Below are 54977 nucleotides of genomic sequence, written 5' to 3' on the forward strand. Positions count from 1 at the left end.
CCACATTTGTTGATCTCGGGTTGCGGTCCAGATTTTGGGAGTGTCGATGCCTTTTGCTTCGTCGTATGCGCGGGCGACGTTGAAGGGGAGGCAGTGTTCGTAGATGGCGTAGTTTGCGAATTTGGGGTCGCAGGCGGCGCGGACGGCGTCCCATGCTTCTTTGAGGGAGCCGCCGCGGGCGACGACGCGTTCGACGGGTTTGTAGGTGGAGCGGATGAAGTCTGCGGTATTGGCGATGGCTTTGGCGACCATCTCCTCGCCCACCAGCGCGTCGCCGCGGCCGGGCGCGATGGCGCGGGGCTCAAAGGCCGCGATATTGGCGAGCGTTTCGGGCCAGTCCGTGAAGTGGCCGTCGCCGCAATAGCAGGCGGAATGGTATTCGACGATATCGCCGGTGAACATCACCTCCTGATCGGGCACCCAGATCACCGCGTCACCGGCGGTATGGGCGCGGCCGAGCTTCATGATGTCCACCCGGCGGCGGCCGAGCCAGACCGTCATGCTGTCGGAGAAGGTGGTGGTCGGGCGGGTCAGGCCGGGGATTTCCTCGTGCCCCTGGAACAGACGCGGGAAGCGGCCGAACTCGCTGTCCCAGTCCTCCTGCCCGCGCTCCTCGACCATGGCGGCGGCCACGTCGGACATGATGATTTCCCGCGCGCCATAGGCGCTGGCGCCCAGCACCCGCACCGCGTGGTAATGCGTCAGCACGACATGGCTGATCGGCTTGTCGGTGACCGAGCGCACGCAGTCGATGACCTTGCGCGCCAGACGCGGCGTCGCCTGCGCCTCGACGATCATCACGGACTCATCGCCGATGATCACGCCGGTATTGGGGTCACCCTCGGCGGTGAAGGCGTAAAGCCCCTCGCCGATTTCGGTGAAGCTGATCTTCTTTTCAGACAGGTCGCCCTGCGAGGCAAAGGCCTTGGCCATGGTTCACTCCTTCGCCCAGCCGGGCAGTTCGATGGCGGGCAGCACCTGCCCCGCGCAATCGCCAAATCCGATGCGGTAGCCCGCGCCCTGCGCCGCGCCGCGCAAGACCAGCGTATCGCCGTCCTGAAGGAAGCTGCGCGTTTCGCCGGTCTCCAGCGTCAGCGGTTCCTTCCCGCCCCAGCTCAGCTCCAGCAGCGAGCCGCGCGCGTCCTTCGCGGTGCCCGAGATGGTGCCCGACCCCAGCAGATCGCCCACCCGCATCGCACAGCCCGAGGTCGTGTGATGCGCCAGCTGCTGCGCCGCCGAATAATACATCTCGCGGTAATTGGTGCGCGCGATCACGGTCTCGGCCTTGCCCCCGGGGGCGAGGCTGACCGTCAGTCCGATGTCGTAAAGCATCGGCCCCGGCTCGCGCAGATAGGGCAGCAGCGGGCGTTCGCGCGCGGGCGTCGCCACGCGGAACGGCTCCAGCGCCGCTTTCATCACGATCCAGGGGCTGATCGTCGTCGCCGTCGCCTTGGCCTGGAACGGCCCGAGCGGCTGGTATTCCCAGGCCTGGATATCACGCGCCGACCAGTCGTTCAGCAGCACATAGCCGAAGATCATCTCGTCGGCCTCGGCCACCGAGACCATGCCCTGCGACGGCTGGCCGACGATGGCGCCCATCTCCAGTTCCAGATCGAACCGCGCCGAGGGCGCAAGGCGCGGCAGCGCCTCGTCCGGCCCCTTCACCTGCCCCCAGGGCCGGGTGACCGGCGTGCCCGAGACCACCACCGACGAGGCCCGGCCGTTATAGCCGATCGGGATCGACAGCCAGTTCGGCGGCAGCGCATTCTCGGCGCCGCGGAACATGGTGCCCACATTCACCGCATGGTTCTTGCCGGCGTAGAAATCGGTATATTCCGCCACCGCGAAGGGCATCAGCAGCCGCGCGCCCGCCTGCGGCACCAGATGCGGCGCCACCATGGCACGATGCGCCGGGTCCGACAAAAGGTCGGTCAGCCGTGCCCGCAGCGCCGCCCAGACCGCAGGCCCCGCCGCCATCACCGCATTCCAGGCGGGGGCCGCGAACAGCGCCGGGTCCAGCCCGTGATCCACCGCGCCCACATCGAGGATCATATCCCCGATGGCCACCCCCATCCGCGCGCCCCGGCCATCGTCGAAGACGCCACAGGGCAGGTTCTGGATCGGGAAGTCGGTGTCGCCCTGCGCCGAGGCCAGCCAGCTTTGCTGCGTCATGCCTTGATCCCCGGCGTGCCGTCGAATTTCTTTTCAAGGCTGTCCCAGCAATCGACGTAATCGTCCTGCAGCGGCGCCTCTTTCGCGGCAAATTCCGTCAGATGCTGCGGGAAGCGGGTCTCGAACATGAACTGCATGGTCTCGGCCTGGTAATGCGGCACCATCGGCTCGTTCGACCCATGTTCGAAGGCGTTGCGATCCGGCCCGTGCGGCAGCATCATGTTGTGCAGCGAGATGCCCCCCGGCACAAAACCCTGCGGTTTCGCATCATAGATGCCATAGATGTTGCCCATCAGCTCGGACATGATGTTCTTGTGATACCATGGCGGGCGGAAGCTGTGCTCGGCCACCATCCAGCGGTCGCGGAACAGCACGAAGTCGATGTTCGCCGTCCCCTCCTGCCCCGAGGGCGCGGTCAGAACCGTGAAGATCGACGGATCGGGATGGTCGAACAGGATGGCGCCCACCGGGCTGTAGGTGCGCAGGTCGTATTTGTAGGCGCAGTAATTGCCGTGCCAGGCCACCACATCCAGCGGGCTGTGGTCGATGAAGGTCTCGTGGAACTGGCCGCACCATTTGATCACCACGCGGCTGCGGGCCGCGCGGTCCTCGAAGGCCGCCACCGGGCATTTGAAGTCGCGCGGATTGGCAAGGCAGTTCGCCCCGATCGGGCCGCGGCCCGGCAGGTCGAACTTCTGGCCGTAATTCTCGCACACGAAGCCCCGCGCCGGGCCGTCCGGCAGTTCCACCCGGTAGACCAGACCGCGCGGGATGATGGCAATCTCCTTCGGCTCCAGGTCAATGATGCCCAGTTCCGTGCAGAAGCGCAGCCTGCCCTCCTGCGGCACCACCAGCAATTCGCTGTCGGCCGAGAAGAAATACTCGTCCTCCATCGACTGCGTCACCAGATAGACATGGCTCGCCATGCCCACCTGCGTGTTCACATCCCCCGCCGTCGTCATCGTACGCATCCCCGTGATCCAGGTCAGCGCCCCGTCCCCCACCGGCACAGGGTCCCAGCGGTACTGCCCCAGCGAGATCACATCCGGGTCGATATGCGGCGCCGATTTCCAGTAAGGCACCGCGATCTTCGTGAACCGGCCCACATGTTTCACCGAAGGCCGGATCCGGTAGCACCAGGTCCGTTCGTTCTGCCCCCGCGGCGCCGTGAAGGCCGTGCCCGAAAGCTGCTCGGCATAAAGACCGTATTCACACTTCTGCGGGCTGTTCTGCCCCTGCGGCAGCGCCCCCGGCAGCGCCTCGGTCTCGAAGTCATTGCCAAAGCCCGGCATGTAACCCGCATGCGGGCCGGTCACGGCAGTCGAGCGGATCATCCCGCCCGGCAGGGTCTGGTTCGTCATGGCGCGGCCTCCGTTCATGCTGCCCTCCGGCAGGATGTGCGGATAATTAGTTGCATATGCAACAAAGTCAAGCTATTTATTGCAAATGCAACGAACAGACCCGACCCCCCGGACCCTGACCCGCAGCCCGCAGGACAGAACACCGCCAGGAGCGCCGCCCATGATCCGCCTCTTCGACTACTGGCGCTCCTCCGCCAGCTACCGCCTGCGCATCGCCCTCGGCCTCGCCGGCCTCTCCTGGCACAGCCTCCCCGTCGACCTGACCACAGGCCAGCAGTGCGACCCGGAGCACCTGGCCCGAAACCCGCAGGGCCTCGTCCCCGTCCTCGAAATCGACGACCTCACCCTCACCCAATCCCTCGCCATCATCGAATATCTCGACGAGACCCGCGGCCTCGGCCTCCTCCCGGGACCCGCCGCCAACCGCGCCCGCATCCGCGCCGTCGCACATGCCATCGCCATGGATATCCACCCCGTCTGCAACCTCCGCGTCGCCCGCTACGCAGTCGCGCAGTCAAACGGCGGCATCACTATGGAAACCTGGATGCGTGACATGATCACTCCGGGCCTCATCGCCCTCGAAAACATGGTCGACACCGGAAACCACTGCATCGGACAAACCCTCACGCTCGCCGACATCTGCCTCGTCCCACAAATCTACAACGCACGCAGATGGAACATCGATCTCAAAAATCTCCCAAACCTCAACCGCATCACAACATTTCTCGAAAACCTCAAACCATTCGCTAACGCTCATCCAAACCTCGCGAAACTCTGACCAGAGAGAGGGAGCGTGTCAGAATTGACCCATGGTCCGCCTCCCTCCCCGCCGCACTGGACAAGGCCCTGCCCATCCCGTTTCTCATGAAACCGGGAGGAGATCACTTATGGGCAGACTTGTCCGCCAACCGGCGCGGCATCTTGCGGCCGCGCTGACAGCCTGTGTCTGGGCGCTGATCGTGGCGGCGGCCCCGGCGCGGGCCGAGGTGCTGCGAATCCTGACCTCGATGCCCCCGGCAATGACCGACCCCTACGTCGCCCGGATGAAGGCCAGGGCACCGGGACTGGATGTTCTGGTACTGAACAAGAACACCGTTTCGGCGGTCGAGGAACTGCTGCGCGGCAATGATCGGGCCTTTGACGTGTTCTGGGCTTCCGCCCCCGAGGCGTTTGAACTGCTGGCAAGGCAGGGGCGGTTTGCCGCAGACAGCGGCTGCACCGGCATCCCGACAGAGGGATACGGCCCTTTCGCCCTGTCCTCCATCGGCTGGACCCTGCGCCGCGATGGCCCGAACCCGCCGCAGGACTGGGATGACCTGCTGAACCCGGTCTGGCGCGGCCAGATTGGCATGGCGCCGCCCTCACGCTCCGGTACGGCTCATATGACGGTGGAGCGGTTCTTGCAGGTGCGGGGCTGGAATGATGGCTGGGGCTTCTTTCTGGCCCTGACCGAAAACCTTGCCACCGTCACCTCGCGCAGCTTCGGCGTGACCGATGGCATCCGCAGCGGGCGCTTCGGCATCGGGTTGACCATCGACTTTCTGGCAGGCACCGCCGAGCCGGAACTACAGTTTCACTACGGCACGCCCGCCATCCTGTTTCCGGCACAGATCGGCCTTCTGGCCAGGGCCGGAAACCCCGGCGCCGGTTGTGCCTTTATCGCCAGCGTCACCGATGACGATGGCCAGCGCCTGCTGCTGGAGCCCGGGATTGGCCGCATCCCGATCTCGCCCCGTGTACGCGAGGCGGCGGGCGATCTGATCCCGTCGGAAATCCGCGCCGCCGTCAGATCACAGTGGCTGCGCTACAATGCCGGGCTGGCGTCGGAACGCTACTGGGCGGTGAATGTGATCTTTGATCTGGCAATCACCGAACGGCTGGACCGGCGCCGAAGCTTGTGGTCAAGGCTGCATGCGCTGGAGGCGCGCGGACCCAGGGCCGAAACCGCCGCGATCCGTCGGATGATGCAGTCAATCCCGATTTCGGAACATGAGGTTCGCATGGCCGAAGGCACCAGCTTTGCCAACCGGGTGATGGAACTGACCGACCTGCCGACACCGCAACGCACCCTGCTGCGCGACTGGGAAAACCGGATCGAACGCCAGCTCGCGACAATCGACATCGCCCTGTCCGGGCTGGAAAAGCGGGTCAGGCCATGATCCGGCATCTGGGCATATGGCAGCGGCTTTTGCTGATGGTCGGGCTGATCGTGCTGCTGCTTTGGGCCAATCTGGCGCTGGCGATCTATTTTCTGTGGCAGGCGCAGGGACAATACCGCGCGCTGGCCGATACCGAGGTGCCGCGCCTGGTGCTGACGGGCGAACTGGCCCGGCATTCTGCCGATCTGGCCGGGCTTGCGACCTCGGTTCTGGGGGGACAGGCCGACGAGGCGGCGCTTCTGGCGGAAACCCGGCGGATCGACGAGGCCATGGCGCAGGCGCTGGCTGCGCAACGCCTGGGGGCCGCGCCCATCACGGGCGACCCGCTGCGCGCCAACATGCAGCGTGTCATCGAGGGCACACAGACCCAGCTTGCCCTGTCGCGCGACATGGCAGCGGCGCTGGACAGCCTGCGCTGGCTCAACATCGACATCCAGGACGAGATCGAGCCGATCCTGCGCGATTTCGACTACAATATCGAAACCCGTATGCTGGAATTGCGGCGGGCGGACAACCCACGCAACCGCGATGCCCTTGCCGCCGCCATCACGCGGGAGCGGCGCGAGCGTGATGTCTTTGCCGAGATCGGTGCCGATGCGGCAACGTCGATGACCTTGCTGGTTCAGGGTGCGGTGGCGGATGATGCTGAGCGGATCGGGCAACTGGCGACGCTCTTGCAGGATTTCGCGGCACGGATGGCCGAACGACTGTCCCTTGTGCCCGAGGCACCCGAATATCTGACGCTGCGCCAGTCGTTGCAGCGGCTTTTCGCCCTGGTCGAAGGCGACAGATCAATCCTGACCCGGCGGCTTGACTGGCTGGAGGCGCGGACGCGATCCTATGCCGCAATCGAAACCACCCTTCAGGGGATCAAGGCACTTCAGAGCCGGCTGGAGCAGCTTTCTGCGCATGAAAAAGCCGATGTGCTGACGCGGATCGAAGCTTCGGCCAACCGGGTTCGCCGCACCGCGCTCTGGTTGATCGGGGGCACCTTTCTGGTGGTACTGGTGGGTGCGATGGCGCTGGACCGGCTGATCCGCACCCGGATCGTGGTGCCGCTGCGCAGCCTGACCGACGATCTTCTGGCGACGGCGGAAGGGCAGGCCCCGCCCCCGCCTGCAAGCGATGACATGGCCCGCCTGACCTTCGCGGTAGGCGAATTTCGCCGCGCCATCACCACCCGCGACCGCGCCATCGAAGACCTGCGCAAGACCCAGGACGAGTTGGTGCAGGCGGGCAAGATGGCGGCGCTTGGCACCCTTGCCGCCGGGATCAGTCACGAGCTGAACCAGCCGCTTGGCGCCATGACCTACCGCATGGCGCTGCTGAAATCGGCGATGGAAACGGGGGACATGGCGGCGGTGGAGCGTCAGGCGCAGCTTGTCAGCGCCCTGGCCGAACGGATGCAGGGTATCATCCAGCACCTGCGCCGCTTTGCCCGCCGTGGCCGGTTCGAAAGCCAGACGCTGAACCTTGGCAGCATGGTCGACAACGCGGCGGCCCTGCTGGAAACCCGGCTTGCCGAAACCGGGGTGAGGCTGGACATCGCCGCCGATACGCGCAGAGCCAGCGTGACCGGCGACCCGATCCTGACAGAGCAGGTCATCCTGAATCTGCTGACGAATGCAGTGGATGCCATCGAGGATCTGGGGCCTGATGCCCCGCCCGACCGGCGGCGGATCGAGGTTACGGCGGCCCGCCAGGCGCAGGACTGGCTGTTGCATGTCGCCGATACCGGCGTGGGTCTGGGCGATCTGGACCCCGACAGCGCCATGATGCCCTTCGTTTCCACCAAAGAGGCCGGACGCGGACTGGGGCTTGGCCTGTCGATTTCCTACAACATCATGCGCGACATGCAGGGGGATCTGCGGATCTCGTCGCGCGCCGACGGGCATGGGGCGGTGGCAAGCCTGCGCCTGCCGGGAACAGCGGAGGACCGCAGCAATGAGCCATGAAATCTATGTCGTCGACGATGATCCCGATTTCCGCGACGCCACGCTGGAACTGTTGCAGGGCGCGGGCTTTTCCACGCGCGGCTTCGCGGCGGGCCCCGAGCTTCTGGCCGTGCTGGAACCCGAGTTCGAAGGAATCGTGCTGTCCGACCTGCGCATGGCGGGCATGTCGGGGATGGATCTGCTGACCGCCGTCCGCAAGGCCGCGCCTTCGGTGCCTTTCGTGCTCATCACCGCGCATGGGGACATCAAGGCCGCCGTCGGTGCCATCCGCAGCGGCGCCTTCGACTTTTTGGAAAAGCCCGCCCCGCCCGAACTGCTGATCGCCACAGTGCGCCGGGCGCTGAACGCCCGCAAGCTGGTGCTGGAAAACCAGCGCCTGAAAGCCCGGATCGCGCGCGGCACCGATATCCGCGCCCGCATCCTTGGCAAATCCGAGCCGGTCAAAACCCTGCGCCGCGAGGTGGAGGCGGTGACCGGGCATCGCGTCGATGTGCTGCTTCTGGGCGAGACCGGCACAGAAAAGGGCCAGATCGCCCGCGTGATCCACGACTTTTCCGGGTCCGAGGGCGAATTTGTCATGCTGGACGGCGGCGGGCTGACCGAGGCGAATTTCGACGAGACGTTCCTTGGCAATGGCGCAGGCCGCCCCGGCGTGCTGGAGCTTGCGGCGAAAGGCACGCTGTTCATCGACCGTATCTCCACCATGGGCAAGGCGCTGCAATTGCGCCTCGTCTCGCTTCTGACCGGGCCGGAAACAGCGGGTCGCTGCCGGGTGGTGGCCTCGATGCCGCCCGAGGATGTCACCGACCTGCCGACGGACCTGATCTTCCGGCTGAACCTTGCCGAAATCGAAGTTCCGCCGTTGCGGGATCGCGGCGACGATTTCTTCCTGCTGTTCGAACATTTCCTGCGCGAAGCCGTGGCGCGGCACAAACGCCCCTTCCCCGAAATCTCGGCCCCCGAGATCCGGCGCCTGCGCAACCATGCCTGGCCTGGCAACCTGCGCGAACTGCGCGGTGTGGCGGAACGGCTGGTGATCGGCTTGCGCGTCTCGCTGCGCGACGACAATGCACAGGCCGCAGGACCGCAGGGCTATGATGCCGCAATGCAGGAATTCGAAACCGCGCTGCTCATCTCGGCCCTGCGGCGCAGCGGAGGCCGCAAGGCCGAGGCGGCCGATTCGCTGGGCATCCCCCGCAAGCGGTTGTATCTGCGCCTGAAAGCCTGCGGGTTGTGACGACGGGTCATTCGTGACCCGTTCTGCGTGTCAAGATTGACCCGCAAGCAAAAACAAAATCAATAAAAATCAATAATTTGTGCAAATTCCGCGCAACCCATACTCCTCAGCGGCGCGAAATGAAACGCTCAAGGGAGGAGAACCATGGGCAAAGCACTCCGCGGGTCCGTCGCTGTCGCGGCGCTGACCTGTCTTGCCAGCACGGCCTATGCGGCCGACAAGGTTGTGATCGTCACCTCGTTCCCCGAGGACATGACCTCGGTGATCGAAAAGGCCTTCGAGGCCGCACACCCGGAATATGATCTGGAGGTGCTGAACAAAAGCACCTCATCCGGCGTGAAATACATCAAGGAAATCGCCTCGAACAACACCGCCGACATGTTCTGGGCCTCAGCACCGGATGCGTTCGAGGTGCTGAAGAAAGAGGGCCTGCTGCTGAAGGCCGGTCTTTCGACCGAAGGCATCCCCGACCAGATCGGCAGCTATCCGATCAACGACCCCGACGGGTTCTATTACGGCTTTGCCGCCTCGGGTTACGGCATCATGTGGAACACCCGCTACATGGAGGCAAACGGGCTGGAGCCTGCACGCGAATGGGCGGACCTAGAGAAGCCCGAGTATTTCGGTCATGTCGGCATGTCCTCGCCCTCGCGGTCGGGCACCACGCATCTGACGGTGGAAACCGTGCTTCAGGGCGAAGGCTGGGATCAGGGCTGGGCCGACTGGAAATGGATGGCGGGCAACTTCGCCAGCGTGACCGAACGGTCCTTCGGCGTGCCGGACGGGGTGAACACCGGCAATTTCGGCATGGGCATCGTGATCGACTTCTTCGCCTTCTCGTCACGCGCCTCGGGCTTCCCGGTCGATTTCGCCTATCCGACGGTCACCGCGCTGGTGCCAGCCAATATCGGCATTGTCGCCAATCCGGCGAACGAGGCGGGGGCGAAGGCTTTCGTATCCTTCCTGCTGTCGGAACCGGGGCAGGAAACGCTGTTCGATCCGGCAATCATGCGCCTGCCGGTGAACCCCGCCACCTATGCCAAGGCACCCGAGGGGTTGCCGAATCCGTTCACCGACAATTCCATCGGTGCGGCGGTGAAGTTTGATGTCGATAAATCGGGCGCGCGTTACTACGTTGTCAGCTCGCTTTTCGACGTGATGGTCACCTACCGGCTGGACGATCTGCGCGCCGCCGTGCGCGCCGTGCAACTGGCAGAAGAAAAGCATGCGGGCGGCGACAATGCCGAAGCCAAGGCGCTGATCGCCGAGGCGCGCAAGCTGATCGAGGCCATGCCGATCACCGAGGAACAAAGCCTCGACCCGGCCTTTGCAGGCGCCTTCACCAAGGTCCGCAAGGAACAGGGCGACGAGATCGGCCAACGTCAGGCCGAGCTTGAACAGCAATGGGATGCGATGGTCGTGGCCAATTACGCCAAGGCCCGTGAACTGGCGGAAAAAGCCGCCGGCATGTGATGCCCGAACCGGCGCCGCGGAAAGTAGGGCCCCGCGGCGCCCGTCAGCGTGGTGCGGTCGCTCCCGGCGGCACCACGCACCCTTTCCAGCAGGACACCCCCATGAGCCACAGACCCGCCTCGGGCACGGGACGGCAGACGCTTGCCGACCGGCTTCCCGCCTTCCTGTTTCCGCGCCTCAGCCCCATCGCGCTGACCGGCGTCTTCATCGCCATCTTCCTGATCGGTTTCCTGATCTTCCCGGTGCTTCAGGTCATCCATGTCGCCTTCCAGAACCCGGCGACCGGCGCGCTGACGCTTCAGAACTTCGGTGATTTCTTCGCCACGGCGCTGTTCCGCGAAAGCTTTGTCAATTCCTTCTACGTCTCGGCCATGTCGGTGGTGGTGGCGACGGTGATCGCGCTGCCGCTGGCCTATATCACCACGCGGTTCAACTTCGGCGGCTCGGCCCTGATCCAGAGCCTTGGCTTCATCCCGCTGATCATGCCGCCCTTCGTCGGCGCGGTGGCGATGCAGCTGATCTTCGGGCGCAATGGCACGATCAATCTGCTGCTGCGGCAGCACCTGGGCTTTACCATTCCCTTCATGGAGGGGCTGAACGGTGTGATCCTCGTGCAGTCGATCCATTACTTCCCCTTCATCCTGATCAACCTGTCGGCCAGCCTGCGCAACATCGACCGTTCGATGGAAGAAGCGGCGCAAAACCTTGGCGCGCACGGGTTGCGGCTGTTCCGCCGCGTGGTGTTTCCGCTGGCAACGCCGGGCTATGTGGCCGGGGCGGCACTGGTGTTCATCAAGGTGTTCGATGATCTGGGCACACCGCTGCTGCTGAACGTCAACAACATGCTGGCCCCGCAGGCTTATCTGCGCATCACCTCGGTCGGGATCAGCGATCCGATGGGCTATGTGATCTCGGTCATTCTGGTCGCCTTCTCGATCCTGTCGCTCTGGGCCTCGTTCCTCGTGATGCGCGGCAAGGATTATGCGACGGTCCAGAAGGGCGGCGGCGGGCTGGCCAAACGCGACCTCGCCCCGCGCGAAAAGGTGCTGGCCTATGGCGTGGTGCTGTTCATCCTCGCCGTAGTCCTGTCACCGCATATCGGCCTTTTCCTGCTGTCCATCGGCACGATCTGGAGCTTCGCGCCACTGCCCGACGGCTATACCCTCGCCAATTACGCCCGGATGTGGGAGGCGTCGCAGGATTATGTCGTCAACACGATCCTTTACGCGGGCCTCGCCGCCACGCTGGACGTGCTGATCGGCACCGCCATCGCCTATATCGTGCTGCGGACCGGCATCGCAGGGCGCAAGTGGCTGGATTACCTTGCCACTGCCGCGCTGGCCGTGCCGGGGGTTGTACTCGGGATCGGCTACTTGCGCACCTTCCAGGATGTGAACGTGCCCTTCCTCGACAAGCCGCTGGCAAGCTGGTGGGTCATCATCGCGCTGGCGCTGACCATCCGGCGCCTGCCCTACGCGCTGCGCGCCTGCATGGCGGCGCTGCAACAGGTCAGCCTCGCGCTGGAGGACGCGGCCGAAAGTCTTGGCGCCACCAAGCTGCGTTCGATCCGCAAGATCGTGGTGCCGCTGATGACCGGCGGCATTCTTGCGGGCTTCGTGACCAGCTTCGCCACAGCGGCGGTGGAACTGTCGGCCACCATCATGCTGGTGTCCTCGGACCGTGACAGCCCGCTGGCCTATGGCATCTACCTGTTCATGCAGACCCCGTCGGGGCGCGGCGCCGGGGCAGCGCTGGGAATGCTGGCCGTGGTCATCGTCGCACTGGGCACGGTCCTGTCCCAGATCATCATCGAACGCGACAAGAAGCTGCGCACCGCCGGGCGCGAGCACTGAGACAAGCTGCAAGGAGTTCTTCACATGCACAGCGAAATGGCCGGAATCGAAATCCGCGACCTGCATCTGTCCTTCGGCAGCACCAATGTGCTGACCGGGGTCAACCTGACCATCGAACCGGGCGAATTCTTCGCCTTCCTCGGCCCCTCTGGCTCTGGAAAATCGACGCTTCTGCGGTCGATTGCCGGGTTCGGGCCACGTCCGCAGGGCGAAATCCGCATCGGCGGGCGGCCTGTCGCCGATCTGCCGCCGTGGAAGCGTGATGTCGGCATGGTGTTCCAGTCCTACGCGCTCTGGCCGCATATGTCGGTGCGCGAGAACGTGGCTTTCGGCCTGCGCGAACGCAAGGTGGCCAGCGCCGAGATCCGCCGCCGCGTGGATGAGGCGCTGGAGCTGGTCGGCCTTGCCCATCTGGCCGACCGCATGCCGAACCAGCTTTCGGGCGGGCAGCAGCAGCGCATCGCACTGGCCCGCACGGTGGTCATCGCGCCCAAGGTTCTGCTTCTGGACGAGCCGCTGTCGAACCTCGACGCCAGCCTGCGCGTGCAGATGCGGCGCGAGCTTCTGGCGCTGCAACGCAAGCTCGGGTTGACCACCATCTTCGTGACCCATGATCAGGAAGAGGCCAATACCACCGCCGACCGTATGGCGGTGCTGGATGGCGGCGTGATCCAGCAGGTCGGCACGCCGCAGCAGCTTTATGACACGCCAGTCAACCTGTTCGTGGCACAGTTTCTGGGCACGGCGAACATTCTGGAAGGCACGGTCGAGGCTGATACCGGCGGCGCCCGCTTCCGCACCCGCACCGGCGATACGCTGTCGCTGCCTTCCAGCGCAGGCCGGACCGGCACGCGCATGGTGCTGCGGCCGCAGAACATCACGCTGCGCCGCGAGGCAGGCGCGAATGCGCTGTCCGGTCAGATCCTGCACCGCGAGTTTCTGGGCAGCCAGATCCGCTATCTGGTGCAGGCAGGCGGCGCCGAAATCGTGGTCGATCAAAGCCACAGCGCCGGGCAGGACTGGTTCGAACCCGGCACCGCCGTGCATCTTTCCGCCAATACCGACAGCGCGGTGCTGCTGTGAGCGCCGCCGAAATCCTGCTGTTGCGCCATGGCGAAACCGAATGGAACCGGGAAGGGCGCATTCAGGGCAGCAAGGACTCGCCGCTGACCGAACTGGGCCTGCGGCAGGCCGAACAACAGGCGCGTATTCTTGCCACCCATCTGCCGGACCTGCGCAGATATACCTGTTACGCCAGCCCCCTGCCCCGCGCGCAACGCACCGCTGCCATCGCGCTTGGCGGGGTGGTTCCCGTGACGGATGCGCGCCTGCGCGAACTGGATTGCGGGGCGTGGGAAGGGCTGACCCCCGCCGAACGCGCCGCGCAATTCCCGGTATTGGCGGCCAGTTGCAAGGATGATTTCGACCTCTACCAGAACGCTCCGGGCGGCGAGGGGCTGGAAAAGCTGACCCTCCGGCTCCGGGCATTTCTGGACGACATGCAACGACCCACCATCATCGTGGCGCATAAGGTGGTTCTGCTGGTCCTGCGCGGGCTGCTGACAGGGCGGGATCTGCCTGCCCTGCACAACCTGACCTCGCCACAGGGGGTCGTCATCCGCATCGCGGAAGGGCAGGAAACCATCCTGGCGAAGGCAGCTTGCGTCAGCCCATGAGCGGGTCAAAGGCCTGCGAATTTTCTGCTGATCGGAGCTGAGAAGAAATTCGCACCACTAACCGCTTGTCTTCATTTGGTTAGTGGTGCCGGTGAAGGGACTCGAACCCCCGACCCCATCATTACGAATGACGTGCTCTACCAGCTGAGCTACACCGGCATTCTTCTCTGCTGCGGCCTACAACGGGCGGGCCGCGCGCACAAGTCTTTCCTGCTGTCGCGGTCAGTCACCTGACCCAAGCATCGCGGCTTCGTTTAAACGAGCGCAGGAAGACGTGCAACAGCTATTCCTTTGCCATGGGGTTGGCGATGAAAGGCTGTTGCACCCGATCCTTACAGCAGCTCCAGCGCCACGGCAGTTGCCTCGCCACCGCCGATGCAGATGGAGGCAACGCCGCGTTTCAGGCCATATTTCTGCAAGGCAGACAGCAGCGTGACCATGATCCGCGCGCCCGAAGCGCCGATCGGATGGCCAAGCGCACAGGCACCACCATGCACGTTCACCTTGTCGTGCGGCAGGTCCAGCTCGCGCATGGAGGCCATGGCCACCACCGCGAAAGCCTCGTTCACCTCGAACAGGTCCACATCGGCTAGCGACCATCCCGCGCGATCCATCAGCCGCCGCGTGGCGCCGATGGGGGCGGTCGGAAACAGGCCCGGCTTGTCGGCATGGGTGGCATGGCCGCGAATCGCGGCAAGTGGGGTCAGGCCGCGCTTTTCCGCCTCGGACCGGCGCATCAGCACCAGTGCCGCCGCCCCGTCCGAGATCGACGAGGAATTGGCCGCCGTCACCGTGCCGCCCTCGCGGAAGGCCGGGCGCAGGGTCGGGATACGGTCAGGCCGCGCCTTGCCGGGCTGTTCGTCCGTGTCGATGACGGTTTCGCCGCCACGGCCCTTCAGGACCACGGGCGCGATCTCGGCCGCGAAACTGCCATCGGCAATCGCAGCACGCGCCCGCGACAACGAGGTGAGCGCATAGCCATCCTGTTCCTCGCGGGTAAAGCCCATGGTCTGCGCGCAATCCTCGGCAAAGGTGCCCATCAGGCGACCCTTGTCATAGGCATCTTCCAGCCCGTCGAGGAACATGTGGTCCATCACCTGACCATGGCCCATACGGTAACCTGCACGGGCCTTGGGCAGCAGGTAGGGCGCATTTGACATGCTTTCCATCCCGCCCGCCACGATGACTTCAGCGCTGCCCGCCAGCAACGCGTCATGTGCCAGCATCGCGGCCATCATGCCAGAGCCGCACATCTTGTTCAGCGTCACCGCCCCGGTAGAGAGCGGCAGCCCGGCACCCAGCGCGACCTGCCGCGCGGGCGCCTGCCCCTGACCGGCGGGCAGAACGCAGCCGAAGTAAAGCTGCTCCACCGACTGCGGGTCGAGTCCGCTGCGGGCCAGCGCGCCTTTCGTAGCCACCAGCCCCAGTTCGCTGGCGGAAAGCCCGGCGAAATCGCCCATGAAGCCGCCCATCGGCGTGCGGGCATAGCCGGTGATGACAACGGGATCGTCAGTTCGTGCCATGATTTCCTCCTGTTCCCGGCTTCAGCGCGGCGCCATGCGCAGCGCACCGTCCAGCCGGATGACCTCGCCGTTCAGCATGCGGTTCTCAAAGATATGACGCACCAGCGCGGCGTATTCCGCCGCCTGCCCCAGACGCGAGGGGAAGGGCACCGCCGCGCCAAGGCTGTCCTGCACATCCTGCGGCAGGCCCGCCATCATCGGCGTGGCAAAGATGCCCGGCGCGATGGTCAACACGCGGATACCGCTGCGCGCAAGCTCCCGCGCGGCGGGCAACGTCAGGGCAATCACCCCGCCTTTCGAGGCGGCATAGGCAGCCTGGCCGATCTGCCCCTCGATCCCCGCGATGGAGGCCGTATTGACGATCACCCCGCGTTCGCCATCCGGGCCGGGATCGTTGCCGACCATGGCGGCGGCGGCGAGGCGCAGCATGTTGAAGGTGCCGATCAGGTTGATCGAGATGGTACGGGCGAAGCTGTCCAGTGCATGCGGCCCGTCGCGACCGACAATGCGCTCACCCGGCGCGATACCTGCGCAGTTCACCAGCGCATCCACCCGGCCAAAGTTGCCCAGCGCGGCGGCGATCGCCGCCTGCCCCTCGGCGTCGCTGGTCACGTCAGTACGGCGGAACAGCGCGGCCGTGCCAAGCTCGGCCGCGAGCGCGGCGCCCGCTTCGGCATTCACATCCAGCAGAACGACCTTGCCGCCGCCCTCCACCACCATGCGCGCCACGGCACCCCCAAGGCCCGATCCGGCGCCGGTCACCAGAACGACCCGATCCCTGATTTCCATGCCTTCGCCTCCCTTCATCCTCCGCGCGCAAGGGTAGGCCCTTCCGCCTTGCATTCAATGACATTCATTGCCTAATTCAATGATCGTTTTTACTATATCCCAATGGAAGACCGCCCCATCACCCCCGGCTTCGTGGCCGATGCCCTGTCCTGCCTGCCGCTTGCCGGAATTGCGCCCGCCCCTTTGCTGGCCCGCCTCGGCCTGCCGGAAGATGGGGCCAGCCCCCTCAGCACAACGGAATATGGTCGCCTGTGGACCGAGATTGCGCGGGTGACGGGGGATGAATTTTTCGGCCTTGCCGCCCGCCCGATGCGGCCCGGCAGTTTTGCCCTGCTGTGCCACGCCAGCCTTGGCAGCGAGACACTGGCCCCCGCGCTGCGCCGGGCCATCGCCTTTCTGGCCGTGGTACTGGATGACCCGCGCGGGGAACTGACGATCCGCGATGGCCTTGCTGTGATCGAACTGACCACCGCCGAACCGCGCAGCGCCTTCGCCTATCGCACCTACTGGTTGATCCTGATGGGCGTGGCCTGCTGGCTGATCGGGCGGCGCATCCCCTTGCGTCAGGTCAGCTTCGCCTGCCCGGCCCCGCCGCAGCGCGAGGATTATCAAAGCTTCTTCGGCGCCCCGGTGCTGTTCGGCCAGCCGGTCACAAGCCTCAGCTTCGAGGCCACCTGGCTGCGCCTGCCAGTGAACCGGGACGAGGCCGCACTGCAACGGTTTCTGCGCGGGGCGCCGGGCAATATCCTTGTGCGCTATCGTGAGGATGGTGGCATGGCGGCGCGGGTGCGGCACCTGCTGGCCAGCCAGGCACCCGCGGACTGGCCCGATTTTCCAGAACTGGCGCGCAGCTTCGGGATGTCCACCGCCACCCTGCGCCGACGCCTGCATGCCGAAGGCCAAAGCTTTGCCGCGCTCAAGGACGCGCGCCGCGCCACACTGGCGCGGCAGTTTCTGCAAGAGGCACGCCTGTCGGTTGCCGATATCGCGAGCGAACTGGGCTACAGCGAGCCCAGCGCCTTCTACCGCGCCTTCCGCAAATGGACGGGCGGCAGCCCGGCGGCCTCGCGCCCCTAGCTTGCGCTGCGGACAATCGCCGCGAGGTCGATCGGCTCGTCTTCCTTTGCCTGTTTCGGCGCAGGTTGCGGCGGGTCGATCACCTCCGGCTCGATCACCTCGGCAACTTCGGGTTCCGGTTCCGGGGCAGCAGCCGGCGCGGGCGGGTTGACCAGCAGCGGCAGCATTTCCGTCCCGGTGGGCGAAGGTGTCGCGGTCTGCGGCGGTTCGCGCCAGCTCAGCGTGTCGAACCCGCCGCAATTGTCGCAGATCGGCCCCCATGCGGCATGGATCGCCTGACATTTGTCGCAGCACCATTGCGGCCCGCGTGGCGCGGTCAGTGCCTTGGCCAACCAGCCGCGCACAGCAGCCTCATCCGCACCTTCGCCACGTTCGATGGCCGCCATCAGCGCCACCGCCCGCCCGGTGGGTTTGGTCTCGACCAGATCGCCCAGCGCACGGCGGGCCGCCGGGAAATCCTCGACCGCGATGTTCAGCTCGGCCAGCAGCATCCGGGTTTCCGGGTGATCGGGATGCACCGCTGTCAAAGCGCGGAAGCGTTTCAGCCTGGCATCGGCGCTTTCCTCCGGTTCGATCTCAGCGAAAGCCGCCGCCAGATCGGGATGCGGCTGCGCCTCCCACGCCTTTTTCAGGATGCGGGTCGCGCCCCTGGCATTCCCGGCCAGCGCCAGACTGCGGGCCGCCATAGCGGCCGCGGGAATCAGATCAGGGGATTGCTTGTTGGCGGCAATCGCCGCCTCGCGCGCCTCGATCGAGGCGCTTTCATCCATGATCCCCTGCGCCTCTTGCAGCGCGAGCACCGCATCGCGGCGGCGGAACACATCCTTCGTCAGCCCACCACCACGCATCTTGGCCTGAAGCGTCTGCCGCGCGCCCTTCCAGTCCTGCGCATCGGCCTGAAGCTTCAGCAGAATATCCTGCGTTTCGGCATGACGAGGCTTCAGCGCAAACGCCTTTTCAGCCAGCTTCAGCGCGGTCTCGCGGTCTCCTTCTGCCACCTTCTGCGACAGAAGGCCCCGGATGGCGACAAACCGGGTCCGGTCATGTTCCAGCAGCCGCTTGTAGGCCTCGGTCGCCTTGGCATTGTCGCCCGCCGCCTCAGCGGCCTGTGCGACCAGAAGGTCGGTCAGTTCCGGCTCGCCCAGCAGCTTTTCGGCCTTGTAAGCCCGCGACAGCGCCACGCGATTCTCGCCCGCCGCCAGCGCGACCATGCCATCGGCCAGCGCGCGATAGCCCTTTCGCTCGCGGTTGCGGTCGAAATAACGGCTGAGCGCTGTTTCATCGCCATTGATGAAGCGCAGCACCGCAAACAGCAGGCTGACCACCTTCAACAGCAGCCACAGCCCGAACAGCAGGACAAACAGCCCGACGACAACCTGAAGCGGCCCAAGCGTAAACTCTTGCCCTGCCGCCACGATGCGCACAGGCTCGCCGTTTTCCAGCAGCATCACGCCGCCCCAGGTCAACCCGGCGACAATCGCAAAGAACAGAAGAACTTTCACAAGCGTCCAAAGCATCGGGTTCTCCTGTCAACCGGCCGAAAGAAGATCGGCAATTGCCATTTGTGCGGCAAGCCAGCGATCCGCCTCGGCCGACCAGCCTGCCATCGCGGTCTGGGCCGCCTCGGGTAATTGCCCGACCAATCCGCGCGCAGCCGCCACATCGCCCTGCCGCAGCGCCGCTTCAGCCCGTGACAGCACGGCATCAGTATCGTCACCCTCCCGCGGTTCAAGCGATCGGGCGCCGGTCTGGCTGACCAGAAAGCTCGCCATCCGCTCGCCCAGACCCGCCTCCGCCGTGGTGCCTGCATCCGCCGAAATCGCCGCTCGCGCGGCATCGGCAAAGGTGTCCTGCAAGCTGGTCAGCGTCACCGGGGAGGCCGCAAATTCCTTCAGCGCGGCAGGGGGAGTCACACCAGCCGCTTCGGCCCGGCTGACGGCCGCAGAAAGGCCGCTACCGCTTTTCAGCGCGGTTTCCACCTCAAGCAGCGCCGCGCGACGTTCGGCAGCGGCGCGCAATTGCACGGTTTCCGCCTCGGCCGCATCCAGCCGCTCCTGCACCTGGCTCTGGATCTCCTCGGCGATCCGCCCCGCATCCCCGGCCTGCGCCGCCACTTTCGCAGCCAGATCGGCCACCTGCGCCTGAAGCGCCGCCAGTGCGGCCCCACCATCGCCCTGCGATTCAAGTTTCGTCAAGCGATTCTCCAGCGGTGCCAGATCTGCCACGGGGGCAGGACGCTGTTCCAGCACCTCAATACGTCCCGCCAGCGCGGTCGCGGTCTCAAGCTGCGCGCGCAGGCTCGTGATCTCTTGCTGCATGGCCTCGACGCCAGCCTGCGGCGGCGTGACCAGCGGCCAGCCCTCACGCGCGCCGAAGGTCGCAAGCCCAAAGCCAAGCCCTGCTGCCACGACACCCCCGAAGGTCAACCCAACGAAACGGCCAAATCCGCCGCCTTTGGCGGGGGGTGACTCGGCTGCGACGGGCGCGGGTTCTGACACGGGCTTTATATCCGGCTCTGCAACCGGCATTTCCTGTTCCGGCTCCGTCAGGGTGACGGGCTCCGCCTTCTGATCCGCTGCGCGGTCCCCGGTCTCGGCCATTCCATCCCCCTTTTTCTGCGCTTCCACCCGAAGTTAGTCTTTCGATCCCGGTGCCTCAAGGCACGGATTGTCCCATGGCGGCGGATCGAGCAGATCCAGCATCGCCCCGGCATCCGGCTGCGCCGCAACAGACACAGGCCCAAGACAGAAACGCAGAAGCGGTTCGGCGGTTGCACGGGAAATTGCCGTGAACTGCATCATGGCGGCCGGACGCGGCAAGACGCGCAGCGCTTCGGCGAGGCTTTGGGCCGATTGTGGAGAAAAGACCGGGAACAGGACATACCCCGGCTGTTCCAGCCGGGCGATCACCGCAGCGGCCAGCGACCTTGGTCTCTGGCGATAGACACACAGCCCCTCGGCGCGCAGCCCGGCAGCGCGCAGCCGCGCAACCAGATCGCCACGCGGCTCTTCCCCGTGCAGGTGCAGAAGGCCACCCTGCGGGCGTTGATCCAGCAACAGGGCCAGCAGAGCCTCGGCATCCCCATCGGCGGAAACGGCATCGAACCCGTGCGCCCGTGCCGCATCAGCCGTGCGGCGCCCGACGCAAAAGGCACGGGGGGGTAAGGAGCCGGTCAGATGCGGCAAGGCCTCCAGCGCGGTGCCCGAGGTCAGGATCAGCGCCTCAAACGGGCCATCGGGCAGGCGGGTTGCGGGAAACTCCGGCTCCATCAGCGGCGAGCACAGGATATCGAATCCCTCGCCCAGCCGCGCATGAAGCTGCGCGGCGAAACGGGCGGATTGCGCAGCGGGCCGGGTCAGGATGACCGCAGGCCGCACCGCAGCGGGGGCGCGGGATTGCCTGAGCATGACTGCGGTGTTACCCCGGTCGCATCTGCGTTTCAACGGAAAGCCCATGACCGAAAGCCTGACCCTGCTGGGCATCGAAAGCAGTTGCGACGATACTGCCGCCGCCGTGGTGCGCCGCCGCGCGGGCGCCGCGCCGGAAATCCTGTCCTCAGTTGTCGAGGGGCAGGTGGCGCTGCATGCCGATTTCGGCGGCGTGGTGCCGGAAATCGCCGCCCGCGCCCATGCAGAGCGCATCGACCTTTGCGTCGAACGTGCGCTGGCTGCGGCGGGGTTGGGTCTGGCCGATCTGGACGGCATCGCCGTGACAGCGGGACCGGGGCTGATCGGTGGCGTCCTGTCCGGCGTCATGTGCGCCAAGGGACTTGCGGCTGCGACCGGGCTGCCACTGATCGGGGTCAATCATCTGGCGGGCCATGCGCTGACGCCCCGGCTGACCGACGAAATCGCCTATCCCTATCTCATGCTGCTAGTTTCGGGCGGCCATTGCCAGTTCCTGCGCGTGGACGGGCCGGATGATTTCACCCGTCTGGGCGGCTCGATCGACGACGCGCCGGGCGAGGCCTTCGACAAGGTCGCCAAGGTGCTGGGTCTGCCGCAACCCGGCGGCCCCGCCGTTCAGGCCGAGGCGGCAACGGGCGACGCGAAGCGTTTTGCCCTGCCGCGCCCGTTGCTGGACCGGCCGGGCTGCGACATGTCCTTCTCGGGCCTGAAAACTGCGGTGTTGCGGCAGCGCGATGCGCTGATTGCCGAACACGGCGGGCTGCGGCGGCAGGATCGTGCGGACCTTTGCGCAGGCTTTCAGCAGGCCGTGGTGGATGTGCTGTTCGAGAAATCGCGCCGCGCACTGGCTGCGCATCCGGTCCAGACCTTCGCCGTGGCAGGCGGGGTGGCGGCCAATACCGAAATCCGCGCGCGCCTTCAGGCCCTGTGCAGCGGATCAGAGACGGTTTTCCTAGCCCCGCCCCTTGCGCTTTGCACCGACAATGCCGCCATGATTGCCTGGGCAGGGATCGAGCAACTGGCAACGCGTGGCCCTGACGGGCTGGATTTGTCTGCCCGTCCGCGCTGGCCGCTGGACCGCACCAGCCCGGCCCTTCTGGGATCGGGCAAGAAGGGGGCGAAGGCATGAAGATTGCCATTCTCGGCTCTGGCGCATTCGGCGCGGCGCTGGCCGCCGCGCTTGGCCGCGAAGGCCCCGTGGTGCTGTGGGGGCGTGGTCAGGCGGGGCGTGAGATCCGCCGGCTTCCGGGGCTGGTGTTGCCCGGCAGCGTGACCGTGACCGCCGATCTTGCCGAGACCGATGACGCCGATCTGCTGCTGCTGTCGGTGCCGATGCAGGCCCTTGGCCGCTTCGTGGCGGATCATGGCGCGCGGCTTGCCAGCCGTCCGCTGGTCGCCTGCTGCAAAGGGGTCGATCTGACCACCGGACTGGGCCCTGTCGAAATCCTCGGCACGCTCGGTGGTCCCGCCCCCGCCGTGCTGACCGGCCCAAGCTTCGCCGCAGACATTGCCATCGGCCTGCCCACCGCACTGACCCTCGCCTGCCGGGACGATGCGCTTGGTGCGCATCTGCAAGCACGGCTTTCGACCCCGGTGCTGCGGCTTTATCGCACCCCGGATGTCATCGGAGCCGAACTGGGCGGCGCCCTGAAGAACGTCATGGCCATTGCGGCGGGCGTGGTGATCGGCGCGGGCCTTGGCGATTCCGCCCGCGCCGCCCTGATGACGCGCGGCTATGCCGAAATGCTGCGTTTTGCGCTGGCACGCGGTGCGCGGGCCGAAACGCTGGCCGGTCTGTCGGGCTTCGGCGACCTTGTTCTTACCTGCACATCCGCGCAATCGCGCAATTTCAGCTTTGGCCTGTCGCTGGGCCGGGGCGAAAGTTTCGACCCCGCAACCACGGTAGAGGGCGCCGCGACCGCCCGCGCTGTCGCTGAAATCGGCCGCACGCAGGCGCTGGATCTGCCGGTTTCGACCGCCGTTGCCGCGCTGGTCGATGGCCGCATCACCGTCACCGAGGCCATACAGAGCCTTCTTTCCCGCCCGCTGAAACAGGAGTAACCCATGCGCGTCGCCCTCGTCTGCAAGGACAAACCGCAATCCCTGCATATCCGGCAGGAAAACCGCCCCGCCCATCTGGAACACATCCGGTCGACCGGCGTGGTCGAGATGGCCGGACCATTCCTGAACGAGGCGGGCGAGATGTGCGGCTCGCTGGTGATCCTTGAGGTCGAGACGCTGGATCAGGCGCGCGACTGGGCCGCTGCCGATCCCTATGCCAGGGCCGGGCTGTTCGAAAGCGTGCAGATCACCGAATGGAAGAAGGTGATCGGATGAACTACTGGCTGTTCAAATCCGAACCTGACACCTGGAGCTGGGACCAGCAGGTCGCCAAAGGGAACGCGGGCGAGGAATGGGGCGGCGTGCGCAACTATCAGGCCCGCAACAACATGCGCGCCATGAAGATCGGTGACCGGGGGTTCTTCTACCACTCCAATCAGGGGAAAGAGATCGTCGGCATCGTCGAGGTCAGCGCCGAAAGCGCGCCGGACAGCACCAGCGATGATCCCCGCTGGGATTGCGTACATATCCGCGCCATTCGCCCGCTTGCACGGCCTGTAACGCTGGAGGCCTGCAAGACCGAACCGGGGCTGGAGGAAATGGCGCTGGTCAAGACGTCGCGCCTGTCAGTGCAGCCGGTGACGGAAGCCGAATGGAAGATCGTCTGCCGGATGGGGGGCGTCGAGCCGTAAAAAAATGGAGGGCCCCAACCCCAAAGGGGCCCTCCATCCACCCCACGCGCTCCCTTAGCACCACGCGTGTTCTGAAAAAGGCCCCGGACATCCTGTCCATGGATTGACCATAGCGCGACTCGGTCAGGCCTTGCAAAGACCAAGTCCTTAAAATGCGAAACGCCCGCAGGATCTGCGGGCGCTGTGCATCTGCCGGGCGGATCAGCCGTAAACGGCTTCTTTACCGAAATGCTTGGTCAGCATGTAGTAGACGACCGCGCGATACTTGTTGCGCTCGGACCGGCCATAAATCTCCACGACCGCATGTATCGCTTCCATCAGCGCCGGGCTATCGGCCAGACCCAGCTTCTTCATCAGGAAGTTCTTCTTCACGGTTTCAAGCTCGTCCGGCTGCGAGGCGGCAACGGTTTCACTGTCCGCGTTGTAGATCGCCGGTCCGCAACCGATGGTCACCTTGCGCAGCAGATCCATATCCGGGTCCATCTTGCACTTGTTGCGCAGGTCATCGGCATATTTGGCGATCAGTTCGTCTCTTTTGCTCATCCCATGCTCCTTTTTCGCCCCTCGCGGGCCACGACGGCAGCCTAGGCCATCGCCGGGCCACGACAAAGGGAATTATCGCCGCGGGTTCCCCGCTGGCGAAAGGGTCAGGCTGCCGGGCGGTTGAGCTTCACGATCCACTGGTTCGCCATAAGCTTCAGTTCGGCCTGATCGCCAAGCTCTTCCACCATGGCCTCCACGGCGCGTTTCACCGGGGCGCCCTGTGCATCGGACATCCAGTTGAAATCGTCACCCGCAATGATGCCGTCGTGCTTCACCTTCTTCAGGCACAGCGCGATATCCCGGCCGATGAAGGGCTCGTTATGGTTGCCATCGATATAGACCCAGTCCAGCGAGGCATCGGGCAGCGAGGCCAGCGCCGCATCCGACATGTCGCGATGGATCTTCACCCGCGCGTCATCCTTGAACATGTCGCAAACGTCCTGATACTTCTGCTCCATCAGGTTTTCGTTCTTCTTGCGGCCAAAGCCGGTATTGCCGAATTCGGGCTGATACAGCCACGGGTCGATCAGATGCAGCTCCGCCGGATCGCAGATTTCCATGATACGCTTGCTGAAAGCGCCTTCCCAGACGCCGATCTCTGCCACCCGCGCCCCTTTGGGCATGCTTTCCAGCATGCGACCGCGCAGTTTTTCACGTTTGGTTTCTTCTGCCATATCCCGCCTCACTCATTGATCTGATTTTGCCTTGGAAGACCGCGATCCCGCCGGTTTTTTCCAACAAAAGCTGTAATTATCGCGCGGCAAAGCCTTGTCTGATGAAATCCGGCCCGACCTGCACGCCGATGAAGCGGGCGCGGGACAAATGCCCCGCGCCCGTTCAGATGATTCAGTAACGATAGTGATCCGACTTGAACGGCCCTTCGACCTTCACGCCGATGTAATCGGCCTGATCGGCGCGCAGTTCGGTCAGTTTCACGCCGATCTTCTTCAGATGCAGGCGCGCAACCTTTTCATCCAGCGCCTTGGGCAGGATGTAGACGTCCGGCGCATATTCGGCACCCTTGGTCCACAGCTCGATCTGCGCCAGGACCTGATTGGTGAACGAGGCCGACATCACGAAAGACGGATGGCCGGTGGCATTGCCAAGGTTCAGCAGACGACCTTCGGACAGAAGGATGATCTTGTTGCCCGAGGGCATCTCGATCATGTCCACCTGGTCCTTGATGTTGGTCCATTTGTGGTTCTTCAGCGCGGCAACCTGGATTTCATTGTCGAAATGGCCGATGTTGCCGACGATGGCCATGTTCTTCATCTCGCGCATATGCTCGATGCGGATCACGTCCTTGTTGCCGGTGGTAGTAATGAAGATGTCAGCATCCTGAACCACATCCTCCAGCACGACGACCTCATAGCCGTCCATCGCCGCTTGCAGCGCGCAGATCGGGTCCACCTCGGTCACCTTGACGCGGGCGCCTGCGCCCCGCAGCGAGGCAGCCGAACCCTTGCCCACATCGCCATAACCGCAGACCACGGCGACCTTGCCGGCCATCATCGTGTCGGTGGCGCGGCGGATACCGTCGACCAGCGATTCCTTGCAGCCGTATTTGTTGTCGAATTTGGACTTGGTGACCGAGTCGTTGACGTTGATCGCCGGGAAGGGCAGCAGGCCCTTCTTGTGCAGATCATACAGGCGATGCACGCCGGTGGTGGTTTCTTCCGAAACGCCCTTGATCGCGTCGCGCTGTTTGGTGAACCAGCCGGGGCTTGCAGCCAGACGCTTCCGGATCTGGTTGAACAGGCAGACTTCCTCGTCCGAGGTCGGCACATCGATCAGGCCGGTCTCGCCCGCCTCGACCCGCGCGCCCAGCAGGATGTAAAGCGTCGCATCCCCGCCGTCATCGAGGATCATGTTGCAGGTGCCTTCCGGGAACTGGAAGATGCGGTCGGTATATTCCCAATATTCCTCAAGGGTTTCACCCTTGATCGCGAAGACCGGCGTGCCCGAGGCCGCGATGGCCGCCGCCGCGTGATCCTGCGTCGAGAAGATGTTGCACGAAGCCCAGCGCACATCGGCGCCCAGTGCCTTCAGCGTTTCGATCAGAACGGCGGTCTGGATCGTCATGTGCAGCGAGCCGGCGATGCGCGCACCCTTCAGCGGCTGCGATGCGCCGAACTCCTCGCGGCAGGCCATCAGACCGGGCATTTCGGTTTCCGCAATATCCAGTTCCTTGCGGCCGAAATCCGCGAGAGCGATGTCCTTGACGATGTAATCCTGCGGCATGCGCCGGTCTCCTTGCATTTCCGTTTGACGCTGAGATAGCACTCTGTAACTCGTGCGGCAATTGTCACGGGTCCAGTGGTAAATCTATGACGAGATCAGGAAACAATCGGGGCAAACCGGCGCGGGCCTGGCAAAGGATGCTGTCCGGTCGGCGGCTGGACCTGCTGGACCCGACCCCCATGGATATCGAGATCGCCGATATCGCGCATGGCCTGGCCTTCGTCGCGCGCTGGAACGGGCAGACCTCGGGCGACTGGCCCTATTCGGTGGCGGAACATTCGCTGCTGGTGGAACAGATCTTCGCCCGGCAAAACCCCGGCATCGCGGCGCGCTGGCGGCTGGCGGCCCTGCTGCATGACGCCCCGGAATATGTGATCGGCGACATGATCAGCCCGGTGAAAGCCGCCATCGGCCCGGACTATGCCGAGCTTGACCAGCGCCTGACCGCCGCCATCCATCTGCGCTTTGGCCTGCCCGCCGCGCTGCCCGTTGCCATCAAGAAGGCGATCAAGGCCGCCGATACGGTTTCCGCCTGGGCCGAGGCGGTGCAGATCGCGGGATTCACGCGGGACGAGGCCGACCGCCTGTTCGGACGCCCGCCGCATGGGCTGGTCCCCGATCTGTCGATCCGGCTGCGCCCGCCGGTGCAGGTGCGCGCCGATTACACCGCCCGCTACCAGCAGCTTCTGGCCGAGATCGATGCCTGACGCGCCCCGCGCTCAGGCATCCAGCCCCAGATCGACCACCGGGGCAGAATGCGTCAGCGCCCCGACGGAGATGTAATCGACCCCGGTCGCCGCTACCTCGGCGATGCGCGGCAGCGCCATGTTGCCCGACGCCTCCAGCACCACACACCCCGCCGTCATGGCAACGGCTTCGGCCAGTGTCGCGGTCGTCATATTGTCCAGAAGCACGACATCCGCCACGCCCAGCGCCAGCACCTCCTCAAGCTGGTCCAGACGATCCACCTCGATCTCGACCCGCATCATATGGGACCGCGCCGCCCGCGCGGCCTCCAGCACCGGCCGGATTCCCCCGGCAGCGGCGATGTGATTGTCCTTGATCAGAATGGCATCCGACAGGCCAAAGCGATGGCTGGAGCCGCCACCGTGCCGCACGGCAGCCTTTTCCACCGCGCGCAGGCCCGGTGTGGTCTTGCGGGTGCAGGTGATGCGGGCGCGGGTGCCCCGCGTCTCGGCCACGAAAGCGGCGGTCAGCGTGGCGATGCCGGTCATGCGGCCGGCAAAGTTCAGCGCCACCCGTTCCGCCATCAGGATCGACCCCGCCGCCCCTTCAACGGTCATCAGCGTCGTGCCGGGTTCGAAACGGTCGCCATCCTCAGCCAGCGCCACAACCCGCAGCGCCGGATCGACCATGCGGAACGCCATCGCCGCCAGCCGCAGGCCCGAGGCAACGCCGGAACTGCGCGCGTTCAGCCGCACCGCCTGGCGCAGCCCCGGCGGGATGACCGCCGCGACGGTCGCATCGCCGGTCGGGCCAAGATCCTCGGTCAGGGCGTTGCGGACCAGGGGTTCCAGAAGAAGGTCGGGCAGCATCAGGCAGGTACCTTTTCATCACGAAGCGCCTCGGCCTCCGCCAGCGTCAGGCGGCTGCGGCGGGCCAGAGTGGGATCGGGTTGCGGATGGTCGGCGCGGAAATGCCCGCCCCGGCTTTCGCACCGCAACAGCGCGGCAGCAGCAATCAGCGTTGCCGCCGCCACCATGTTAAGCATCGGTTCCGGCAACGCGCGCCGGGACATCAGGGCCAGATCCCCCAGCGCACGGCGCAGGCCGGATTCGCTGCGGATCACGCCGCAACAATCGGTCATCAGGCCACGCAGATCGGCCACCATGGCAAGGTCAGGGCCAAGCCCCCCGACTTGCGGTGCCAGATGCACCTCCGGGGCTTCCCCAGGGGGAAGGTTCTCTGCCAGGTCCGCCGCCGCGCGTGTAGCCATCACCAGCGCCTCCAGCAGTCCGTTGGAGGCCAGGCGGTTCGCACCATGCAGCCCGGTCGCGGCCACTTCGCCCGCCACCCACAGCCCCGGCAACGAACTGCGGCCACGCAGGTCGCAAGCCACGCCGCCCATGTGGTAATGCGCGGCTGCGGCGACGGGGATGGGCTGTCGCGCCGGGTCGATCCCTGCCTGCGCACAGGCCGCGGCAACGGTTGGAAAATGCGCTTTGCCGTTCCCGGCAAAGATCGCCCGTGCATCCAGCGCCGGCGCCAGCCCGGACTGGCTTTGGGCAAAGACCGCGCGGGCCACGATGTCGCGCGGCGCAAGCTCGGCCGCCGGATGCGCGNCCGCCATGAAGCGCAACCCCCGGCTGTTGACCAGCAACGCGCCCTCGCCCCGCAGCGCCTCGGTCGCCAGTGGCGCGGGGTCGCCACCGCCGGCGATGGCGGTGGGATGGAACTGCACGAATTCCGCATCCGCCACCCGCGCCCCCGCCCGTGCGGCAAGGCCCAGCCCCTGCCCCCGCACCCTGCCCGGATTGGTGGTGATCGCATAAAGCCCCGCCGCCCCGCCCGAGGCCAGCAGAACCGCAGGCGCCTTCAGGAGAACGGGCTGCGAGGGCACGTCCGCGCGCGCCAGCCAGACGCCGGTGACGCGGCCGGACGAAAGCGCCAGCCGTTCCGCCGCAAACCCCTCCAGCACCTGAACCGAAGGAGTGTTGCGCAGGGCGGCGATCAACCGCGCCATGATGGCGGCTCCGGCGCTGTCGCCCTGCACCCTTGCGACACGCGCCTGCCTATGCGCCGCCTCGCGCGACAGGGCGAAGGCCCCTGCGGCATCGCGGTCGAACGGCACACCCAACGCCACGAGTGCCGCAACCGCCTCGGGCGCCGCCTCGGCCACGGCCTGCGCGACGGCGACGTCAACGATGCCCGCCCCCGCCACTACTGTATCGGCCACATGCGCCGCCACGCTGTCATCCGGCCCCAGCGCCGCCGCCACGCCGCCCTGGGCCCAGGCCGACGAGGCGCCCTGCCCCAGAGGATCGGGCGAGATCACCAGAACCGGACGCGGGGCCAGCCGCAGCGCCGCCGTCAGCGCGGCAATCCCCGCCCCCAGAATGACGATGCGGCCGGTCTCGATCATGCGGCGGCCTTCGCGGCGGAAAGCGCGATCATCCGCTCCACCGCCGCACGGGCGGGGGCCACGAGTCCCGCTGCCACCTCCACCGGGGTCGTCATGGAATGCAGCGACCACAGCACCTTTTCCAGCGTGATCATCTTCATGTAGGGGCACATGTTGCAGGGGCCGACAAACTCCACCGCCGGATGGGCGTCGGCGATGTTCGAGGCCATCGAACATTCCGTCACCAGCAGGGCCTTCGCCGGGCGTTCGCGCGCGACGAAATCAATGATGCCCGAGGTAGAGCCGGTATAATCCGCCTCCGCCACCACATCGGGCGGGCATTCAGGATGGGCGATGATGGTCGTATCGGGCTGGAACGCACGGAAATCCCGCAGGTCCTGCGCAGTAAAGCGTTCGTGGACGATACAGGCCCCGTCCCACCAGACCACCCGCTTTTCCGGCACCTGCCGCGCCACGTTCTGCGCCAGATACTTGTCGGGCGTCATAATGACAGTATCGCCCGGCAACGCCCGCACGATCTGCGCCGCATTGGACGAGGTGCAGCAGATGTCCGAGGCCGCCTTCACCGCCGCCGTGGTGTTGACATAGCTGACCACCGGCGCCCCGGGATACCGCGCGCGCATCACGGCGATGCCTTCCGGCGTGATCGCCTCGGCCAACGAACAGCCCGCCGCCATGTCGGGCATCAGCACCGTTTTGCCGGGGTTCAGAATTTTCGAGGTTTCGGCCATGAAATGCACGCCGCATTGCACGATCACCGGCGCGTCCACCCGCGTCGCGGCGATGGCCAGTTGCAGGCTGTCGCCCACCACATCGGCAATCCCGTGATAGATTTCGGGCGTCATGTAGTTATGCGCCAGAACCACCGCGCCGCGTTCCGCCTTCAGCCGGTTGATCGCCTGAACATAGGGCGTGTGCATGGCCCAGTCGGCAAAGGGCACCACCCGCGCCATACGGCCCCAGATCTCACGCGTCTGCTCTGCCAGGTCCAGCGAGGGGGCAAGATCATAGGCATGGGCAAGGTTCTGCCGGATTTCGGTCAGGCTGGGCGACATCGGGCGTTCCTCCGGGCAGCAAGGGGCTGCGCAGGCTCTACACAAGAAGGGGCTGAGTCGCAATCTATTGAAAATAATGAATTATTTGTTTGCCTGCAAACAAAATTGCCGTTGAACAGCCCGGCACCAGCGCCGGATCAGGGCGGCGGGGCCAGCGAAAAGACCGGCACGAAACTGGCCGGAGCCAGTGAGCCTTCGACCACGGCAGGGCCGGCAGTTTCCGCGGTTACCACGAGGATCGGCGGCCCGGCATGTGTCAGCTCCAGCCGCCCCTCCAGCGCCCGAACCGCCATCTCGACCGAAAGCCGACCCTGCTCAACGGGAAAATCGGTGGGCGCTGCCATGATCCGCCCCCGGATCACCCCGCGATAGACGGCATGACTCAGATAGGTCGAAACAACCCGCACGCGATCCGTCGCGCCCCGCGCCCGCAGGATCGACACGGCGGCTTCGGCCATCGGGCCACTTCCCACCAGATAGTCGATGTCGGGCCGCTGATCCAACGCCTCTTCGACCAGAAGCACCTGCTGCTCCAGCCCGGTATCCCCATAAAGTGTCGTCACGATTTCTGCGGAACTGCCGGCGATGGCCGACCGGAACCCCTGTTCGACAAAACTGACCCAGCCCGCCCCTGTCGGCCCCGGAAACCATGCAAGCCGCACCGGCGCGCTGCCGCGCGGATGGCGCGCGGCGATGAAACGCCCGGCGGCGGCGCCCATTTCCGTCCAGGGAACACTGGCCTTGCCGGAGATTCCCCGGTCGTCGATGTCGTTCACCGCCGCGATAACGGGCTTGCGCGCCGCCAGAGCCTCGACCAGCGGGGTCAGCCCGTCATAAGAGACCGTTCCCAGAATCACGGCATCGAATTCAGCCCCAGAACAGCCTTTCAGCTGCTCAGCCTGCCGGTCGAGATTGGGGTATCCGCCCGCCTCGAACACATCGAAGGCCACACCCAGCCGCCGCGCCTCTTCGACCATCCCGTAATTGACCGACAGCCAGTAGGCGTCTTTCAGGTGCGGATAAAGAATGCACAGCCGCCACGGCCGCGTGGCATGATCCAGCGGGTGATAGTCTACCGGATGGGCCGGGCTGCTGTCATCGAAGGGAAAGCTGCGCGCCTCCAGCTTCCAGACCGTTTCGGTAAGGGCGGGCAGGCTGGCGCCCAGCCATCCGGCAAGCGCAAGGGTAAGGCCTGGCAGTTTGCGCATCTTCCCCCCTCTCCCCTTCAGCGGAAATGATGTTAACCTGCGGTGAACAGCACCCCAGAGGCAAGCATTGCGTATCCTCGACTACAAATCGAGCCTCGGCGGGCGGCTCATGCTGGCCGTCCTGCTGATCGCGGGCTTTCCGGTCGCGACCGGCATTCTGGGCTGGTTCGAGTTGCAGGATGTGGCGCGCATTCAGTCGCGCGTGGTGACCGAGGCGATTCCGGCGATTTCCGAAGTGCGCGGCGTGGCCGAGGAAACCAGCCGGGTCGTCGCCATGGCCCCCGAACTGGCGGCCGTCACCGACGAGGCGCAGCGCACCGAACGATCCGCCTTCCTGTTCGCGCAGGCGGACGCGCTGCGGGACCGCCTGACCCGGCAACCCGCAGTCCGGGGCGAGGCGCTGGCCCGCGTGCTGGAGGCAGAGGCGGCGGTGCGTCAGGCTCTCGTGGCGATCGACGGGCAGGTCCGGCAGCGCATCCATCTGATCGCCCGCCGTGACGCACAGTTGCAGGCGGGCCGCATTGCCGCCGTCGAACTGACCGAAATCGCCGATACGCTTGTGGCCAATGCCGAAATGGGTGCGGCAGCGGTCATTTCCAGCCTCTATGACCTTGAAATGGACCCCGCCTCGGGCCTGCATACCCGGCTGGAGGCACTGGACAAGCTGATCGAGGTCGATCTGTTCCAGATGGGCCTGATGTTCGAACTGCGCGCCCATGCCTCGGAGGTCGGCTTGCTGCTGAACCGTGTGGCGGGGGTACGCAGTCAGGACGAACTTGATGGCATCCGGCAGGATCTGGACCTGCGCGCCAAGGTGATCGCGCGGCGTCTGGCATCGGTGAACGATCCACGCCGCGCCGAACGGGCGCTGGTGTTGCTGCGCACCATCGGCTCGGGGGTGGCGACACCGCCGGAAACCGCCACGCTGTTCGAAACCGCCGGTTCGGTTCTGGTGCTGACCGATCACATCGCCACAGCGGAAACCGAACTGCGTCAGGCCGCTGTGACGCTGGAACTTGCGGCGGCGGCGCTTGCCGACGGGATCGAGGCACGCGCGGTCGCGGCAGGACGGGCCGCCGAACAGGCGATCACCGCGACGCAGCGGCTTTATGCCTTTTCGGCCATGCTCGCGCTGGTTCTGTCGATGGCGGTGCTGTGGTTTTATGTGCGGGGCAACCTGATCCGGCGGCTGGATGCGCTGTCGGCCCGGATGACCGGGCTGGCTGAGGGTGATCTTGGCCCGATCATCCAGCCGGACGGCGCGGACGAGATTGCAGGGATGGAACGCGCGGTCGAGGTGTTCCGTCTGCAAGCCATCGCGAACCGCGCCTTCGCGACCGAGCGCGAGCGCCATCTGCAGGAATTGCACCGCCACCGCAACGAGCTTCAGCAACTGGTGGACGAACAGACGGAACAACTGCGCGGCGAGGTCGCGGCGCATGATGCCGCCCGGGCCCGTGCCGAAGCGGCGGACCGCGCAAAGTCGGAATTTCTGGCGATGATGAGCCATGAAATCCGCACGCCGATGAACGGGGTTCTGGGCATGTTGCGCAGCCTGCCGCAGGAAGGGCTGACGGATCATCAGGCCGCCCGCATCAATGTTGCCCTCGCCTCGGGCAATGGCCTGATGGGGCTTCTGAACAGCATTCTGGATTATTCCAAACTGGATCAGGGCACCGCCGACACTGAAAGCATGGCCTTCGACCTGACGGAGGCGCTGCATGATATCACCCTGCTGATGGCGCCGGTGGCCGAGGAGAAGGGCTTGCAGTTGCGCACGGTGCTGCCGGAAGCGCCGGTCCCACCCTTGCAGGGCGATATGGGCAAGCTGCGGCAGATCCTGTTCAACCTGCTGTCGAATGCCGTCAAGTTCACCGCCACAGGCGAAGTGGTGCTGCGCGCCATTCTTCTGCCGACCGACGGGCGCGACGGCGTGTTGCGCCTGCGCTTTCAGGTCGAGGATACCGGAAAGGGCATCGCACCCGAGGCGATGGAGCGGATTTTCACCCCCTTCCAGCAAGAAGACGCCCAGACCGCCCGCACCTATGGCGGCACCGGGCTTGGCCTGTCGATCTCGCGCAGGCTGGCCGGGTTGATGGGTGGGGTTCTGACCGCCGAAAGCCGCGCGGGCAAGGGCGCGACCTTCACCCTGACCGTGCCATTCCAGCGCGCCGAGGCCGCGCCTGCCGACGGGATGATCACCCTGCCGGAACCCGCCGCACGGCCGCTGAAGGTGCTGGTGGTCGAGGATCACCCGGTCAATCAGGAGGTCGCGCGATCCTTCCTGCGGACGCTCGGGCACCATTGCACCCTGACGGAAACCGGCGAGGCAGCGGTGGCGCTGGTGGCTGAGGGCGGCTTTGACGCCGTGCTGATGGATGTGAATCTGCCCGGCATTTCCGGCATCGAAGCAACCCGCAACATCCGGGCCCTGCCCGGCCCGATGGCCGCGCGGCTGCCGGTCATCGGCCTTTCGGCCCATGTGCAGCCCGAAGATGTGCAGGCCTGCCGGGCTGCGGGCATGAATGACATCATCGCCAAGCCGCTGTCGCCGGAAACGCTGGTTGCCGTGCTGAACCGCCACAGCCAGGCCCCCGCGGTGGCCGCCTCGGTCCAGGCAGCAATGGCCGACCTCGGGCCGGACCAGACCCGTACCCTTGTCCGGCTGATGCTGGAATCGCTGCGGCCGGGGGCCGAGGCTGTCATCGCGGCGGTCCGGGCCGGGGACCGGACGGCGCTGTCACGCCAGGCGCATCAGCTGAAAAGCGCGGTCGGTAATTTTGACATGCCCGAGCTTCTGGCGCTTCTGTCCGGGCTGAACCGGACGGATGCGCTGCCGGATGAAGCCACGCTCGCCGCCTTGCGGGCTGCTGTCGCGCGGGCGGAGCATGATCTGCGCGACACGCTGTCCGCACTCTACGCTCCGGTGCCGTTCATGCCAGCGGCGCAGTGAACACATAGCCCTCGCCGTGCGAAGTGCCAAAGATCCGCGGGACTTTCGGGTCATCGCCGAATTTCTCGCGCAGGCGCTTCACCATCACATCCACCGTCCGCGTGCTGGTCACGTTGCGTCGGTGCGTGATGGCCGACAGCAGCCTGTCCCGGTTCATCACGATTCCGGGGTTCAGGACGAAAGCGCGCAGCAGTTCGTATTCCGCGCGGGTCAGCTGGATCGACTCTCCCCCCGCCCCGACCACATGCCGCGCCGCCGTGTCGAAGGTGAAACCGGCAAAATGCACCACCCGGCGCGCCAGTTGCCGCATGGCCGCCGTGCGGCGCAGCAGGTTCTTCACCCGCGCCAGCAATTCGCGACGGTTGAACGGCTTGCAGACATAGTCATCCGCCCCCAGTTCCAGCCCGACGATGCGGTCGACATCATCGGTGCGGCCTGACAGCAGGATGATACCGATTTCCGACCGCGCCCGCTGTTCGCGCGTGATTTCCAGCCCGTCCTTGCCGGACAGGTTGATATCGACGATCAGCAGATCCGGGCTTTCCTGGTTCAATACCCGTTCAGCGGCCTCGGCCCCCGCACAGACGGTCACGCGATAACCGAAGGTTTCAAGATACCCGGCAAGTGCGGTCCGGGTTACCGCATCGTCTTCGATCACAACGATATGCGCCGCTGCTGAGGTCAAGGGTCGATCCGCCTCGTCTTGCTGGTCGATATTCTGTTAACATCTTGTAACAACTTTTTCCAGCCTGTTCATCCCGGTGGTCTGACCTGTTCACAAGCGCTGGCTAACATTGCCTCTCAGGAAAGATGTCACCTTTCCGGGGAAAAACGCCGCCCCGACACCGGCGCCAGACAACAGGGACCGAAAACCATGCAGAACAGAACGCGCCTGCTCATCTCCACAGCAGCTCTTGTGCTGACCACCGGAACCGCAATCGCCGAGGATTCCCCGGACCCGATCATCATTCCGATTCACAACTGGTCCAGCCAGATCGTGATGTCCAACGTCGTCGGACAGATGTTCCAGTCGCTTGGCAATTCCGTCGAATATGTCTCGACCGACAGTCAGGCGGTGTACGAGGCGATCCGTCTGGGCGATGCCACGCTGGAGCTGGAGGTCTGGGAAGGCGCCTTCGGCAATTCGTTCCGCGCGGCGGTCGAGAAGGGCGGCATCCACGACGTCGCCACCCATACCGCCATCACCCGCGAGGACTGGTGGTATCCGATGTGGACCAAGGATGCCTGCCCCGGCCTGCCCGACTGGAAGGCGCTGAACGAATGCGCCGGGCTGTTCGCCACGCCCGAAACCGGCGACAAGGGTCGTTTCCTTGGCGGCCCGGTGGACTGGCTGAAACATGACCAGGAAAAGGTCGATGCGCTTGGCATGAACTTCGTCGTGGTCAATGCCGGATCTGCCGCCGCGCTCTGGGCCGAAATCGCCGCAGCGGAGAAAAGCAAGACCCCGATCGTCCTGTTCAACTGGACACCCAACTTCGCCGAAGCAGTCTGGCCCGGCGAATTCGTGGAATTCCCGGCCTGGGAGGAAGGCTGCGACAAAGACCCGGCAAAGGGCCCGCTGCCGGACAAGGTTTATGACTGTGGCAATCCGGCCAATGGCTATCTGAAGATCGCGGCCTGGGACGAGATGAAGACCAAATGGCCCAAGGCCTATTCGGTGCTTCAGAAAGTGAATTTCACCAATGCCCAGATCGCGGAAATGGCCAAGCTCGTCGATGTGGACGGCATGGAACCCGAAGATGCCGCAGCGGAATGGCTGACCGCGAACGAGGCCGTCTGGAAGCCCTGGACCGAGTGACTTCGCCCGAGCGTACGTCCGTCACTTCCCTGTGACAGCACGCCCAACTCCACCCGGCCTGGCCGGGTGGCCCTTTCTTCCCTGCGAGGTCCGGCAATGGCTCAAGACAAAAGTGTGATTTCCTGCAAGAATGTCTGGAAGGTTTTCGGCGATCACCCGGCGCAGCTGGCTGGCCGGCTGGGCCCCGACACCACGATGGAGGAACTGCGCGCCAGCGGGCATATCGCGGCGGTGCGCAACGTCTCTCTCGATATCGCACGCGGCGAGATGCTGGTGGTGATGGGGCTGTCCGGTTCGGGCAAATCCACGCTGATCCGCTGTCTTGCCCGGCTGATCGACATTACCTCCGGGGCGATCACGGTCGAAGGTCGCGATCTGGGCGCGATGACGGAAACCGAGCTGATCGACCTGCGCCGCCGCAAGATGGGCATGGTGTTTCAGAGCTTCGGCCTGCTGCCGCATCGCACCGCTCTGGAAAACGTGGCCTTTCCGCTGGAAATGCGTGGGCAGGACCGGATTTCGCGAATCGCGCGGGCCAGCGAGATGCTCAATCTGGTTGGTCTGGGTGGGCGCGAAGGCTATTTCCCGCGCGAGCTTTCGGGCGGGCAGCAACAGCGTGTCGGCATCGCCCGCAGTCTGGCGGTAGAGCCGGACATCTGGTTTCTGGATGAACCCTTTTCGGCGCTGGACCCGCTGATCCGGCGCGAGATGCAGGATGAATTCCTGCGACTCAAGGCCATGATGGCCAAGACCATCGTCTTCATAACCCATGATTTCGACGAGGCGCTGCGCCTTGCCGACCGTATCGCCATCATGAAGGACGGCGCGGTCGAACAGATCGACACGCCCGAACGCATCGTCATGGCCCCCGCCACGCCCTATGTCGCCAAGTTCACCTCGGCGGTGGATCGTGCAAGGGTGGTACATGCCGGGGCGCTGGCGCTGCCGGTGGGTGGGCGGTCCGTCGAGGGCACGGCGCTGCCCGCTACCGAAACGCTGCACACGCTGGCCCGCCGCATCCTTCAGGACGACCGGCCGATGATCCCGGTCAGCGGTGCGGATGGCAGGATCAGCGGCGTGATCGACCGTGCCGCCGCGCTGGATCTTCTGCTGGGGCCTGCGGCATGAGCGGCGCCCTGTCCCGCCTTCCCCGGCCCGCGCTGGCCCTGTTCTGCCTTGCGGCGCTGCTGTGCCTCGGCCGCTTCATCCTGCCGGACGGGCTGATGCGCCTGCCGGAGCCGTTGATCCTGCCCTTTGCCCGCTGGATCAACACGGCTTTTGCCTTCCTGCGCGATGATCTGGGCCTGATGGTGGTCACCCGCGCCATTTCGGATGCGGTGGAATTCTGCCTCGATGTGACGGCAAACCTGCTTTACGGCAAATCGCGCTGGCCCATGCTGGGGCCGATCCCCTGGGTGGTGATCGCCGCCACCATGGGCATGGCGGGCTATGTTCTGGCCGGATGGCGCCTGGCACTGCTGTCGGCAGGAACCTTCGTCTGGATCGCGGTCATGGGCCAGTGGAAATGGGCGATGGAGACGCTTTCCGTCATCGTGGTCGCGGCGCCCTTCTCGGTGCTGTTGGGGATACTGGCGGGCACGCTCGCGTGGCGCTTCCGCCGGGTCGAGCGGGTGATGAACCCGATCCTCAACATCGCGCAGTCGCTGCCGCATTTCGCCTATATGATTCCGGTTGTGGTGTTCATCGGCGTCGGGCCGAAAGCGGGCGCCATCGTCACCATCATCTTCTCGGTGCCACCGATGATCCGCATGACGCTGCTGGGCCTGCGCGCTGTGCCGCCCGAGATCATCGAAAGCGGCAAGATGAGCGGCACAACCAAATGGCAGCTGATGCGCAGCGTCCGCATTCCGGCGGCCCGGACCGAGCTGCTGATCGGGATAAACCAGGTCATCATGCAAAGCCTTGCCATGGTGGTGCTGGCCTCGTTCATCGGCATGCCGGGGCTGGGGCAGAAGCTGCTGAACCTGCTGCAATCGCTGAAGATCGGGCTGTCGGTGGAAATCGGCATCACCATCGTACTGCTGGCCGTGGTGCTGGACCGGCTGTCGAAGGCCTGGGCGCTGAAACAGCCCGAACATCTGACTGCGGGCGCAGACTGGATGGTGCGCAACCGGCATCTGCTGATCTGGCTGGGGCTTTGCGCTGCTGGCTTCGCGCTGGCTGCCCTGCATCCCTATTTCGCGGTGGTCGAGCGCAAGCAGGCGCTGACCCTCGCCGGACCGATAGATGCCGGGGTGGACGGCTTCATCCGCCTGGTCACCCCGCTGACCGACTGGCTGCGCTGGTTCCTGATCACCTGGGTTCTGATCCCGCTGCGCGACGGCTTCCTGTGGTTGCCCTTTTCGGCGGTGCTGGCCTTTCTGGCCGGGCTGGGATGGCTGGTCGGCGGCGCGCGGTCTGCCCTGATCTGTCTGGCCTTCATCCTGCCGATTGCCCTGTCGGGCTGGTGGGACCGCGCCATGATCACGGTCTATACCGTCACGGTGGCCGTTATCATCGCGCTGCTGATCGGCCTGCCACTGGGGGTATGGGCCGCGGGGCGCCCTGCGCGCGCCAGCCGGTTTATCCTGATCTGCGACACGCTTCAGACCTTCCCCAGCTTCATCTACCTTATCCCGGTGGTCATGCTGTTCGGCGTCAATGACGTGGCGGTGATCGCGGCGGTGATGGTGTTTGCCACGGTCCCGATTCTGCGTTTCACCATCGAGGGTCTGCGCGGCGTGCCCGCCGAAACCATTGAGGCCGCCGCCATGTCAGGCGCCGGTCCCCGACAGGTTCTGTGGCATGTGAAACTGCCGCTGGCCGTGCCCACGCTGGTGATCGGCGCCAATCAGTCGATCATGTTCGCCCTCTTCATGGTCATCATCGCCGCCTTCATCGGCACACAGGATCTGGGGCAGGAAATGCAGCGCGCCCTGTCGTCCACTGACGTGGGCAAGGGGCTGGTGCTTGGCTTTGCCGTCGCCTTCATGGGGCTGATGGCGGATCACCTGCTGCTGACCTGGGCCGCAGGCCGCCGGAAAAAGCTGGGCGCCGCGCAATCCGCCGCCTGATCCGCCGGCCGCAGGGAAACCACCGCCCCGGATCCGGGGCGGTGGTTTCCGTTCGGGGGGGAGTAACGCCGGGGCGCGCGGATCTTTTTCGGGATGAAAGCCGCGCATGGCTTCGTATGTGTCAGGAATTTCCCCTGAACACGGGCCAGCATGTCAGACGCCTTTGCCATTTCCGCGACCATGCCGCTGCCCGGCGATCCGGCCCCGTGGTTCTACCAGCGCACCCCAGCCAATCCCCGCTTTGCCTTCGATACCACGGCCGGACGCCATATCGCGCTTTGCTTTCTGGGCTCGACGCGGGATGCACAGGCGCAGGCGGCCATCCGCGCGGTTCTGGCCCGGACGGACCTGTTCGACGACGAACACGCCTGCTTCTTCGCGGTCAGCAATGATCCCGGCGACGAGGCGCAGGGCCGTCTGGCCAACCGCACACCCGGCTTCCGGGTGTTCTGGGATTTCGACCTGTCGGTGGCCAAGCTATATGGCGCGGTTCCGGCCGATGCGGATACAGCCACCGGACAGCTGGCCATGAACCGCTTCTGGCTTCTGCTGGACCCGACGCTGCGGGTGGTGGCCACAATCCCGTTCCGCGCCGATGGCGGCGATGTGGCCGAGTTCCTGGCGCTGGTGGAGGCGCAGCCCGCCCCCGGACGCTTTGCCGGCATTGATCTTCAGGCGCCGGTCCTGTTCCTGCCCCGGCTGTTCGAGCCTGACCTTTGCCGTCATCTGATCGGACTTTACGAGTCCCATGGCGGCACCGAAAGCGGCTTCATGCGGCAGGTCAACGGCCGCACTATCGGCATGACAGACCGCAAGCACAAGCAGCGCAGCGATTTTGACATCACCGACAAGGATCTGATCGCCAGCCTGCAAAGCCGCTTCCTGCGGCGCGTCGTGCCGGAAATCGCCAGGGCACACCAGTTCAGGGTCACCCGGATGGAGCGGTATATCGTTTCCTGCTATGCTGCCGAGGATGGTGGCCATTTCGCGGCACATCGCGACAATACCACCTCTGGCACCGCGCATCGCCGGTTTGCGGTTTCAGTCAACCTCAACGACGATTTCGACGGCGGCGAGGTCAGCTTTCCCGAATACGGGCCGCGCGGCTTCAAGGCACCGCCGGGCGGGGCGGTGGTGTTTTCCTGCTCGCTTCTGCACAAGGTGAGCCGCGTAACCCGGGGACGTCGCTATGCGTTTCTGCCATTCCTGTATGACGATGCCGCCGCGCATCTGCGCGAACGCAATGCGGCACTGGTCGGAGAGAAAGGATCGGGCTATCGCGCGGGATGAAACCGCGCGCCGCTCCGTATACCGGGCATGAAGAGTTTTGACGTGACCCCCCATCTGGAGCCGATGCGCCGTTACGCACGGGTTCTGACGCGTGCCGAAACGGAAGCGGACGATCTGGTTCAGGGCGCCCTGCTGAAGGCCTATGAACGGCGCGGCAGCTTCCGGGCGGGCGCGGACCTGCGCGTCTGGCTCATGGCGATCCTGCACAATCTCTTTATCGATCAAAGGCGCGCGCACCGCGCTTCGGTCGCACGTGAACAGGCCTGGGCCGACAGCAACCCCGGATTTTCGCCGCCCGAAGGCGAACATGTCGTCCGGCTGGAGCAACTCCGCCAGGCATTTCTCGCGCTGCCCGCCGAACAGCGCGAGGCGCTGCATCTGATGGGGGTCGAGGGGCTGAGCGTGACCGAGGCCGCCACAATCCTCGATATCCCGGCCGGGACAGTCATGTCGCGGGTCGGGCGGGCCCGTGCTGCCCTGCGGCGTTTCGAAGACGGCCCCGCCGCCCGGGCGGTTCCCCCTTCCCTCAAACTGGTGCGAGGCCAAGATGACAGATGATCCCCAGGACCAGATCGAGACGGATATCGCCGCCTTCATCAACGATCAGCTTGACGGCGAGCAACGCTATGCGGTGGCAGAACATCTGTCGCGGCATCCCGGGCGCGCCGCAGAAGTGATGGCCGAAATGCGCCTCACCGAAGGTTTGCGGCTGGCCATGGCTGCGGTGGAAAGCCCCCCTCCGCCGCAGATGCGGCTGGCCGCAAGCCGACTGGAGACAGGGCTTGCGCAGCGCCAGTCACTGCGCCGCTGGCTGCCTTTCGCCGCAGCGGCGGCGATGTTTGTCATGGGCTGGACCGCACAGGGCCTTTACCCCCGGACGCCCGAAGCCCCCTCGGGCGATATTGCCCGGCTTTTCGAGACCGCACTGGACGTGCAGGATGCCGTGAGCCTGCGCATCGCGCTCAGCAACGATCTTGGCCCGATGCCGAAAGATCCGACCCGCATCGCGGCCCGGCTGGGCATTGATCTGCCACGGCTGCCGCAGGGCTGGTCGATCCGCGCCGCGCAGATCGTGGCCACGCCGGAACGTCCGGGCGTCGCCCTGGTCATCGAAACGCCCGATCTGGGGGAAATCCTGCTGTTCAGCGTGCTGCGCAGTGTCGACGGACCGGACATGCCCGCCACGGCGACCGCCCGTGGAGACGGCGCGCTGGCGTTCTTTGAACGCAACCGCACAGCCTTTGTGCTGGTCGACAATTCCGGCACCGCCACGGATTTGCGGCGCGGCGCGGAAGTGCTGCGCCATCGGTTCAACTGACGGTGCCGCAGCACATGAAAGACATCCGCCTGACCCCCGCCGAGCTTGCCCTTGCCTCCGCGCAGGAGGCGCTGGATCGCAGGGATCTTCAGGGTGCGGTCACCGCTTTTGCCCAGGCAAGGGCAGCAGGCGCCTCGACACGGCTGACGGCGCGCGGCCATGCGCTTGCCCTGTCCGAACTGGGCCGCCACGCCGAGGCAGTGGAAGCTTTCAAGCCTCTGTTTGCCAAGGCGCAGAAGGATGGCGCCACTGTCAATCTGATGGGGGTTCTGCTGAAACGCGCCGGGCGGCTTGGAAAGGCTGCCGAAGTTCTGGAGCTTGCCCGCAAGCTGCGCCCGCATGACCGGTCACCCTGGCAGAACCTTGGCAATGTCTATGAGGCTCTGGGCCAGCCGGATAAGGCGGCGGCCTGTTTCCGCAGCGCCCTGAAGATCGAGCCGACATCGGCAACGCTCTGGCGGCTTCTGGGGCGTCAGCAGATGGCACTGTCGCAAACAGAGGAAGCCTGCGATTCCTTCCGGCGTGGCCTGGCTCTGGCGCCGCGCGATACCGAGATGACGGCGTTTCTGGTTCAGGCGCTTCAGGTTGCCGGGCGCGTGGACGAGGCGCGCGCCCTGATTGTAAAGCTGTGCGAAGAGCGGCCCGGGGACAGCGAACTGGCTGTCATCGACGCGCGGCTGTCCTTTCGCAGCGGCGATGTGGCACGGGCTCAGGCCATCCTGAACGCGGTTCTGGCGCAGGACCCGGCACATCTGGCCGCCAACCTGCAACTGGCCAACCTGATCGGGGACAGTGATCGCGAACAGGTGAACCGGGCGCTGGAACGGGCAGTCGCGGGTCATCCCGACAGTTTCGTGGCGCTGGACCGGCTGACCGAAAGCCTGTCGCGCAGCCGGTATGGCAACGAGGCGGATCATATCGAACGGGCCTACCACCTGGCCAAACAGCTGATGGAACGGTTTCCAACGCGTATCCCCGAGGCCGCGCGTACCCTGCGGACCATCCTGCAACGGGTGCTGGACGAAGACCGGATGGCGCAGACCGGCAGCCTGGACAGCCTGCTGCCACTTTGGCAGGCCCAAGGATTGCATTCCTCGGTTCACTACGAACTGGGGCAGGTGCAGACCCTGGACGACCGGCTGAAGCTGGTGGACTGGCATCGGCAATGGGGACGCCGAGTTGCCCGCCAGATCACCCCGGTTCCGCCCGTCGCCCTGCCGGCGCTTGCCGGTGGCCGCAAGCTGCGCGTGGGCTTCATGTCCTCCGATCTGCGGCACCATCCGATCACCTATTTCACCCTGCCGTTGCTGGAAAACTATGACCGCGATGCGGTCGAAGTCTTCTGTTATTCCTTCAGCGAGAAGGAACCCGATCAGGTGCAGCGTCATCTTGAAGCGCAGGTGACCGGCTTTCGTCACTGGCCGAAGCGCCCGGATGATCAGGTGGCCGAAGGGATCGCGGCGGACGGACTCGATATCCTGTTCGAACTCGGCGGGTCCACGGCGATGAACAAGCTGGAGGTGATGGCCCGACGGCCCGCGCGTCTGGGGGCAAGCTGGCTGGGCTATCCGCATTCGGCGGGGCTGGAACAGATCGACCTGATCCTGACCGATCCCTATATCCAGCCCGAAGACCCGCGCCTGCTGATCGAACGGCCCTTCGCGATGCCGGAAACCTGGGTCGCCCTGTCGCGACTGTTCTGGCCGCACGAGATCGCGGAGGGCACGCCGCAGACGCGCAAGGGCCATCTGACCTTTGGCACGGCGAACAATCCGTACAAATACACCCCCGCCTGTCTGGACGCCTGGGCGGCGGTACTGCGGGTCGTACCGGGATCGCGGTTCCTGTTCCTGCGGCCCGAAGCCGGGGTCGGAAGCTTTGTCGCGGGGGCGAGAGCCGCCTTCGCCCGCCGCGATGTCGACCCGGACAGGCTGGAGTTCATCGGTGTCCGTGGCGATCATATGCGCCACTACAACGAAATCGACATCGCGCTGGATACCCTGCCCCATGTCGGCGGCACCACGACCTGCGAGGCGCTCTGGATGGGGGTGCCCACGGTCAGCCTTGTCGGCGCGGGCTTTCCCGAGCGGCTCAGCTATTCGAACCTGTCCAATGCGGGGCTGGGCGATCTGGCGACGCTGTCGGTCGCCGATTATGTGTCCGCCGCCGCCGGTCTGGTGGCCCATCCCGCCCGCCGCCTTGCGCTGCGCCACGGCCTGCGCGCGCAGATCGCCGCGAACCCTCTGGGCCAGCCCGCGCGGTTCACCCGGAATTTCTATGATCTGGCCAGAAAGGTGGCATCCGAGTGAAGGCAGTCATTCTGGCAGGCGGGCGCGGCACGCGGCTTTCTGAAGAAACCGGGCTGAGACCCAAGCCCATGGTCGAGATCGGTGGCCGCCCGATCCTGTGGCATATCATGAAGATCTATGCCGCGCATGGTATTCAGGATTTCATCATCTGCCTTGGCTATCGCGGCTGGCAGATCAAGGAATACTTTCTGAACTACGGGCAGCTTTCCTCGGACCTTACGGTCGATCTGGCCAATGGTGCCGTCGAAGTGCTGCGGCCCGCCGCCGAACCCTGGCGGGTGACGCTGATCGACACCGGCGAGGAAACACAGACTGGCGGGCGTCTGGCGCGGGTCGGGCACCTGCTGCGCAATGACCCTGCCTTCTGTCTGACTTATGGCGATGGGGTCGGCGATGTGGACATCGGTGCCGCGGTCGCGTTTCACCGTGCACACGGGCGGCAGGCCACGGTTACTGCCGTAACGCCGCCGGGCCGGTTCGGGGCGCTGGAGCGGAAAGGCAATCTTGTCGGCGCCTTTACCGAGAAACCGGAAGGCGACGGCGGCATGATCAACGGTGGTTTCTTTGTTCTGTCGCCGGAAGTGCTGGACCGGATCAGGGACGATATGACCGTGTGGGAGCAGGAGCCGCTCAAGAGCCTCGCGCGGGATGGCGAGTTGATGGCCTTCGACCATCACGGCTTCTGGCAGCCGATGGACACGCTGCGCGACCGCGATCAGTTGCAGAGCCTGTGGGAAGAGGGCCGGGCGCCGTGGAAGCTGTGGTAAGGCGCCCCGATCCCCGGTTCTGGGCCGGGCGCCGCGTGCTGCTGACGGGGCATACCGGCTTCAAGGGTGCCTGGGCAGCGCGGATGCTGGCCGCGCTTGGTGCAGATGTCACCGGCTTCGCCCTCCCCCCCGCAGCCGGGCCTGCGGCCTTCGGGGCACTGAACGTGGCCCAGGATCTGGCGCGGGATCTGCGCGGCGACCTGCGGGACGCCGGGGCGGTCAGGCAGGCCGTCGCCGGGGCGGAGGTCGTGTTGCATCTGGCGGCGCAGGCGATCGTCTCGACCGGATACCGTGATCCGCAAGGCACATGGGACAGCAATGTCACCGGAACCCTGCACCTGTTGCAGGCCCTGCGCGGCTCCGGTGCCACAGCGGCGGTCATCGTCACTTCGGACAAGGTTTACCGCAATGACGGCAGCCGCGCCTTCGTCGAGACCGATGCCCTGGGCGGCGATGATCCCTATTCCGCCTCCAAATCCGCCTGCGAGATTCTGGTTGCCAGCCACCGGGCCAGCTTTGCCGATCTGCCCGCGCTTGCGACGGCGCGGGCGGGCAATGTCATCGGCGGCGGGGATTTCGGGCCGGACAGGCTGATCCCCGATCTGGTCCGGGCGCAGCAGGCAGGCAAAGCGCTGCGTCTGCGCAACCCCGACGCGACCCGGCCGTTCCAGCATGTGCTGGATGTGGTGGCAGGATATCTGCTGCTGGCCGAGACCCTGGCCACGGGTGATGCCCCGCCGGCCGTCAACCTCGGGCCGGCCGAGGCCGAACTTCCGGTGCGCGACCTTCTGGCCGGCTGGCAGGCGGCGACGGGCCGACCGCTGGACTGGCGTCTTTCCGACGCGCCCCCGATGCCCGAGAAATCACGCCTCGCGCTTGACAGCGGTCTGGCCCGCCACCGTCTGAACTGGGCACCTCGCCTTGGCACGGCACAGGCCCTGACCGAAACGGCCCGCTGGTATGATGCCTGGGCCCGCGACACCGATATGGCCGCGCACAGCGATCAGGCCATCCGCCGCTATCTGGAGATCTGACATGGCCGATGCCGTAACCCGTTGCCGCGCCTGCGATGCCCCTTTCGGCCCGGTCCTGTGCGATCTTGGCACCATGGCCGTCGCCAACTCCTACCTGCCGCCAAATGCAGACAGGGCCACCGAACCGCGCTTTCCCTTGCGAACGGTAGTCTGTTCCGCCTGCCGCATGGTCCAGCTTGACCATGTGGTCGATGCCAGCGCGATTTTCAGCGACTATGCCTATTTCTCGTCTGCCTCCGCATCGTGGCTCGGTCATGCGCGGGCGTTTTGCGATACGATGACCGCGCGGCTGGGGCTTGGCCCGGAATCGCTGGTGATCGAGGTCGCCTCGAACGACGGCTATCTGCTGAAGAATTTCGTGGCGACTGGCATCCCCTGTCTCGGGATCGAGCCTGCGGCCAATGTGGCCGAGGTCGCCCGCGCCGCCGATGTGCCGACGGAAGTGGCCTTTCTGACGCCGGAAACCGCAGGACAACTGACCGCCCGGCATGGCCGCGCCGATCTGGTGGTGGCCAACAATGTGCTGGCGCATGTGCCCGATATCAACGGCTTTGTCGCCGGTCTCGCCCTGCTGTTGGCCCCCGAAGGCGTGCTGTCGGTCGAGGTGCCGCATCTGCTGAACCTCGTCGATCAGGTGCAGTTCGACACGATCTATCACGAGCATTATGCCTATTGGTCGCTGCTGGCGGTGGAGCGGCTGTTCGCCCGCCACGGGCTTCAGGTCTTCGATGTCGAAGCTTTGCCTACCCATGGCGGCAGCCTGCGCATTCTCGCTTCGGCCATTGTGCGCCCGGCCTCGCCCGCGCTTCTGGCGCTGCGCGCGGAAGAGGCAGCGCGCGGGCTGGACAGCGATGATTTCTACAAGGGCTTCAACGCCCGCGTCCGCAAGGTGCTGCAAGGCTTTCAGGCCTGGCTGGCGGCCAAGACCGACATGGGCCGCAAGGTAGCAGCCTATGGCGCGGCGGCGAAGGGCAATACCTTCCTGAATGCCGCGCGGGTGCGCCCTAAAGATCTGCTGGCGGTGGCCGATCTGTCAGCCGCCAAACAGGGCCGCCTGCTGCCCGGCAGCCATATTCCGGTGATCGCCCCGCACGAATTGCTGGCGATGGGGCCGGACGAGATTCTGATCCTGCCCTGGAACATCGCGCCCGAGATCGTCGGCCAATTGCGCAGCGCCGGATTTGCCGGGGGTCTGTGGACCGCCGTGCCGGAAATGCGGCGGCTCTGATGCGGCTGGCCCCGACGCCCCTGCCCGACGTCTGGCTGGTGGAAAGCCAAAGCCACGAAGATGCGCGGGGCGGTTTCCGGCGGTCATGGTGCGCCGCAAGCTTTGCCGCGGCGGGGGTCGATTTCACGCCCGTTCAGGCCAGCCTGTCCACCAATACGGCTCCTCATACCCTTCGCGGCCTGCACTGGCAGGCCGAACCGAAGGGCGAACAGAAGCTGGTGCGCTGTGTGGCGGGCCGCATTCAGGATGTCGCGCTTGACCTGCGGCCCGAAAGCCCCGGCTATCTGCGCTGGCATGCGGTGGAGCTTTCGGCGGAAAACGGTGCGGCGCTGCTGTTGCCGCGCGGGGTTGCGCACGGGTTTCTGACGCTGACCCCCGGCGCCGTGGTGGAATATCTGATGGATGTGCCGCACAGTCCCGAGGCCGCACGCGGCGCCCGCTGGGACGACTCAGCCTTTGGCATCCGCTGGGCAGCACCGCCCTCGGTCATCTCGGGCCGTGACCGCGACTGGCCGGATTTTGTACATGGCTGATCCGGTTATGCTGACCGGCGCTACCGGCTTCGTCGGTCGGGCCATTCTGGCAGAGCTGCGGTTTCGCGGCATCCCGGTCCATGCGGTCAGCCGCCATCCCGGCCCGGCCCAAACCGGGGTGATCTGGCATCGGGCAGACCTGTTGCGCAAGGAAGACCGCGCGCGTGTTGCAGGGCTGGCGCCGCTGTTGATCCACGCCGCCTGGGAGGTGCCGCATGGCAGCTTTTGGACCGCCCCCTCCAACACGGCATGGCAGGCTGCATCGCTGGATTTGATACGCCGGTTCTGCGCGGCGGGCGGGACAAGGGTTCTGGCGCTTGGCACCTGTGCAGAGTACGATGCGCAGATCGCGGGACCGTGGAATGAAGACCGTCTGATCGCCCCCTCAACCCCCTACGGGCAGGCCAAGGCGGAGTTGCATTGCGATCTGGCGGCGGTCTGTGGCACCGGGCTGGTCTGGGCGCGCCTGTTTCACCTTTATGGGCCGGGCGAGGATCGGCGCAGGCTGGTGCCATCGCTGATCGACGCCATACGACAAGGCCAGCCCGCAGAGGTCCGCGCATCGGGTCTGATCCGCGATTTTGCTTCGACCGCCCATGTGGCGCACTGCATCGTTACACTGCTGCTGTCAGGCGCAACGGGAGCTTTTGACATCGGCTCCGGCGCGGCCCGAAGCCTGGGCGCGCTGGCGCAGATCATCGCCGGGGAACTGAGCGCGCCGGATCTGCTGCGGCTGTCATCCCCGGCACAAGCTGCCGAGACCGCCATCATGGCGCCGGAACTGCACCGGCTGCGCGCCGCCATCGGACCTTGTGACGAGCGCCCGGAAACGGCTCTGGCGGCCCATGTGCGGGCCGACCGAGAGGCCATTCCGTCTGTCTGACAGGCTCGCGACGGCGCCCTCAGTGGGCTTACTTGCCCACCTGTGCCACGGCCAGTGCCTGTTCCAGCACCGCCGCATTCCCGATCTGGTTGGCCAGGACGAGGATCAGCCGCGCATTCAGCGCCGCGCTTTCCTCATCGCTCAGCCCGTCATGGGCGGCGATCAGCCGGGCATAGAAACCATCGGGATCGGTAATATTCGGGGTCAGGATCAGATCCATCTTCTTACTCCTTGCCGCAGGCATGACCAACGGCGCGTCGCACAGCGGATTCGTCAAAAGCGGCCCAGCGGGCGGCGACATGTTGGTCGGGGCGGATCAAAAGCACGGCTGACGTGGCCCCGCCCAGATACCGCTCTGCCAGTGCGCCGGTCGCATCATCGTTGACCGACAGCTTGACGCGCCGCAGCGCAATGCCCCCCACATCCAGTTGTTCCGGCGCATCGGCGTCGATTGTCAGCAGCACGAAGTCCCCGCCCAGCCTGTCCAGCACGAAACCATCAGCCAGCGGAGCATCGGGGCAGGGCGCACCCGGCCGCGTGCGCGCGGGGGCCTCGGGCAGGGCATCCTCGCCATTCAGCGGCCCGTTGTCATAGACACAGGGCAGTGACAGCCGCCCCGAATTTACCAGCGGGCGGGCGAAGGCATGCTTTTCCGCCAGTTGCAGAACCGCGTTGCGGAAAGTGTGGCTGATCTTCGATTTCGGCGTGATGAAATCGGTGGAACGGCTGGAGTTCAGGATGTTCTCGTCCGCCGCGAAACACCGCTCGGTATCATAGCTGTCCAGCAGACTTTCAGGCGCCCGCCCCTTCAGCACCAACCCCAGTTTCCAGCCGAGGTTATCCACATCCTGCATGCCGGAATTGGCCCCGCGTGCCCCGAACGGCGAAACCTGATGCGCGGAATCCCCGGCAAACAGCACCCGGCCATGGCGGAACTGCTTCATGCGGCGGCACTGGAACGTGTAGATCGAGGACCAGACGATGTCATAGCCCAGCCCTTCGCCAAGGAAAGCATCCAGCCGGCGGCGGATGTTTTCCTCTTTCATCTCTTCCTTGCGGTCGACGTTCCAGCCAATCTGGAAATCGACCCGCCACACATCATCCGGCTGTTTGTGCAGCAGGGTCGAGGCCCCGGCGCCATGCGTGGGTTCGAACCAGAACCAGCGCTCGGTCGGGAAATCGTCATTGTGCATGCGGATGTCGGCGATCAGGAAGCTGTCCTGAAACACCCGCCCCTCGAAATCCAGCCCCATCATGCCGCGCAGCGGGGACGAGGCCCCATCACAGCCGATCAGCCAGTCGGCCTCGATCCGGTACGGTCCTTCCGGCGTCATGATGTCCAGAACGACGTGATCGTCCTTCACCTCCATGGCGTCCAGCCGGTTCTTGCCGCGAATTTCAATCGGTGCGCCGGTGGCCTGCAATTCACGCACACGCTCCACCATGAAGCGCTCGAAATAGGGCTGTTGCAGGTTGATGAAGGCCGGATACTTGTGCCCGGCCTCGGGCAGCAGGTTGAAGTCATAGATCTGGCGATCCTCGTGGAACACCTTGCCAAGGTTCCAGACCACGCCCTTTTCCACCATCGGCCTGCCGCAACCGTAGCGGTCGGCGATCTCAAGGGTGCGCTTGGCAAAGCAGATGGCCCGGCTGCCCATGCCGATGCCCTCGTGATCGTCCAGCACCAGCACGGGGATGCCCTGCTGGCCCAGATCCAGCGCCGTGGCGATGCCGATGGGGCCGCCGCCGACGATGACCACCGGATGCCGCACGGGCTGCGCCGCATCCTGATCAGAGGAGCGTTCGTAGGGGTATAGCTTGAAAGCCAGGCTGTAACGATCGTTCAGCACGTCAGCATCCTCCGGGGAAATGTCGGGAGCGGGGGCCGGGGTTGCCGACCCCCGAAGGGATCAGCCTTGCAGGGCTTCCCACATTTGTTGATCTCGGGTTGCGGTCCAGATTTTGGGAGTGTCGATGCCTTTTGCTTCGTCGTATGCGCGGGCGACGTTGAAGGGGAGGCAGTGTTCGTAGATGGCGTAGTTTGCGAATTTGGGGTCGCAGGCGGCGCGGACGGCGTCCCATGCTTCTTTGAGGGAGCCGCCGCGGGCGACGACGCGTTCGACGGGTTTGTAGGTGGAGCGGATGAAGTCTGCGGTATTGGCGATGGCTTTGGCGACCATCTCCTCGCCCACCAGCGCGTCGCCGCGGCCGGGCGCGATGGCGCGGGGCTCAAAGGCCGCGATATTGGCGAGCGTTTCGGGCCAGTCCGTGAAGTGGCCGTCGCCGCAATAGCAGGCGGAATGGTATTCGACGATATCGCCGGTGAACATCACCTCCTGATCGGGCACCCAGATCACCGCGTCACCGGCGGTATGGGCGCGGCCGAGCTTCATGATGTCCACCCGGCGGCGGCCGAGCCAGACCGTCATGCTGTCGGAGAAGGTGGTGGTCGGGCGGGTCAGGCCGGGGATTTCCTCGTGCCCCTGGAACAGACGCGGGAAGCGGCCGAACTCGCTGTCCCAGTCCTCCTGCCCGCGCTCCTCGACCATGGCGGCGGCCACGTCGGACATGATGATTTCCCGCGCGCCATAGGCGCTGGCGCCCAGCACCCGCACCGCGTGGTAATGCGTCAGCACGACATGGCTGATCGGCTTGTCGGTGACCGAGCGCACGCAGTCGATGACCTTGCGCGCCAGACGCGGCGTCGCCTGCGCCTCGACGATCATCACGGACTCATCGCCGATGATCACGCCGGTATTGGGGTCACCCTCGGCGGTGAAGGCGTAAAGCCCCTCGCCGATTTCGGTGAAGCTGATCTTCTTTTCAGACAGGTCGCCCTGCGAGGCAAAGGCCTTGGCCATGGTTCACTCCTTCGCCCAGCCGGGCAGTTCGATGGCGGGCAGCACCTGCCCCGCGCAATCGCCAAATCCGATGCGGTAGCCCGCGCCCTGCGCCGCGCCGCGCAAGACCAGCGTATCGCCGTCCTGAAGGAAGCTGCGCGTTTCGCCGGTCTCCAGCGTCAGCGGTTCCTTCCCGCCCCAGCTCAGCTCCAGCAGCGAGCCGCGCGCGTCCTTCGCGGTGCCCGAGATGGTGCCCGACCCCAGCAGATCGCCCACCCGCATCGCACAGCCCGAGGTCGTGTGATGCGCCAGCTGCTGCGCCGCCGAATAATACATCTCGCGGTAATTGGTGCGCGCGATCACGGTCTCGGCCTTGCCCCCGGGGGCGAGGCTGACCGTCAGTCCGATGTCGTAAAGCATCGGCCCCGGCTCGCGCAGATAGGGCAGCAGCGGGCGTTCGCGCGCGGGCGTCGCCACGCGGAACGGCTCCAGCGCCGCTTTCATCACGATCCAGGGGCTGATCGTCGTCGCCGTCGCCTTGGCCTGGAACGGCCCGAGCGGCTGGTATTCCCAGGCCTGGATATCACGCGCCGACCAGTCGTTCAGCAGCACATAGCCGAAGATCATCTCGTCGGCCTCGGCCACCGAGACCATGCCCTGCGACGGCTGGCCGACGATGGCGCCCATCTCCAGTTCCAGATCGAACCGCGCCGAGGGCGCAAGGCGCGGCAGCGCCTCGTCCGGCCCCTTCACCTGCCCCCAGGGCCGGGTGACCGGCGTGCCCGAGACCACCACCGACGAGGCCCGGCCGTTATAGCCGATCGGGATCGACAGCCAGTTCGGCGGCAGCGCATTCTCGGCGCCGCGGAACATGGTGCCCACATTCACCGCATGGTTCTTGCCGGCGTAGAAATCGGTATATTCCGCCACCGCGAAGGGCATCAGCAGCCGCGCGCCCGCCTGCGGCACCAGATGCGGCGCCACCATGGCACGATGCGCCGGGTCCGACAAAAGGTCGGTCAGCCGTGCCCGCAGCGCCGCCCAGACCGCAGGCCCCGCCGCCATCACCGCATTCCAGGCGGGGGCCGCGAACAGCGCCGGGTCCAGCCCGTGATCCACCGCGCCCACATCGAGGATCATATCCCCGATGGCCACCCCCATCCGCGCGCCCCGGCCATCGTCGAAGACGCCACAGGGCAGGTTCTGGATCGGGAAGTCGGTGTCGCCCTGCGCCGAGGCCAGCCAGCTTTGCTGCGTCATGCCTTGATCCCCGGCGTGCCGTCGAATTTCTTTTCAAGGCTGTCCCAGCAATCGACGTAATCGTCCTGCAGCGGCGCCTCTTTCGCGGCAAATTCCGTCAGATGCTGCGGGAAGCGGGTCTCGAACATGAACTGCATGGTCTCGGCCTGGTAATGCGGCACCATCGGCTCGTTCGACCCATGTTCGAAGGCGTTGCGATCCGGCCCGTGCGGCAGCATCATGTTGTGCAGCGAGATGCCCCCCGGCACAAAACCCTGCGGTTTCGCATCATAGATGCCATAGATGTTGCCCATCAGCTCGGACATGATGTTCTTGTGATACCATGGCGGGCGGAAGCTGTGCTCGGCCACCATCCAGCGGTCGCGGAACAGCACGAAGTCGATGTTCGCCGTCCCCTCCTGCCCCGAGGGCGCGGTCAGAACCGTGAAGATCGACGGATCGGGATGGTCGAACAGGATGGCGCCCACCGGGCTGTAGGTGCGCAGGTCGTATTTGTAGGCGCAGTAATTGCCGTGCCAGGCCACCACATCCAGCGGGCTGTGGTCGATGAAGGTCTCGTGGAACTGGCCGCACCATTTGATCACCACGCGGCTGCGGGCCGCGCGGTCCTCGAAGGCCGCCACCGGGCATTTGAAGTCGCGCGGATTGGCAAGGCAGTTCGCCCCGATCGGGCCGCGGCCCGGCAGGTCGAACTTCTGGCCGTAATTCTCGCACACGAAGCCCCGCGCCGGGCCGTCCGGCAGTTCCACCCGGTAGACCAGACCGCGCGGGATGATGGCAATCTCCTTCGGCTCCAGGTCAATGATGCCCAGTTCCGTGCAGAAGCGCAGCCTGCCCTCCTGCGGCACCACCAGCAATTCGCTGTCGGCCGAGAAGAAATACTCGTCCTCCATCGACTGCGTCACCAGATAGACATGGCTCGCCATGCCCACCTGCGTGTTCACATCCCCCGCCGTCGTCATCGTACGCATCCCCGTGATCCAGGTCAGCGCCCCGTCCCCCACCGGCACAGGGTCCCAGCGGTACTGCCCCAGCGAGATCACATCCGGGTCGATATGCGGCGCCGATTTCCAGTAAGGCACCGCGATCTTCGTGAACCGGCCCACATGTTTCACCGAAGGCCGGATCCGGTAGCACCAGGTCCGTTCGTTCTGCCCCCGCGGCGCCGTGAAGGCCGTGCCCGAAAGCTGCTCGGCATAAAGACCGTATTCACACTTCTGCGGGCTGTTCTGCCCCTGCGGCAGCGCCCCCGGCAGCGCCTCGGTCTCGAAGTCATTGCCAAAGCCCGGCATGTAACCCGCATGCGGGCCGGTCACGGCAGTCGAGCGGATCATCCCGCCCGGCAGGGTCTGGTTCGTCATGGCGCGGCCTCCGTTCATGCTGCCCTCCGGCAGGATGTGCGGATAATTAGTTGCATATGCAACAAAGTCAAGCTATTTATTGCAAATGCAACGAACAGACCCGACCCCCCGGACCCTGACCCGCAGCCCGCAGGACAGAACACCGCCAGGAGCGCCGCCCATGATCCGCCTCTTCGACTACTGGCGCTCCTCCGCCAGCTACCGCCTGCGCATCGCCCTCGGCCTCGCCGGCCTCTCCTGGCACAGCCTCCCCGTCGACCTGACCACAGGCCAGCAGTGCGACCCGGAGCACCTGGCCCGAAACCCGCAGGGCCTCGTCCCCGTCCTCGAAATCGACGACCTCACCCTCACCCAATCCCTCGCCATCATCGAATATCTCGACGAGACCCGCGGCCTCGGCCTCCTCCCGGGACCCGCCGCCAACCGCGCCCGCATCCGCGCCGTCGCACATGCCATCGCCATGGATATCCACCCCGTCTGCAACCTCCGCGTCGCCCGCTACGCAGTCGCGCAGTCAAACGGCGGCATCACTATGGAAACCTGGATGCGTGACATGATCACTCCGGGCCTCATCGCCCTCGAAAACATGGTCGACACCGGAAACCACTGCATCGGACAAACCCTCACGCTCGCCGACATCTGCCTCGTCCCACAAATCTACAACGCACGCAGATGGAACATCGATCTCAAAAATCTCCCAAACCTCAACCGCATCACAACATT

The 54977-nt window shown here is 65.6% G+C and carries 49 protein-coding genes, 1 tRNA gene and 1 pseudogene; 28 read left to right on the plus strand and 23 right to left on the minus strand.

Going from position 1 to position 54977, the window contains the following annotated elements; translation table 11 throughout:
* The 3 genes from AO684_RS06740 to hmgA (AO684_RS06750) form a co-directional block, all read right to left on the minus strand.
* Window positions 1-933 (minus strand): MBL fold metallo-hydrolase (locus AO684_RS06740; protein WP_054301968.1); only part of this gene is annotated, 933 nt, incomplete at its 3' end.
* A gap of 3 nt (window positions 934-936) precedes the next feature.
* Entirely contained in the window at window positions 937-2172 is a 1236-nt protein-coding gene (fahA, locus tag AO684_RS06745) for a fumarylacetoacetase (RefSeq protein WP_054301969.1), read from the minus strand.
* On the minus strand, window positions 2169-3533 hold the full coding sequence (gene hmgA / locus AO684_RS06750; protein ID WP_054301983.1) for a homogentisate 1,2-dioxygenase: 1365 nt from the start codon (window positions 3531-3533) through the stop codon (window positions 2169-2171). The genes fahA (AO684_RS06745) and hmgA (AO684_RS06750) overlap by 4 nt, the downstream gene beginning before the upstream one ends.
* 160 nt (window positions 3534-3693) lie before the next feature.
* Here hmgA (AO684_RS06750) and maiA (AO684_RS06755) point away from each other — a divergent pair, with 160 nt between their 5' ends.
* From maiA (AO684_RS06755) to AO684_RS06790, 8 genes are all read left to right on the plus strand, one after another.
* Window positions 3694-4311, plus strand: coding sequence for a maleylacetoacetate isomerase (maiA, locus tag AO684_RS06755; protein WP_054301985.1), 618 nt, complete (start codon window positions 3694-3696; stop codon window positions 4309-4311).
* Between the two features lie 109 nt (window positions 4312-4420).
* Complete coding sequence (locus tag AO684_RS06760; RefSeq protein WP_054301986.1) at window positions 4421-5692, plus strand: ABC transporter substrate-binding protein; 1272 nt, start codon at window positions 4421-4423, stop codon at window positions 5690-5692.
* Entirely contained in the window at window positions 5689-7647 is a 1959-nt protein-coding gene (locus AO684_RS06765) for an ATP-binding protein (RefSeq protein ID WP_054301987.1), read from the plus strand. Before AO684_RS06760 ends, AO684_RS06765 begins: the two co-directional genes overlap by 4 nt.
* On the plus strand, window positions 7637-8884 hold the full coding sequence (locus AO684_RS06770; protein ID WP_054301988.1) for a sigma-54 dependent transcriptional regulator: 1248 nt from the start codon (window positions 7637-7639) through the stop codon (window positions 8882-8884). The genes AO684_RS06765 and AO684_RS06770 overlap by 11 nt, the downstream gene beginning before the upstream one ends.
* 144 nt (window positions 8885-9028) lie before the next feature.
* Window positions 9029-10357 carry an ABC transporter substrate-binding protein gene (locus tag AO684_RS06775; protein ID WP_054301989.1) on the plus strand — a complete coding sequence of 443 codons (1329 nt, stop codon included), beginning with the start codon at window positions 9029-9031 and terminating at the stop codon, window positions 10355-10357.
* A gap of 101 nt (window positions 10358-10458) precedes the next feature.
* On the plus strand, window positions 10459-12210 hold the full coding sequence (locus AO684_RS06780) for an iron ABC transporter permease (RefSeq protein WP_082400789.1): 1752 nt from the start codon (window positions 10459-10461) through the stop codon (window positions 12208-12210).
* Window positions 12211-12234: 24 nt separating this feature from the next.
* Window positions 12235-13293, plus strand: coding sequence for an ABC transporter ATP-binding protein (locus AO684_RS06785; RefSeq protein WP_054301990.1), 1059 nt, complete (start codon window positions 12235-12237; stop codon window positions 13291-13293).
* A complete protein-coding gene (locus AO684_RS06790; RefSeq protein WP_054301991.1) occupies window positions 13290-13886 on the plus strand; it encodes a histidine phosphatase family protein in 597 nt (198 codons plus the stop codon). The genes AO684_RS06785 and AO684_RS06790 overlap by 4 nt, the downstream gene beginning before the upstream one ends.
* Before the next feature lie 83 nt (window positions 13887-13969).
* Here AO684_RS06790 and AO684_RS06795 read toward each other — a convergent pair.
* From AO684_RS06795 to AO684_RS06805, 3 genes are all read right to left on the minus strand, one after another.
* Window positions 13970-14045: transfer RNA gene (locus tag AO684_RS06795), tRNA-Thr, on the minus strand.
* 173 nt (window positions 14046-14218) lie between these two features.
* Window positions 14219-15409: an acetyl-CoA C-acyltransferase gene (locus AO684_RS06800; protein WP_054301992.1), complete on the minus strand. Its 1191-nt coding sequence runs from the start codon at window positions 15407-15409 to the stop codon at window positions 14219-14221.
* A 21-nt stretch (window positions 15410-15430) separates the two neighbouring features.
* On the minus strand, window positions 15431-16198 hold the full coding sequence (locus tag AO684_RS06805) for an SDR family NAD(P)-dependent oxidoreductase (RefSeq protein ID WP_054302025.1): 768 nt from the start codon (window positions 16196-16198) through the stop codon (window positions 15431-15433).
* A 102-nt stretch (window positions 16199-16300) separates the two neighbouring features.
* Between AO684_RS06805 and AO684_RS06810 the strand changes: the two genes are divergently transcribed.
* Window positions 16301-17275, plus strand: a complete 975-nt coding sequence (locus AO684_RS06810) for an AraC family transcriptional regulator (RefSeq protein WP_054301993.1) — start codon at window positions 16301-16303, stop codon at window positions 17273-17275.
* Here AO684_RS06810 and AO684_RS06815 read toward each other — a convergent pair.
* Genes AO684_RS06815 through AO684_RS06825 form a run of 3 tightly spaced genes read right to left on the minus strand, consistent with a single transcriptional unit; the run spans window position 17272 to window position 20682 of the window.
* The gene (locus AO684_RS06815) at window positions 17272-18792 is read right to left on the minus strand and encodes a heme biosynthesis protein HemY (RefSeq protein WP_054301994.1); all 1521 of its coding nucleotides are present in this window, start codon (window positions 18790-18792) and stop codon (window positions 17272-17274) included. The two genes, AO684_RS06810 and AO684_RS06815, sit on opposite strands and share 4 nt — an antisense overlap.
* Before the next feature lie 12 nt (window positions 18793-18804).
* Entirely contained in the window at window positions 18805-19875 is a 1071-nt protein-coding gene (locus tag AO684_RS06820) for a COG4223 family protein (RefSeq protein WP_054301995.1), read from the minus strand.
* A 33-nt stretch (window positions 19876-19908) separates the two neighbouring features.
* A complete protein-coding gene (locus tag AO684_RS06825; RefSeq protein ID WP_054301996.1) occupies window positions 19909-20682 on the minus strand; it encodes a uroporphyrinogen-III synthase in 774 nt (257 codons plus the stop codon).
* 46 nt (window positions 20683-20728) lie between these two features.
* Between AO684_RS06825 and tsaD the strand changes: the two genes are divergently transcribed.
* The 4 genes from tsaD to AO684_RS06845 are packed head-to-tail and all read left to right on the plus strand — an operon-like array spanning window position 20729 to window position 23435.
* The gene (gene tsaD, locus AO684_RS06830; RefSeq protein ID WP_054301997.1) at window positions 20729-21811 is read left to right on the plus strand and encodes a tRNA (adenosine(37)-N6)-threonylcarbamoyltransferase complex transferase subunit TsaD; all 1083 of its coding nucleotides are present in this window, start codon (window positions 20729-20731) and stop codon (window positions 21809-21811) included.
* A complete protein-coding gene (locus tag AO684_RS06835; protein WP_054301998.1) occupies window positions 21808-22743 on the plus strand; it encodes an NAD(P)H-dependent glycerol-3-phosphate dehydrogenase in 936 nt (311 codons plus the stop codon). The genes tsaD and AO684_RS06835 overlap by 4 nt, the downstream gene beginning before the upstream one ends.
* Window positions 22744-22746: 3 nt before the next feature.
* Window positions 22747-23019 carry a YciI family protein gene (locus AO684_RS06840; protein ID WP_054301999.1) on the plus strand — a complete coding sequence of 91 codons (273 nt, stop codon included), beginning with the start codon at window positions 22747-22749 and terminating at the stop codon, window positions 23017-23019.
* Complete coding sequence (locus AO684_RS06845) at window positions 23016-23435, plus strand: EVE domain-containing protein (protein ID WP_054302000.1); 420 nt, start codon at window positions 23016-23018, stop codon at window positions 23433-23435. The genes AO684_RS06840 and AO684_RS06845 overlap by 4 nt, the downstream gene beginning before the upstream one ends.
* Window positions 23436-23636: 201 nt before the next feature.
* Here AO684_RS06845 and AO684_RS06850 read toward each other — a convergent pair whose 3' ends face one another.
* From AO684_RS06850 to ahcY, 3 genes are all read right to left on the minus strand, one after another.
* Complete coding sequence (locus AO684_RS06850; protein WP_054302001.1) at window positions 23637-23978, minus strand: DUF2853 family protein; 342 nt, start codon at window positions 23976-23978, stop codon at window positions 23637-23639.
* 104 nt (window positions 23979-24082) lie between these two features.
* Entirely contained in the window at window positions 24083-24652 is a 570-nt protein-coding gene (locus AO684_RS06855; protein WP_054302002.1) for a class I SAM-dependent methyltransferase, read from the minus strand.
* Between the two features lie 172 nt (window positions 24653-24824).
* The gene (gene ahcY, locus AO684_RS06860) at window positions 24825-26219 is read right to left on the minus strand and encodes an adenosylhomocysteinase (RefSeq protein WP_054302003.1); all 1395 of its coding nucleotides are present in this window, start codon (window positions 26217-26219) and stop codon (window positions 24825-24827) included.
* Between the two features lie 137 nt (window positions 26220-26356).
* Here ahcY and AO684_RS06865 point away from each other — a divergent pair, with 137 nt between their 5' ends.
* On the plus strand, window positions 26357-26926 hold the full coding sequence (locus AO684_RS06865; protein WP_235451230.1) for an HD domain-containing protein: 570 nt from the start codon (window positions 26357-26359) through the stop codon (window positions 26924-26926).
* Between the two features lie 12 nt (window positions 26927-26938).
* Here the strand turns inward: AO684_RS06865 and nadC are convergent, their stop codons facing one another.
* The 5 genes and pseudogenes from nadC to torT form a co-directional block, all read right to left on the minus strand.
* Window positions 26939-27775: a carboxylating nicotinate-nucleotide diphosphorylase gene (gene nadC, locus AO684_RS06870; protein WP_054302005.1), complete on the minus strand. Its 837-nt coding sequence runs from the start codon at window positions 27773-27775 to the stop codon at window positions 26939-26941.
* A partial coding sequence (locus AO684_RS22180; protein WP_235451231.1) for an FAD-binding protein occupies window positions 27775-28522 on the minus strand: 748 nt, incomplete at its 5' end. The genes nadC and AO684_RS22180, both read right to left, overlap by 1 nt.
* Window position 28523: 1 nt before the next feature.
* Window positions 28524-29322: pseudogene (locus tag AO684_RS22185) on the minus strand (FAD-binding protein); the annotation flags it as partial.
* Window positions 29319-30377, minus strand: coding sequence for a quinolinate synthase NadA (nadA, locus tag AO684_RS06880; RefSeq protein ID WP_054302007.1), 1059 nt, complete (start codon window positions 30375-30377; stop codon window positions 29319-29321). The gene nadA and the pseudogene AO684_RS22185, both read right to left, overlap by 4 nt.
* Before the next feature lie 137 nt (window positions 30378-30514).
* Complete coding sequence (torT, locus tag AO684_RS06885; protein WP_054302008.1) at window positions 30515-31585, minus strand: TMAO reductase system periplasmic protein TorT; 1071 nt, start codon at window positions 31583-31585, stop codon at window positions 30515-30517.
* A gap of 67 nt (window positions 31586-31652) precedes the next feature.
* On the opposite strand from torT, the gene AO684_RS06890 reads away from it, so the two are divergent.
* A complete protein-coding gene (locus AO684_RS06890; protein WP_152968372.1) occupies window positions 31653-34538 on the plus strand; it encodes an ATP-binding protein in 2886 nt (961 codons plus the stop codon).
* Here AO684_RS06890 and AO684_RS06895 read toward each other — a convergent pair.
* Window positions 34519-35223, minus strand: a complete 705-nt coding sequence (locus AO684_RS06895) for a response regulator (RefSeq protein ID WP_054302010.1) — start codon at window positions 35221-35223, stop codon at window positions 34519-34521. The two genes, AO684_RS06890 and AO684_RS06895, sit on opposite strands and share 20 nt — an antisense overlap.
* A gap of 189 nt (window positions 35224-35412) precedes the next feature.
* Between AO684_RS06895 and AO684_RS06900 the strand changes: the two genes are divergently transcribed.
* The 12 genes from AO684_RS06900 (at window position 35413) to AO684_RS06955 (ending at window position 48793) form a co-directional block, all read left to right on the plus strand.
* Window positions 35413-36357 (plus strand): ABC transporter substrate-binding protein, encoded by a 945-nt coding sequence (locus AO684_RS06900; protein WP_054302011.1) that lies wholly within the window; start codon window positions 35413-35415, stop codon window positions 36355-36357.
* Between the two features lie 96 nt (window positions 36358-36453).
* Window positions 36454-37485 (plus strand): glycine betaine/L-proline ABC transporter ATP-binding protein, encoded by a 1032-nt coding sequence (locus AO684_RS06905; RefSeq protein WP_054302012.1) that lies wholly within the window; start codon window positions 36454-36456, stop codon window positions 37483-37485.
* The gene (locus AO684_RS06910) at window positions 37482-39431 is read left to right on the plus strand and encodes a proline/glycine betaine ABC transporter permease (RefSeq protein ID WP_054302013.1); all 1950 of its coding nucleotides are present in this window, start codon (window positions 37482-37484) and stop codon (window positions 39429-39431) included. Before AO684_RS06905 ends, AO684_RS06910 begins: the two co-directional genes overlap by 4 nt.
* 150 nt (window positions 39432-39581) lie before the next feature.
* Window positions 39582-40721: a 2OG-Fe(II) oxygenase gene (locus AO684_RS06915; RefSeq protein WP_082400795.1), complete on the plus strand. Its 1140-nt coding sequence runs from the start codon at window positions 39582-39584 to the stop codon at window positions 40719-40721.
* A gap of 42 nt (window positions 40722-40763) precedes the next feature.
* Window positions 40764-41279: a sigma-70 family RNA polymerase sigma factor gene (locus tag AO684_RS06920; protein WP_235451232.1), complete on the plus strand. Its 516-nt coding sequence runs from the start codon at window positions 40764-40766 to the stop codon at window positions 41277-41279.
* Window positions 41269-42039, plus strand: a complete 771-nt coding sequence (locus AO684_RS06925) for an anti-sigma factor (RefSeq protein WP_054302015.1) — start codon at window positions 41269-41271, stop codon at window positions 42037-42039. The genes AO684_RS06920 and AO684_RS06925 overlap by 11 nt, the downstream gene beginning before the upstream one ends.
* Before the next feature lie 14 nt (window positions 42040-42053).
* Entirely contained in the window at window positions 42054-44348 is a 2295-nt protein-coding gene (locus tag AO684_RS06930) for a tetratricopeptide repeat protein (RefSeq protein ID WP_054302016.1), read from the plus strand.
* Window positions 44345-45115, plus strand: a complete 771-nt coding sequence (gene rfbF, locus AO684_RS06935) for a glucose-1-phosphate cytidylyltransferase (protein WP_054302017.1) — start codon at window positions 44345-44347, stop codon at window positions 45113-45115. Before AO684_RS06930 ends, rfbF begins: the two co-directional genes overlap by 4 nt.
* Entirely contained in the window at window positions 45100-46149 is a 1050-nt protein-coding gene (gene rfbG, locus AO684_RS06940) for a CDP-glucose 4,6-dehydratase (RefSeq protein WP_200907795.1), read from the plus strand. The genes rfbF and rfbG overlap by 16 nt, the downstream gene beginning before the upstream one ends.
* Before the next feature lies 1 nt (window position 46150).
* Entirely contained in the window at window positions 46151-47377 is a 1227-nt protein-coding gene (locus tag AO684_RS06945) for a class I SAM-dependent methyltransferase (RefSeq protein ID WP_054302018.1), read from the plus strand.
* Window positions 47377-47910, plus strand: a complete 534-nt coding sequence (locus AO684_RS06950) for a dTDP-4-dehydrorhamnose 3,5-epimerase family protein (protein ID WP_054302028.1) — start codon at window positions 47377-47379, stop codon at window positions 47908-47910. Before AO684_RS06945 ends, AO684_RS06950 begins: the two co-directional genes overlap by 1 nt.
* Window positions 47903-48793 (plus strand): NAD(P)-dependent oxidoreductase, encoded by an 891-nt coding sequence (locus AO684_RS06955; RefSeq protein WP_054302019.1) that lies wholly within the window; start codon window positions 47903-47905, stop codon window positions 48791-48793. Before AO684_RS06950 ends, AO684_RS06955 begins: the two co-directional genes overlap by 8 nt.
* A 28-nt stretch (window positions 48794-48821) precedes the next feature.
* Here the strand turns inward: AO684_RS06955 and AO684_RS06960 are convergent, their stop codons facing one another.
* Genes AO684_RS06960 through hmgA (AO684_RS06980) form a run of 5 tightly spaced genes read right to left on the minus strand, consistent with a single transcriptional unit; the run spans window position 48822 to window position 54254 of the window.
* On the minus strand, window positions 48822-49013 hold the full coding sequence (locus AO684_RS06960) for a DUF2783 domain-containing protein (protein WP_054302020.1): 192 nt from the start codon (window positions 49011-49013) through the stop codon (window positions 48822-48824).
* A 4-nt stretch (window positions 49014-49017) separates the two neighbouring features.
* On the minus strand, window positions 49018-50643 hold the full coding sequence (locus AO684_RS06965; RefSeq protein WP_054302021.1) for an FAD-dependent oxidoreductase: 1626 nt from the start codon (window positions 50641-50643) through the stop codon (window positions 49018-49020).
* A gap of 60 nt (window positions 50644-50703) precedes the next feature.
* On the minus strand, window positions 50704-51654 hold the full coding sequence (locus AO684_RS06970; RefSeq protein ID WP_054302022.1) for an MBL fold metallo-hydrolase: 951 nt from the start codon (window positions 51652-51654) through the stop codon (window positions 50704-50706).
* A gap of 3 nt (window positions 51655-51657) precedes the next feature.
* The gene (gene fahA / locus AO684_RS06975; RefSeq protein WP_054301969.1) at window positions 51658-52893 is read right to left on the minus strand and encodes a fumarylacetoacetase; all 1236 of its coding nucleotides are present in this window, start codon (window positions 52891-52893) and stop codon (window positions 51658-51660) included.
* A complete protein-coding gene (gene hmgA / locus AO684_RS06980) occupies window positions 52890-54254 on the minus strand; it encodes a homogentisate 1,2-dioxygenase (protein ID WP_054301983.1) in 1365 nt (454 codons plus the stop codon). The genes fahA (AO684_RS06975) and hmgA (AO684_RS06980) overlap by 4 nt, the downstream gene beginning before the upstream one ends.
* A gap of 160 nt (window positions 54255-54414) precedes the next feature.
* Here hmgA (AO684_RS06980) and maiA (AO684_RS06985) point away from each other — a divergent pair.
* The coding region (maiA, locus tag AO684_RS06985) for a maleylacetoacetate isomerase (protein WP_054302023.1) at window positions 54415-54977 on the plus strand (563 nt) is incomplete at its 3' end.

Origin of the sequence: Gemmobacter sp. LW-1 (assembly GCF_001303875.1) — a bacterium.
GTDB lineage: Bacteria > Pseudomonadota > Alphaproteobacteria > Rhodobacterales > Rhodobacteraceae > Gemmobacter > Gemmobacter caeni.

Coding starts and splice junctions, on each gene's coding strand:
- AO684_RS06825 (WP_054301996.1), bottom strand. CDS start 20,682: ATGCTCAGGCAATCCCGCGCCCCCGCTGCGGTGCGGCCTGCGGTCATC.
- AO684_RS06805 (WP_054302025.1), bottom strand. CDS start 16,198: ATGGAAATCAGGGATCGGGTCGTTCTGGTGACCGGCGCCGGATCGGGC.
- AO684_RS06865 (WP_235451230.1), top strand. CDS start 26,357: ATGCTGTCCGGTCGGCGGCTGGACCTGCTGGACCCGACCCCCATGGAT.
- maiA (WP_054301985.1), top strand. CDS start 3,694: ATGATCCGCCTCTTCGACTACTGGCGCTCCTCCGCCAGCTACCGCCTG.
- AO684_RS06775 (WP_054301989.1), top strand. CDS start 9,029: ATGGGCAAAGCACTCCGCGGGTCCGTCGCTGTCGCGGCGCTGACCTGT.
- AO684_RS06820 (WP_054301995.1), bottom strand. CDS start 19,875: ATGGCCGAGACCGGGGACCGCGCAGCGGATCAGAAGGCGGAGCCCGTC.
- nadA (WP_054302007.1), bottom strand. CDS start 30,377: ATGTCGCCCAGCCTGACCGAAATCCGGCAGAACCTTGCCCATGCCTAT.
- AO684_RS06765 (WP_054301987.1), top strand. CDS start 5,689: ATGATCCGGCATCTGGGCATATGGCAGCGGCTTTTGCTGATGGTCGGG.
- AO684_RS06850 (WP_054302001.1), bottom strand. CDS start 23,978: ATGAGCAAAAGAGACGAACTGATCGCCAAATATGCCGATGACCTGCGC.
- AO684_RS06900 (WP_054302011.1), top strand. CDS start 35,413: ATGCAGAACAGAACGCGCCTGCTCATCTCCACAGCAGCTCTTGTGCTG.
- AO684_RS06855 (WP_054302002.1), bottom strand. CDS start 24,652: ATGGCAGAAGAAACCAAACGTGAAAAACTGCGCGGTCGCATGCTGGAA.
- AO684_RS06910 (WP_054302013.1), top strand. CDS start 37,482: ATGAGCGGCGCCCTGTCCCGCCTTCCCCGGCCCGCGCTGGCCCTGTTC.
- AO684_RS06945 (WP_054302018.1), top strand. CDS start 46,151: ATGGCCGATGCCGTAACCCGTTGCCGCGCCTGCGATGCCCCTTTCGGC.
- AO684_RS06815 (WP_054301994.1), bottom strand. CDS start 18,792: ATGCTTTGGACGCTTGTGAAAGTTCTTCTGTTCTTTGCGATTGTCGCC.
- AO684_RS06780 (WP_082400789.1), top strand. CDS start 10,459: ATGAGCCACAGACCCGCCTCGGGCACGGGACGGCAGACGCTTGCCGAC.
- AO684_RS06960 (WP_054302020.1), bottom strand. CDS start 49,013: ATGGATCTGATCCTGACCCCGAATATTACCGATCCCGATGGTTTCTAT.
- AO684_RS06770 (WP_054301988.1), top strand. CDS start 7,637: ATGAGCCATGAAATCTATGTCGTCGACGATGATCCCGATTTCCGCGAC.
- AO684_RS06915 (WP_082400795.1), top strand. CDS start 39,582: ATGTCAGACGCCTTTGCCATTTCCGCGACCATGCCGCTGCCCGGCGAT.
- AO684_RS06810 (WP_054301993.1), top strand. CDS start 16,301: ATGGAAGACCGCCCCATCACCCCCGGCTTCGTGGCCGATGCCCTGTCC.
- AO684_RS06845 (WP_054302000.1), top strand. CDS start 23,016: ATGAACTACTGGCTGTTCAAATCCGAACCTGACACCTGGAGCTGGGAC.
- AO684_RS06835 (WP_054301998.1), top strand. CDS start 21,808: ATGAAGATTGCCATTCTCGGCTCTGGCGCATTCGGCGCGGCGCTGGCC.
- AO684_RS06840 (WP_054301999.1), top strand. CDS start 22,747: ATGCGCGTCGCCCTCGTCTGCAAGGACAAACCGCAATCCCTGCATATC.
- hmgA (WP_054301983.1), bottom strand. CDS start 54,254: ATGACGAACCAGACCCTGCCGGGCGGGATGATCCGCTCGACTGCCGTG.
- fahA (WP_054301969.1), bottom strand. CDS start 52,893: ATGACGCAGCAAAGCTGGCTGGCCTCGGCGCAGGGCGACACCGACTTC.
- tsaD (WP_054301997.1), top strand. CDS start 20,729: ATGACCGAAAGCCTGACCCTGCTGGGCATCGAAAGCAGTTGCGACGAT.
- AO684_RS06905 (WP_054302012.1), top strand. CDS start 36,454: ATGGCTCAAGACAAAAGTGTGATTTCCTGCAAGAATGTCTGGAAGGTT.
- AO684_RS06785 (WP_054301990.1), top strand. CDS start 12,235: ATGCACAGCGAAATGGCCGGAATCGAAATCCGCGACCTGCATCTGTCC.
- fahA (WP_054301969.1), bottom strand. CDS start 2,172: ATGACGCAGCAAAGCTGGCTGGCCTCGGCGCAGGGCGACACCGACTTC.
- AO684_RS06925 (WP_054302015.1), top strand. CDS start 41,269: ATGACAGATGATCCCCAGGACCAGATCGAGACGGATATCGCCGCCTTC.
- AO684_RS06955 (WP_054302019.1), top strand. CDS start 47,903: ATGGCTGATCCGGTTATGCTGACCGGCGCTACCGGCTTCGTCGGTCGG.
- AO684_RS06930 (WP_054302016.1), top strand. CDS start 42,054: ATGAAAGACATCCGCCTGACCCCCGCCGAGCTTGCCCTTGCCTCCGCG.
- AO684_RS06760 (WP_054301986.1), top strand. CDS start 4,421: ATGGGCAGACTTGTCCGCCAACCGGCGCGGCATCTTGCGGCCGCGCTG.
- AO684_RS06800 (WP_054301992.1), bottom strand. CDS start 15,409: ATGGCACGAACTGACGATCCCGTTGTCATCACCGGCTATGCCCGCACG.
- AO684_RS06970 (WP_054302022.1), bottom strand. CDS start 51,654: ATGGCCAAGGCCTTTGCCTCGCAGGGCGACCTGTCTGAAAAGAAGATC.
- nadC (WP_054302005.1), bottom strand. CDS start 27,775: ATGCTGCCCGACCTTCTTCTGGAACCCCTGGTCCGCAACGCCCTGACC.
- ahcY (WP_054302003.1), bottom strand. CDS start 26,219: ATGCCGCAGGATTACATCGTCAAGGACATCGCTCTCGCGGATTTCGGC.
- torT (WP_054302008.1), bottom strand. CDS start 31,585: ATGCGCAAACTGCCAGGCCTTACCCTTGCGCTTGCCGGATGGCTGGGC.
- hmgA (WP_054301983.1), bottom strand. CDS start 3,533: ATGACGAACCAGACCCTGCCGGGCGGGATGATCCGCTCGACTGCCGTG.
- AO684_RS06950 (WP_054302028.1), top strand. CDS start 47,377: ATGCGGCTGGCCCCGACGCCCCTGCCCGACGTCTGGCTGGTGGAAAGC.